The sequence below is a fragment of the Sphingopyxis sp. GW821-FHT10B01 genome (assembly GCF_059415685.1).
This window is the reverse complement of sequence record NZ_JBWKNS010000001.1, coordinates 763348-820613: the sequence shown is the minus strand read 5'-3', so window position 1 is coordinate 820613 and position 57266 is coordinate 763348. Positions and strand designations below refer to the sequence as shown.

At 65.0% G+C, this 57266-nt stretch carries 50 protein-coding genes (2 of these 50 only partly in view); 24 read left to right on the top strand and 26 right to left on the bottom strand.

The window, feature by feature from the left end:
* A protein-coding gene (locus AC07NV_RS03665; protein WP_495164981.1) for an amidohydrolase family protein crosses the window boundary here: on the top strand, positions 1-66 show its 3' portion. It extends 2007 nt beyond the left edge of the window; the window shows 66 of its 2073 coding nt (coding positions 2008-2073); its start codon lies beyond the left edge, outside the window; the stop codon is at positions 64-66.
* 163 nt (positions 67-229) lie between these two features.
* Here the strand turns inward: AC07NV_RS03665 and AC07NV_RS03660 are convergent, their stop codons facing one another.
* Positions 230-1132 carry a LysR family transcriptional regulator gene (locus AC07NV_RS03660; RefSeq protein ID WP_495164980.1) on the bottom strand — a complete coding sequence of 301 codons (903 nt, stop codon included), beginning with the start codon at positions 1130-1132 and terminating at the stop codon, positions 230-232.
* Between the two features lie 133 nt (positions 1133-1265).
* Here AC07NV_RS03660 and AC07NV_RS03655 point away from each other — a divergent pair, with 133 nt between their 5' ends.
* The 3 genes from AC07NV_RS03655 to AC07NV_RS03645 all read left to right on the top strand — a co-directional run bounded on the left by AC07NV_RS03655 (position 1266) and on the right by AC07NV_RS03645 (position 5875).
* A complete protein-coding gene (locus AC07NV_RS03655) occupies positions 1266-2465 on the top strand; it encodes an MFS transporter (RefSeq protein ID WP_495164979.1) in 1200 nt (399 codons plus the stop codon).
* A gap of 184 nt (positions 2466-2649) precedes the next feature.
* Positions 2650-4779 carry a TonB-dependent receptor gene (locus AC07NV_RS03650; RefSeq protein WP_495164978.1) on the top strand — a complete coding sequence of 710 codons (2130 nt, stop codon included), beginning with the start codon at positions 2650-2652 and terminating at the stop codon, positions 4777-4779.
* A gap of 16 nt (positions 4780-4795) precedes the next feature.
* The gene (locus AC07NV_RS03645) at positions 4796-5875 is read left to right on the top strand and encodes an S-methyl thiohydantoin desulfurase domain-containing protein (RefSeq protein WP_495164977.1); all 1080 of its coding nucleotides are present in this window, start codon (positions 4796-4798) and stop codon (positions 5873-5875) included.
* An 18-nt stretch (positions 5876-5893) separates the two neighbouring features.
* Here the strand turns inward: AC07NV_RS03645 and AC07NV_RS03640 are convergent, their stop codons facing one another.
* Together AC07NV_RS03640 and AC07NV_RS03635 are read right to left on the bottom strand one after the other, a co-directional pair.
* Positions 5894-6661 carry an aspartate/glutamate racemase family protein gene (locus AC07NV_RS03640; protein ID WP_495164976.1) on the bottom strand — a complete coding sequence of 256 codons (768 nt, stop codon included), beginning with the start codon at positions 6659-6661 and terminating at the stop codon, positions 5894-5896.
* Complete coding sequence (locus AC07NV_RS03635; protein ID WP_495164975.1) at positions 6658-7374, bottom strand: SDR family oxidoreductase; 717 nt, start codon at positions 7372-7374, stop codon at positions 6658-6660. Before AC07NV_RS03635 ends, AC07NV_RS03640 begins: the two co-directional genes overlap by 4 nt.
* Positions 7375-7496: 122 nt before the next feature.
* Between AC07NV_RS03635 and AC07NV_RS03630 the strand changes: the two genes are divergently transcribed.
* From AC07NV_RS03630 to AC07NV_RS03620, 3 genes are all read left to right on the top strand, one after another.
* Entirely contained in the window at positions 7497-8447 is a 951-nt protein-coding gene (locus AC07NV_RS03630; protein WP_495164974.1) for a LysR family transcriptional regulator, read from the top strand.
* A 418-nt stretch (positions 8448-8865) separates the two neighbouring features.
* Positions 8866-10461, top strand: coding sequence for an acyl-CoA dehydrogenase family protein (locus tag AC07NV_RS03625; protein WP_495164973.1), 1596 nt, complete (start codon positions 8866-8868; stop codon positions 10459-10461).
* Positions 10462-10563: 102 nt separating this feature from the next.
* Entirely contained in the window at positions 10564-12027 is a 1464-nt protein-coding gene (locus tag AC07NV_RS03620) for an amidohydrolase family protein (protein WP_495164972.1), read from the top strand.
* Here AC07NV_RS03620 and AC07NV_RS03615 read toward each other — a convergent pair.
* From AC07NV_RS03615 to acnA, 3 genes are read right to left on the bottom strand one after another with little or no spacing between them, the layout of a single operon-like run.
* A complete protein-coding gene (locus AC07NV_RS03615; RefSeq protein WP_495164971.1) occupies positions 12024-12299 on the bottom strand; it encodes a CBU_0592 family membrane protein in 276 nt (91 codons plus the stop codon). The two genes, AC07NV_RS03620 and AC07NV_RS03615, sit on opposite strands and share 4 nt — an antisense overlap.
* A gap of 36 nt (positions 12300-12335) precedes the next feature.
* The gene (locus AC07NV_RS03610; protein ID WP_495164970.1) at positions 12336-12662 is read right to left on the bottom strand and encodes a ribosomal protein L7/L12; all 327 of its coding nucleotides are present in this window, start codon (positions 12660-12662) and stop codon (positions 12336-12338) included.
* A gap of 14 nt (positions 12663-12676) precedes the next feature.
* Positions 12677-15349, bottom strand: coding sequence for an aconitate hydratase AcnA (gene acnA / locus AC07NV_RS03605; RefSeq protein WP_495164969.1), 2673 nt, complete (start codon positions 15347-15349; stop codon positions 12677-12679).
* Between the two features lie 348 nt (positions 15350-15697).
* On the opposite strand from acnA, the gene AC07NV_RS03600 reads away from it, so the two are divergent.
* The 5 genes from AC07NV_RS03600 (at position 15698) to AC07NV_RS03580 (ending at position 18988) form a co-directional block, all read left to right on the top strand.
* Positions 15698-15946 carry a type II toxin-antitoxin system RelE family toxin gene (locus AC07NV_RS03600; protein WP_495164968.1) on the top strand — a complete coding sequence of 83 codons (249 nt, stop codon included), beginning with the start codon at positions 15698-15700 and terminating at the stop codon, positions 15944-15946.
* 12 nt (positions 15947-15958) lie between these two features.
* On the top strand, positions 15959-16300 hold the full coding sequence (locus AC07NV_RS03595) for a helix-turn-helix transcriptional regulator (protein WP_495164967.1): 342 nt from the start codon (positions 15959-15961) through the stop codon (positions 16298-16300).
* A 102-nt stretch (positions 16301-16402) separates the two neighbouring features.
* A complete protein-coding gene (locus AC07NV_RS03590; protein ID WP_495164966.1) occupies positions 16403-16666 on the top strand; it encodes an AlbA family DNA-binding domain-containing protein in 264 nt (87 codons plus the stop codon).
* Positions 16667-16845: 179 nt separating this feature from the next.
* Positions 16846-17853, top strand: a complete 1008-nt coding sequence (locus AC07NV_RS03585; protein WP_495164965.1) for an ATP-binding protein — start codon at positions 16846-16848, stop codon at positions 17851-17853.
* A 436-nt stretch (positions 17854-18289) separates the two neighbouring features.
* The gene (locus tag AC07NV_RS03580) at positions 18290-18988 is read left to right on the top strand and encodes a hypothetical protein (protein ID WP_495164964.1); all 699 of its coding nucleotides are present in this window, start codon (positions 18290-18292) and stop codon (positions 18986-18988) included.
* 82 nt (positions 18989-19070) lie between these two features.
* Here the strand turns inward: AC07NV_RS03580 and AC07NV_RS03575 are convergent, their stop codons facing one another.
* The gene (locus AC07NV_RS03575; RefSeq protein ID WP_495164963.1) at positions 19071-21494 is read right to left on the bottom strand and encodes a TonB-dependent receptor plug domain-containing protein; all 2424 of its coding nucleotides are present in this window, start codon (positions 21492-21494) and stop codon (positions 19071-19073) included.
* 171 nt (positions 21495-21665) lie between these two features.
* On the opposite strand from AC07NV_RS03575, the gene AC07NV_RS03570 reads away from it, so the two are divergent.
* A complete protein-coding gene (locus tag AC07NV_RS03570; protein ID WP_495164962.1) occupies positions 21666-22136 on the top strand; it encodes a RidA family protein in 471 nt (156 codons plus the stop codon).
* A gap of 12 nt (positions 22137-22148) precedes the next feature.
* On the opposite strand, the gene AC07NV_RS03565 is transcribed toward AC07NV_RS03570, so the two are convergent.
* From AC07NV_RS03565 to AC07NV_RS03525, 9 genes are all read right to left on the bottom strand, one after another.
* Positions 22149-22640, bottom strand: a complete 492-nt coding sequence (locus tag AC07NV_RS03565; RefSeq protein WP_495164961.1) for a hypothetical protein — start codon at positions 22638-22640, stop codon at positions 22149-22151.
* Between the two features lie 133 nt (positions 22641-22773).
* Positions 22774-23523: a hypothetical protein gene (locus tag AC07NV_RS03560; protein ID WP_495164960.1), complete on the bottom strand. Its 750-nt coding sequence runs from the start codon at positions 23521-23523 to the stop codon at positions 22774-22776.
* Between the two features lie 79 nt (positions 23524-23602).
* Positions 23603-24781 (bottom strand): GGDEF domain-containing protein, encoded by a 1179-nt coding sequence (locus AC07NV_RS03555; protein ID WP_495164959.1) that lies wholly within the window; start codon positions 24779-24781, stop codon positions 23603-23605.
* A gap of 104 nt (positions 24782-24885) precedes the next feature.
* Positions 24886-25890 (bottom strand): LacI family DNA-binding transcriptional regulator, encoded by a 1005-nt coding sequence (locus AC07NV_RS03550; RefSeq protein WP_495164958.1) that lies wholly within the window; start codon positions 25888-25890, stop codon positions 24886-24888.
* Between the two features lie 166 nt (positions 25891-26056).
* On the bottom strand, positions 26057-27049 hold the full coding sequence (locus tag AC07NV_RS03545) for a DUF2891 domain-containing protein (protein ID WP_495164957.1): 993 nt from the start codon (positions 27047-27049) through the stop codon (positions 26057-26059).
* Between the two features lie 2 nt (positions 27050-27051).
* Positions 27052-27990 carry a DUF979 domain-containing protein gene (locus AC07NV_RS03540; protein ID WP_495164956.1) on the bottom strand — a complete coding sequence of 313 codons (939 nt, stop codon included), beginning with the start codon at positions 27988-27990 and terminating at the stop codon, positions 27052-27054.
* A complete protein-coding gene (locus AC07NV_RS03535; protein WP_495164955.1) occupies positions 27987-28658 on the bottom strand; it encodes a DUF969 domain-containing protein in 672 nt (223 codons plus the stop codon). Before AC07NV_RS03535 ends, AC07NV_RS03540 begins: the two co-directional genes overlap by 4 nt.
* 57 nt (positions 28659-28715) lie before the next feature.
* Positions 28716-32429 (bottom strand): hydantoinase B/oxoprolinase family protein, encoded by a 3714-nt coding sequence (locus AC07NV_RS03530; protein WP_495164954.1) that lies wholly within the window; start codon positions 32427-32429, stop codon positions 28716-28718.
* Positions 32413-34026 carry a CHASE domain-containing protein gene (locus tag AC07NV_RS03525; protein WP_495164953.1) on the bottom strand — a complete coding sequence of 538 codons (1614 nt, stop codon included), beginning with the start codon at positions 34024-34026 and terminating at the stop codon, positions 32413-32415. The genes AC07NV_RS03530 and AC07NV_RS03525 overlap by 17 nt, the downstream gene beginning before the upstream one ends.
* 170 nt (positions 34027-34196) lie before the next feature.
* On the opposite strand from AC07NV_RS03525, the gene AC07NV_RS03520 reads away from it, so the two are divergent.
* Positions 34197-34847, top strand: a complete 651-nt coding sequence (locus tag AC07NV_RS03520; protein WP_495164952.1) for a glutathione S-transferase family protein — start codon at positions 34197-34199, stop codon at positions 34845-34847.
* A gap of 415 nt (positions 34848-35262) precedes the next feature.
* On the opposite strand, the gene AC07NV_RS03515 is transcribed toward AC07NV_RS03520, so the two are convergent.
* The gene (locus AC07NV_RS03515; protein WP_495164951.1) at positions 35263-36846 is read right to left on the bottom strand and encodes an ABC-F family ATP-binding cassette domain-containing protein; all 1584 of its coding nucleotides are present in this window, start codon (positions 36844-36846) and stop codon (positions 35263-35265) included.
* Between the two features lie 490 nt (positions 36847-37336).
* Here AC07NV_RS03515 and AC07NV_RS03510 point away from each other — a divergent pair, with 490 nt between their 5' ends.
* The 7 genes from AC07NV_RS03510 (at position 37337) to AC07NV_RS03480 (ending at position 44594) form a co-directional block, all read left to right on the top strand.
* Positions 37337-37711, top strand: coding sequence for a BlaI/MecI/CopY family transcriptional regulator (locus tag AC07NV_RS03510; RefSeq protein ID WP_495164950.1), 375 nt, complete (start codon positions 37337-37339; stop codon positions 37709-37711).
* The gene (locus tag AC07NV_RS03505) at positions 37711-39477 is read left to right on the top strand and encodes a M56 family metallopeptidase (RefSeq protein WP_495164949.1); all 1767 of its coding nucleotides are present in this window, start codon (positions 37711-37713) and stop codon (positions 39475-39477) included. The genes AC07NV_RS03510 and AC07NV_RS03505 overlap by 1 nt, the downstream gene beginning before the upstream one ends.
* Positions 39478-39589: 112 nt before the next feature.
* Positions 39590-40336, top strand: coding sequence for a hypothetical protein (locus AC07NV_RS03500; RefSeq protein ID WP_495164948.1), 747 nt, complete (start codon positions 39590-39592; stop codon positions 40334-40336).
* On the top strand, positions 40336-42432 hold the full coding sequence (locus AC07NV_RS03495; RefSeq protein ID WP_495164947.1) for a TonB-dependent receptor plug domain-containing protein: 2097 nt from the start codon (positions 40336-40338) through the stop codon (positions 42430-42432). The genes AC07NV_RS03500 and AC07NV_RS03495 overlap by 1 nt, the downstream gene beginning before the upstream one ends.
* Before the next feature lie 17 nt (positions 42433-42449).
* The gene (locus tag AC07NV_RS03490; RefSeq protein WP_495164946.1) at positions 42450-42827 is read left to right on the top strand and encodes a reverse transcriptase-like protein; all 378 of its coding nucleotides are present in this window, start codon (positions 42450-42452) and stop codon (positions 42825-42827) included.
* An 83-nt stretch (positions 42828-42910) separates the two neighbouring features.
* Positions 42911-43384, top strand: coding sequence for a hypothetical protein (locus AC07NV_RS03485; RefSeq protein ID WP_495164945.1), 474 nt, complete (start codon positions 42911-42913; stop codon positions 43382-43384).
* Positions 43385-43553: 169 nt separating this feature from the next.
* Positions 43554-44594, top strand: a complete 1041-nt coding sequence (locus AC07NV_RS03480; RefSeq protein ID WP_495164944.1) for a rod shape-determining protein — start codon at positions 43554-43556, stop codon at positions 44592-44594.
* A gap of 6 nt (positions 44595-44600) precedes the next feature.
* On the opposite strand, the gene AC07NV_RS03475 is transcribed toward AC07NV_RS03480, so the two are convergent.
* The 3 genes from AC07NV_RS03475 to AC07NV_RS03465 all read right to left on the bottom strand — a co-directional run bounded on the left by AC07NV_RS03475 (position 44601) and on the right by AC07NV_RS03465 (position 48273).
* Positions 44601-45626: an adenosine deaminase gene (locus AC07NV_RS03475; protein WP_495164943.1), complete on the bottom strand. Its 1026-nt coding sequence runs from the start codon at positions 45624-45626 to the stop codon at positions 44601-44603.
* Positions 45619-46194: a phosphoribosyltransferase gene (locus AC07NV_RS03470; RefSeq protein WP_495164942.1), complete on the bottom strand. Its 576-nt coding sequence runs from the start codon at positions 46192-46194 to the stop codon at positions 45619-45621. The genes AC07NV_RS03475 and AC07NV_RS03470 overlap by 8 nt, the downstream gene beginning before the upstream one ends.
* A 399-nt stretch (positions 46195-46593) precedes the next feature.
* Positions 46594-48273, bottom strand: coding sequence for a M20/M25/M40 family metallo-hydrolase (locus tag AC07NV_RS03465; RefSeq protein ID WP_495164941.1), 1680 nt, complete (start codon positions 48271-48273; stop codon positions 46594-46596).
* Positions 48274-48393: 120 nt separating this feature from the next.
* On the opposite strand from AC07NV_RS03465, the gene AC07NV_RS03460 reads away from it, so the two are divergent.
* Together AC07NV_RS03460 and AC07NV_RS03455 are read left to right on the top strand one after the other, a co-directional pair.
* Positions 48394-49476: an endonuclease/exonuclease/phosphatase family protein gene (locus AC07NV_RS03460; RefSeq protein ID WP_495164940.1), complete on the top strand. Its 1083-nt coding sequence runs from the start codon at positions 48394-48396 to the stop codon at positions 49474-49476.
* Positions 49477-49529: 53 nt separating this feature from the next.
* Entirely contained in the window at positions 49530-50255 is a 726-nt protein-coding gene (locus tag AC07NV_RS03455; protein WP_495164939.1) for a 2OG-Fe(II) oxygenase, read from the top strand.
* 9 nt (positions 50256-50264) lie between these two features.
* Here the strand turns inward: AC07NV_RS03455 and AC07NV_RS03450 are convergent, their stop codons facing one another.
* From AC07NV_RS03450 to AC07NV_RS03425, 6 genes are all read right to left on the bottom strand, one after another.
* Positions 50265-50711 (bottom strand): MarR family winged helix-turn-helix transcriptional regulator, encoded by a 447-nt coding sequence (locus AC07NV_RS03450; protein ID WP_495164938.1) that lies wholly within the window; start codon positions 50709-50711, stop codon positions 50265-50267.
* Between the two features lie 115 nt (positions 50712-50826).
* Positions 50827-51222: an Ohr family peroxiredoxin gene (locus tag AC07NV_RS03445; RefSeq protein ID WP_495164937.1), complete on the bottom strand. Its 396-nt coding sequence runs from the start codon at positions 51220-51222 to the stop codon at positions 50827-50829.
* A gap of 566 nt (positions 51223-51788) precedes the next feature.
* The gene (locus AC07NV_RS03440; protein WP_495164936.1) at positions 51789-53945 is read right to left on the bottom strand and encodes a S9 family peptidase; all 2157 of its coding nucleotides are present in this window, start codon (positions 53943-53945) and stop codon (positions 51789-51791) included.
* 118 nt (positions 53946-54063) lie between these two features.
* Positions 54064-54882 (bottom strand): S1 family peptidase, encoded by an 819-nt coding sequence (locus AC07NV_RS03435; protein ID WP_495164935.1) that lies wholly within the window; start codon positions 54880-54882, stop codon positions 54064-54066.
* Positions 54883-55027: 145 nt separating this feature from the next.
* Positions 55028-56344, bottom strand: coding sequence for a L,D-transpeptidase scaffold domain-containing protein (locus tag AC07NV_RS03430; protein ID WP_495164934.1), 1317 nt, complete (start codon positions 56342-56344; stop codon positions 55028-55030).
* A complete protein-coding gene (locus tag AC07NV_RS03425) occupies positions 56344-56589 on the bottom strand; it encodes a hypothetical protein (protein ID WP_495164933.1) in 246 nt (81 codons plus the stop codon). The genes AC07NV_RS03430 and AC07NV_RS03425 overlap by 1 nt, the downstream gene beginning before the upstream one ends.
* Before the next feature lie 240 nt (positions 56590-56829).
* On the opposite strand from AC07NV_RS03425, the gene pip reads away from it, so the two are divergent.
* Positions 56830-57266 carry the 5' end (the start) of a prolyl aminopeptidase gene (pip, locus tag AC07NV_RS03420; RefSeq protein ID WP_495164932.1) on the top strand. Its footprint extends 658 nt past the window's final position, so 437 of the gene's 1095 nt are visible here — the first part of the coding sequence; it begins with the start codon at positions 56830-56832; the stop codon falls past the right edge of the window.

Here is a 57266-nt window from a genome sequence, read left to right as displayed (position 1 = left end):
GATGGCTATGTCATGGATGCCGCAGAACTGCGCAAAGCCGCCGGTTACAGCGGTGCTCCCAAATAGCGACGCGACTGCTGCTGGGCGTAGACGGCAAGGATGGCAACCGGCGGCATTCCGGCGGCGCCGAGGGTAGGAAGGTGCCTATGCGGGCCGTCCCGGCATCAGTGTGCCGGCCCCGACGTTTCCAAAGCGCAAAATCCATGCTGGCGGCTTCCTTTCTCCCACCTCAACGGGGAAAAAGAATCTCGGCCGCGAAGTTGACGAAGGCGCGCAGCTTGGGCGAAGCATGCCGGCTCGTGGGCCACATCACGCTGAGCTTGGTTTGCGTTTCCAGATAGCTGTCGAGGACACGGACGAGTGAACCCTGTTCCAATTGTCCGGTGACGGACAAGTCGGGGACGCAGGCGATGCCGAGGCTGTTTTCGGCCAAGCCGATTTGCGCTTCGAGCGCGTTTGTCACCACGCTGATCGGCATGTCGATCTGGACGGGCTGGCCCATTCTGGTCAACGGCCATTGATCGAGCTTGCCCGTGGAGGCGTAGCGGTAGACGAGGCAGGCATGGCCGGTCAGCTCTTCCGGCGTTTGCGGAATACCCACCTGGCGGAAATAGTCCGGCGATCCGACAATCACCCGGCGAAAATGGCCGAGGGTGCGGGTCATGAGCCGCGAATCGCCATGTTCGCCGGTGCGGATCACCGCATCGAAGCCCTCACCGATTACGTCTACCACCCGGTCGGTGGCATCCAGTTCCAACTCGACCCGCGGATAAAGCTGCTTGAAGGCGCCGAGCTTCGGGATCGACACCATACTCATCGACGGCAAGCTGATACGCAGCCTCCCCTGTGGTACCGCGTGGGTTCGCGACAGCTCCAGTTCGGCGGCTTCATATTCGCAGAGAATGCGCCGACAGCGTTCGAGGAACATCGAACCCTCCGGCGTTAGCGTGATGCTGCGGGTCGAGCGATGGAATAGTCGGGCGCCAAGCCGGTCCTCAAGGCGCGCCACCGCCTTGCTGATAGCGGACGCCGACAAGCCAAGCTTTCGGCCGGCCTCGGTGAAGCCGCCGGCGTCGACGGCCTGCACAAATGCGTGGAGTGCGCCCAAACTGTCCATGGCGATGTCTAGCATTGCCCGACAAAAAGTCCAAAGTGTTGTGCACTAAATCCCATTTTTCGCTCATTCGGCGCCCCCTATGTCCGAAGTCGAAGCGGTGGCGGCGATGCCACCGCTTATCCGGCACATTTCTGGAGGCGTTCAGCCCATGACATCCACAACGATCACGCAGGCCGGCAGCTCGACCGAGGACAGACTGCCGCTCGGGGGGCTGCTGGCAATCGCCATGGCGGCCTTCATCACGCTTCTGACCGAAATCCTGCCTTCGGGGCTCCTTCCGCAGATGGCGAAGAGCCTTGGAAAATCCGAAGCGCTCATCGGCCAACTTGTCACCGTCTATGCCATCGGCTCGCTCGTCGCGGCGATTCCCCTGACGATCGCGACGCAGACCTGGCGGCGGCGCACATTGCTGCTGATCGCTATCGGCGGTTTCGCGGTGGTCAATATCGTGACGTCTGTCTCCGACAGCTATGCCGTCACGCTGGTCGCGCGTTTCTTCGCCGGCGTCAGCGCGGGGCTGCTCTGGGCGCTGGCGGCGGGCTATGCTGCGCGGATGGTGCCCGAACATCTGCAGGGCCGCGCAATCGCGGTCGCCATGGTGGGGGCGCCGCTCGCCCTTTCGCTCGGCATTCCGGCGGGAACACTCCTTGGAACGATGGTGGGCTGGCGCTGGACTTTCGGGCTGATGAGCGGCCTCACTCTCATCCTGGTTTTCTGGGTCCTGAAGAAAGTGCCCGATTTTCCGGGGCAGAGGCAGGGGCAGGAATTTTCGCTGAAAGCGGTGTTCACCCTGCCGGGCATTCGGCCGGTGTTGTTTGTGATCTTCGCCTATGTGTTCGCGCACAATATTCTCTACACCTATATCGCGCCCTTTCTGGCGCGGGCCGGCATCACGGAGAGGGTGGATGTCGTCCTGCTGGTTTTCGGTATGGCGTCGCTGCTCAGCATCTGGATCGTCGGCGCCCTGATCGATCGCTGGCTGCGTGAACTGGTGCTTGTCAGTATCATGCTGTTCGGTCTTGCCGCGCTGGCGCTCGGTATCGCGGGGACAGTGCCGGCGGTAATCTACACGGCGGTGGCCGTCTGGGGCCTGGCCTTTGGCGGGGTGGCGACACTGTTCCAGACAGCCTCTGCCAAGACCGCCGGCGAGGCGGCCGATGTTGCACAGTCGATGCTCGTCACGACCTGGAATCTTGCCATCGCAGGCGGCGGCGTCGTCGGCGGATTATTGCTGGAAAGCGTCGGGGCCGGTGCGTTCCCGTTTACGCTGCTCGCCCTGCTGGCGGCGACGCTCCTGGTTGCCTGGTCCGCGCGCGCGCATGGCTTTCCGGTTGCGGAGCGTCGCTAGACACAACCCACCCGGACAAGGTGCCGCAAATCTTTGGCGTAGATTGCGTCGGGTTTGGACTCTCCACAGCTCCAGGTGGAGGCGCATTCATGATCATTTGTATCGATAGATGCGAATTTTTGCCGAATCCCCGAATAGAATTCCGGTGTTACGCTGCCCCATATAAATATCAGGGGAGGGTTGAATGCGGAAAGCTATCGGACTGTTGCTGGGATCTGCGATGGGGATTTCGGTCCCGGTTGCCGCGACAGCGCAATCGACGGACGGTGGAACGGCCGAGGTGGACGCTGCCGGGACCGGGCAGGGCGAGATCGTCGTCACGGCGCGGATGCGCGGCGAACGGCTGAAGGACGTCCCCGACACGATCACCGCTTTTTCTGCCGACATGATCGACCGCGCAGCGATCACCAGCGTCAAGGATTTCGTCAATCTGACGCCGAACATCACCCTGCTGCCCTCCTTCCGGCAAGGGGTCTTCAATCTCACGTCGCGCGGCGATTCGACGCCGCAGGGCGGCGACTCTCCGATCGTGGTGAATTTCGACGGGGTTCAGGCCCCCGCGCTTGACCTGATCAACCAGGACCTGTTCGACATCGAACGCATCGAGGTGCTCAAGGGACCGCAAAGCGCGCTTTATGGTCAGGGCGCGACCGCCGGTGCGATCAATATCTTCACCAAGGCGCCCGGGAACGAATTTACCGGTTTCGCAAAAGGCGCTTACGGCAACGGCAACACCTATCGTTTGGCCGCGGGGGTCGGGGGTCCGATCGTCGAGGATCATCTCTTCTTCCGTCTCGCCGGCTTTCACAAACACAGCGACGGTCTGATCCCGAACATCACCCTCGGCACGAAGGCCGATTTCTATTCCGCCTCGGGAATCCGGGGGCGCGTTACCGGCGAGTTCGGCGATTTCAAGGCGGATGCGCGGATCGGCTATACCGATTCATCGGGCGGGTTCGCCTATGAGACGATCATTCCCTATCTGCCCGGCATCCGCGTCGATACCGACGTCAGCGACCTCAAGATCCGCAGCAACCTGCCGTCGCGCGAAGAGACGAAGATGTTCAACGCGTCGCTCAAGCTCGATTACCGCTTCAGCGCGGGGACGCTGACGTCGGTGACGGGCTATAGCCGCAGCGTTCAGGAGGGCTGGGGCGATCTGGACTTTGGTCCCGAGCAGATCCTGACGCAGCATGTCGGCTTCAAGGTTCGCGCCTTCAACACCGAATTACGCTACGCGTCGGACACGGACTCGCCGCTGCAATATGTGGTCGGGGCGTTCTTCCAGCGGCGCAACCTGTTCAACATTGCCCATATCCCCTCCTACCTCGACGACGGCGGGCCGGCACCCACGCGTCTGGACGATCCTCGCTTGTTGGGACCCGCGCTTCTCGACGGACGGGACGAGACGAAGAGCACATCATGGGCGCTGTTCGGCAACGCCATCTACAAGCTCACCGACAGGCTCGAACTGACCCTTGCGGCGCGATATGATTCCGATCGCCGCTCGGCGCAAAGCCTCACCGCGGGTCCGGTTTCGGCGGCATCGGGAACCTTCGCCCAGTTGCAACCCAAGGCGAGCCTCGCCTTTCACGCCTCCGATGAGGCGATGTTCTATGTCACCGTTGGACGCGGGTTCCGCAGCGGCAGCTTCAACCCCTATCTCTCTGCGGCCGAACGGTTGATCAAGGCGGAGACGACCGACAATTACGAGGCGGGGACGAAGCTCGATCTTCTCGACGGCGCAGTTTCGCTCAACGCGGCAGTCTATCATATCGATTTCAGCAACCGCCCCTATTATTTCTTCCTCGCCGACGGCGGCAACAGCTCGCAAAATATCGTGACGATCAAATCGGCCTCGTCGGAAGGCGTCGAAATCGATGTGACCGCGCGGCCAACCGACGCGCTGACGCTGCAGGCAAGCTATGGCACCGTGCTGGGGCGGGTGAAGCGTTTCGATGCGACCCCGGCCTATATCGGCAACGACCTGCCCGACACACCCGACTATACCGCCAATGTCAGCATCGACTATCGCCAACCCGTCGCGGCCGGCGCCGATCTCCTCTTCCATGCCGGTGCCCGGCGGCAGGGGCGCATCTTCTATGACCTTGCCAATCTGGTAGAGGCCAAGCCCAAGACGTTCGTCGACGCGCGCGTCGGGCTGGAGCGTGACGGCTGGAGCGTTACCGCCTTCGTCCAGAATCTGACGAACGCGCGTTTCCTGTCGAATTTTACGCCGACGGTCATGGGGATCGCCTTCGTCCAGCCCAATCAGCCGCGCAGCTATGGCGCGGAACTCTCGTTCAAATTCTGACGCGGGGACGAAGAGCGTGAAGCGACTGCTCGCCGCCGACGATATCGAAGCTGCGGTCATCGGCGGCCTGATCCTTGGCGGCGGCGGCGGCGGGATGGTCGATCCGGGCCTTGCCCGCGCGCGCGCCGCCGCCGCTGCAGGTCCGGCCCGGCTCTGGACCATCGACGAATTTCCGGACAGCGCACTGACCGCGACCACGGCGCTGGTTGGCGCGCCTTCAGCCCCCAATCCGCTCGTCAATGCCGACCATCTCGAACGATCGCTGGCACTCCTGTCGGACCGTCTCGGCGACCCGCTCGCGGCGATCAACACGAACGAAAATGGCGCGGAGACGACGCTCAACGGCTGGGCGCAATCGCTGTCCTCGGGGCTGCCGTTACTGGATTTCGCGTGCAACGGGCGCGCGCATCCCACCGGCTTGATGGGAGCGCTCGGCCTGCATCGCCAGCCGGGCTATCGCTCGCGCCAGGCCTTTGCCGGCGGCGCACCCGATCACTTTATCGAAGGGACGGTCGAAGGGTCGCTGCGCGGTGCGGCACTGGTCGTCAATCGCGCGGCGTCGGAGGCGGGGGGCATCGTTGCCGTTGCCCGCAACCCGGTGCCCATCGGCCTCGCGGCAAAGGAAGGCGCACCGGGGGCCATCTCGCACGCCATCGCGACCGGGCGCGCCTATCTGAACCGCGGTTTGACGGGGCTGACAGAGGAACTGGGGCTGGCCATCGAAGGGGCGGGGCATATCGTCGATTTGCGGTGCGAGCGGGTCGACGGACTCGATGTGGGTCATGCGACGATCGACGATGATGTCGGTACGCGGGTCGATTTCGTCAACGAATATCTGGTGCTGCGCGGGCGCGGCAATCCCGTCCATTTCCCCAATCTGATCATGCTTTTCGACGCGCATGGCGTGCCGTTGCCATCGGCCGCCTTGACCGGAGGACTGGCCGTGCAAATCTGCGTCATTCCCGCGCGGTATCTGTTGTTGGCGCGGACCATGCGGATGACCGAGCTGTACGACCCGCTGCGCGCCTTCCTGCAGCGGTCGCCGCGGCGTGACGCGCGCTGGCGCGACGATGACGACCCGCTGGCGGTTACGTAAGCCGGACTTCCCGATCGATCACCGATCGGCGAAGGGTGGCAAATCGAATGCATGTACGGGTTTGGAGCGGAGCGGAACATAGGTCCGCGGGCTGTGTACGAAACCCATCCGGATTGCGGAAACGGCCGCGAGTGCGGCGGCGCGGAGCGGGCTGATCACCGAAACCCGGATGTCGCGGGCGTGCAATGCCGCCGTCACGGCAGCATCGACGCCAAGAAAGCCGGTGCAGCCAAGGATGATCTGATCGGCCCGGTCGTGCAGCACCGCCAGTTCACTCGCTTCGATCAACCGCGACAGAAGCGTTTCGCCATCGCCATCCAGATCGCGCACCGGCATGTCGACCACGCGGACGCAGGCCAGCCGGTCGGCAAGTCCGGCGAGCCGCGCCTGATCCTCGATCATCGCCCGCACGCTTTCCATGATTGTCACGATGCCGATGCGATGGGCGAACAGCGCGGCGAGGTGCAGGCTTGCGGTGCCGGGGCCGATCACCGGGATCGATACCGCCTCTCGCGCCGCGCGTACGGCTGGATCGGCGAAGCAATCGACGATGATCGCCGCCGCGCCCTGCTCCGCCGCCTCGATCGCGCGGGCCACGACCCCGGGCGCGCACAGCATTTCGTCGAACGCGCTTTCGATCGACACCGGGCCGCCCGCGATATTGACCTGCGAAAAACAGACCTGCGATTTTTCCGCTATGTCGGCAATTTCTTCCAGCTTGCGGGGCACCGGTGCGACGTGCGGTGTGATGATGCGGATATTCTCCATCGCGTTGGGCCGCCTCAACGCAGCACAAAGCCGCCGTCGGGGTAAAGCGTCGATCCCGTGACGAATCCGTTCTTCATGAAAAACAGCACACAATCGGCGACTTCGTCTTCGGTCCCCGGTCTGCCGACCGTGGAGATCTCGCGAAAACCGGCGAAGGCGGCTTCGCGGATTTCATCGGGACGCTGGCGCCACAAATTGCCGTCGATCGTCCCCGGCGAGACGACATTGACCCGGATCGGGGACAGGTCGACCGCCAGCGCGCGCCCCAACCCTTCGATCGCACTGTTGCAGGCGATGTAGGCGGGAATGCCCTTTACCGGTCGCGCGCCTGCCGCGCCGGCCATTAGCGTGACCGATCCGTCCGGGGTCAGATGCGGCAGCGCGTCGCGCACCGCCCAATATTGACCCCAGAATTTGGACCGGAACGGGCTTTCCGCATCCTCGTCGCCGATCCGGTCGATCGGCCCCAGCGTATAACTCGCCGCAGAGATGAAAAGATGATCGATGCTGCCCAGCCGGTCGAAGAATTGCCGGATCGATGCCTTGTCCGATGTATCGATCGAATGGGCGGTTGCCGTGTCGCCCAGCTGTTCGATCGCTGATGCCAGGCGCGTCTCGCTACGGCTGCCAATGATGACGCTGGCACCGTCGGCCGTCGCTTTCTGCGCAACCCGAAATCCGATACCCGAACTGCCGCCGACGACGACGATGCGCTTTCCTGCAAATGACATTGAATTCGCTCCCGAAAAATGAGGCCGACGGGCCGTTTGTCCACGAAATGATGTACCATGGAAATTCAGTCTCATTTGTGGTATGAAATCGTGTCAGATGAGACAAATTTTCGGGATTGACGATGATTTCAAGTGAACGGCTGAATGGCATCCGGGCTTTCGTTCAAGCCGAGCAATCGGGAAATTTCGCGCGGGCCGCGGACAGGTTAGGCTTGTCCCAGTCGGCGATCAGCAAAGCGGTCGCGCGGCTGGAGGATCGGCTCGGCGTGCAGCTTTTCTTCCGCACGACCCGCCATCTCAGCCTGACCGATGAGGGACGGTCCTATTATCAGAGCTGTGTTCGCGCACTGGCCGAGCTGGAGGCAGCCGAATCGGCTTTGGCGGATCGAAAAGCGTCGCCATCCGGCACGTTGCGTATCAACCTGCCCGATCTGTTCGGCCGTAAATGGGTGATACCGGCGCTATTCGATCTTGGGCGCGAATATCCATTGCTCAACCTCGAGGTTTCCTTCGAAAACCGCGTGATCGATCTCGCGGAGGAAGGCTTCGATCTTTCGGTCCGGATCGGAGAGCTCGCCGACAGCACCGGATTGATCGCGCGCAAGATCGGAATGCAGGATCTGGTGATCTGCGGGGCGCAATCCTATTTCGCGACGCGGCCAAAACCTGTCGTCCCGGACGATCTGGCGAGCCATCATTGCATTACGCATCTGCGACAGGGGCATGACGAGCCCTGGATCTTCCTGTCGGACAAACGGGGTGTGCAGCGTGTCAATGTCCGCGGGCAGCACCGCTTCGCCTCGTTCGACGTCATTGCCACCGCCGTAATCGCCGGCATGGGTATCGCGCAGCTTCCGGCGTGGCTGGTTGCAGACCAGCTTGCCGCGGGAGAACTCGTTCCGGTCTTTGGCGACCGTCGCCAGCCGCGTCTGCCGATTCATATTGTCTGGCTGGAAGCGAAAGGCATGGCGCCTCGTGTGCGAGTAACGGTCGATGCGCTGGTGCAGGCCTTGCGTCCGCTCGCGCTATTCTCGGCATCGGATGGCGCCGCAGATCGGCAAGTATCCGGGTAAACGGCCTTCGGGTGCCAAGTTGATATGGTGTATGTCGAGTAAAATTGCTGTCGCTCGCTCGACGATCTCGCGGAACATCCGGGCGATCCCGAACATGCCGAACTTCGCCCCAGCCATCGCACAATTTCGGACAGCGACGCTTATTCGGTTCATGCTTGGAGCGGCAGGGCCGCGAATGCTCGAAATAGGGATCGGAGAGATGCTGCCATCGAATAGGAGCAAATTTCAACATTATAAAAAATAATTCCTCATGTTGAAGAATGTTCGCGGGATCAGTATCGCCGCAGAGGATCGATTTGGCGAGGAAGTACGAGATGGGCAGGGCTTTGAAGGGCAAGGTCGTCGCGATTACTGGCGCAGGGCGCGGCATCGGTAGCGGCCGGGACATCGCCGTAATCTTCGAGCGCGCGGCCTGAGCATGGACCATTTGCGCCGCACCCTTGCCGCTGCCCAGACCTATCGCGGGGTAGCGCAGTCCGCGCTGGCGGAGCGGCTGGCCGCTGCACCGATCGATCGAGAGCAACGTGCGGCGCATGGTTTCGCGTGGGTCGCGACGACGGTTGCGGCGCTCGAAGCTGTGCTGGAGTGGGGCGAGGCCGGGCAGGGCTCCAACCCGCTCGACCTAAGGATTGCCGAGCTCGCTTTTGCCGAGGGCATCGGCCAGCTCGTCGGCGGCCTGCCGATGGGGCAGAATGAGATATTCCGTCCGGCGGACCTCGGCATCGGTGAAGCGGCGCGCGCGCTTGCAGACGCTTGCGTCGATCTGCTCGAGGCCGACCATGCAACGGCGCGTGCCGAACTCGTCACCACCTTCGCCGGGGGACATTGGCCGAGCGAGACGCTCCACGACGCCGACCTCGATACCATCCGCGACCAATATCGCCGCTTCACCGATGCCGAGATCATCCCGAACGCGCATCGCTGGCATCTCGCCAACGACCTGATCCCCGATGCGACCGTTGCCGCGATGGCCGGCCTTGGCACTTTCGGCATTTGCATCCCCGAGGAATATGGCGGGCTCGGCCTCGGCAAGCTGGTGATGTGCATCGTCACGGAGGAATTGTCGCGCGGTTGGATCGGCGCCGGTTCGCTCGGGACACGCTCCGAAATAGCAGGCGAACTCATCGCGCTCGGCGGCACTGCCGAGCAAAAGGCGCAGTGGCTGCCCCCGATTGCCAGCGGCGAAATCCTGCCGACCGCCGTGTTCACCGAACCCGACGTCGGATCGGATCTGGGGTCGCTGCAGACCCGCGCCCGCGCTGACGCAAATGGCGAATGGGTGATCGACGGCGCCAAGAACTGGATTACCCACGCCGCACGATCCGACCTGATGACCTTGCTTGCTCGCACCCTTCCGCAAGCGAAAGGCTATACCGGATTGTCGATGCTGCTCGTCCCCAAGCCGCGCGGGACCGAAACCGACCCGTTCCCCGGCGACGGGATGACTGGCAGCGAGATCGAGGTGCTCGGCTATCGCGGGATGCGCGAATATGCGCTGCAATTCGACGCGATGCGCGCGCCCGCCGATGCGTTGCTCGGCGGCGAAGAGGGCCAGGGATTCAAGCAGCTCATGCGGACTTTCGAAGGCGCGCGGATCCAGACCGCAGCGCGTGCCGTCGGTGTTGCGCGCCGGGCACTCGAACTCGGGCTCGACTATGCGCTGAACCGCAAACAGTTCGGCAAGGCGATCATCCATTTTCCGCGCGTTGCCGACAAGCTCGCGATGAGCCTCGTCGATTTTGTCGCGGCGCGCGAACTGAGCTACGCAGCGGCGCGCGCGAAGGACAGCGGCAAGCGCTGCGATATCGAGGCGGGTATGGCAAAGTTGTTCGCGGCGCGCGTGGCCTGGTCGAACGCGGACGCGAGTCTGCAGATCCATGGCGGGAATGGCTATGCGCTCGAATATGAGATCAGCCGCGTGCTCTGCGATGCGCGGATCCTCAATATCTTCGAAGGCGCGGCCGAAATCCAGGCGCAGGTGATCGCACGCGGGCTGGCCGAAGGACGGAATTGACCGTTCAACCGATGAACCTATGGCACAAGGACGAGGGCGTCTGGGTCGCTTGATCTCGTCCCCGATGGGGTTAAGGGACGGCTATTCGGAAAGGTTGTTCCCATGAAATTCTTGCTTGCCGCTCTGGCTCCCGCTCTGCTTGCTCTCGCATCGCCTGCGCTAGGCGCGCCGAAACAGGGCGATGTCATCATTCGCCATGTGACAGTGGTGGACGTCGAAGCGGCGAAGACCGTCCCCGGACAGGCCGTGGTGGTGAAGGGCGGCGATATCGTCGCGGTCGGCGCCGATAGCGCGATCGCGAGGGACTGGCGCGCCGGACGGACGGTCGAGGGCAAGAGCCGTTACCTGATCCCCGGCCTGTGGGACATGCATGTCCATTTCGGCGGCGGCCCCGACCTGATCGACGAAAACAAGGCGCTGCTACCGCTCTATGTTGCAAACGGCATCACGACGATCCGTGATGCGTCGGGTGACCTGCCCGATCAGGTGCTCGCGTGGCGTGGCGAGATTGCGGGCGGCAGCCTGTTCGGCCCGCGCCTGCTGACGTCGGGTGCCAAGATCGAGGGGATCGCACCGCTCTGGAAAGGCACGATCGAGGTCGGCAGCGAGGCTGACGTCGACGCCGCGCTCGCACGGCTCAAGACGCGCGACAAGGTTGATTTCGTCAAGATCACCGACAGCACGCTGAAGCCTGAACTCTTTCTCTATGCGCTTCGGCAGGCCAAGATCCTGGGTTTGCGCACCTCTGGTCATATCCCTATGGCGCTGACGACCGAACAGGCCGTCGATGCCGGGATCAGCTCGATCGAGCATCTCGACTACGCCTATAACGCGGGGGCGAAGGACGAGGCCGCGATCGCCGGCGATTTCGCCGCAAAGCGCATCGACCGCGCCGAGGCGAACCGCCGGCTGGACGCGGGATTCGATCGCGAGACCGCAATGGCTGCGTATCGCCGCTTTGCTGCGAAAGGCGTGTTCGTGACGCCGACGCTGAACGGCAGCCGCATCATTTCGTATCTCGACCGCGACGATCATTCGAAAGACGCCGGGCTCGCCTATATCGGACCAAAGCTGCGCAAGACCTATGACTGGCGCGTCGAGCGCGCCGCGAAGGCCGATGCCGCCGCCATTGCGGCGCGGCACAAGCAGATCGAGGACATCGGGACGATCCTGCCGATGCTTGCCGAGGCGGGGGTGCCGATTATCGCAGGGACCGACGCGGGTTTTCTCAACAGCTTCAACTATCCCGGCTTTGGGTTGCACGACGAGATCGGATTGTTCGTGGAGAAGGGGCTGACGCCGGCGCAGGCACTTGCTTCGGCGACGCGTGCGGGGCCGGCTTGGTTCGGCTGGCTCGATCGCTATGGGGCAATCAAGCCGGGTATGGCGGCCGACCTCGTGCTGTTGACGAAGAACCCGCTTGAAGACATCGCTGCGACGCGCGCCATCGATACAGTGATGATGCGGGGTCAGGTCCATGACCGCGCGGCGCTGGACAAGATGCTCGCCGAAACTCGTGCCAGGGTCGCGGCGTGGAATGACGCGGCGAAACCCCGGGAACCCTAATGGACGGTGGCGCGCCCCGTTTCCCGCGCGCGCCATACACTCCAAAGGGTGAAGAGCCCCATAGCGGCCCAAACGACGTTGAGAACCGCTGAGGGGATCGCGCCGTTGTAGCCCGAATTGACGATAAAGCCGCCAGCGCCGACGACGTTCATCCACTGATAGAGATAACCGCGCGCCTCGAGCTTGCCGAGCGACAGCAGGACATAGGCAGCGAGGATGATCGCGGCCGCCGCCCAGCCGATGATTTCGATCAGGATTTCGGACGCATCCATCGCTTTTCCTTTTTGGGTGGGAATGGAGGTTCGCGCCTAGCGTAGCGTCCGTTCGATGGCCTCGACGGCATCCTTGGCTTCGGCAAGCCGCATGCCGGTGAGGTCGCGCATCCGCTTGATCGCCTCGATCTTGCGGCCACGGCGGATCATGTCGAGAATCTGGTCGTCGCTGGAGATTTCGGTGCGCACATGCACCGTCACGGGCGTGCTGTCGATTTGCACGCCGGAGGGTGGGGGAACTGACGATGGCCGCGGCGGAACGCGCGGCGGGCTCATCAGGTCGCGCCGGTCATTGCGGCGCAAGGCGAGCACAAGAACCGCCCCGCAGAGGAAGCCGAGGGCGAAGAGAAGAAACCCGCTCATCGCCCTCGTTTACATCAGGCCGCGAGCTTGCGCAGCACGTAATGCAGGATGCCGCCGTTCATATAATATTCGACTTCGTTTGCCGTATCGATGCGGCAGAGCGTGTCGAAGCTGAAGGTCGAACCGTTGGCGCGGGTGACGTTCACGGTCACCGTCTGGCGCGGCTTGAGATCCGCGACGCCGGTGATCGTGAAGGTGTCGTCGCCGGTCAGGCCCAGCGTTTCGCGCGTGTCGCCGTCCTGGAACTGGAGCGGCAGCACGCCCATGCCGACGAGGTTCGAGCGGTGGATGCGCTCGAAGCTTTCGACGATGACGGTGCGGACGCCGAGCAGGTTGGTGCCCTTTGCCGCCCAGTCGCGCGACGAGCCGGTGCCATATTCCTTGCCGGCGATGACGACGAGCGGGGTGCCGTCGGCCTTGTGGCGCATCGCGGCGTCGTAGATCGGCATGACTTCGGCGCCATAGCGCGACATGCCGCCTTCGATGCCAGGGACCATTTCGTTTTTGATGCGGATGTTGGCGAAAGTGCCGCGCATCATCACGTCGTGGTGGCCGCGGCGGGCGCCGTAGCTGTTGAAGTCGGCCTTGCTAACCTGATGTTCCATAAGCCATTTTCCGGCCGGGCTGTCCGCCTTGATGCTGCCGGCGGGGCTGATGTGGTCGGTGGTTATGCTGTCGCCGAGGATCGCGAGCGGCTTGGCGTCGATGATGTCCTTCACCGGAGCGGGTGTCATCGTCATGCCCTCGAAATAGGGCGGGTTCGCGACATAGGTCGATCCGGCGCGCCACTGATAGGTGTCGCTGCCTTCGACCTCGATCTTCTGCCAATGCTCGTCGCCCTTGTAGACATGGGCATAGCGCGCGACGAACATGTCGCGGTCGACCGCGCCCGCAACCGCCTCGGCCACTTCGAGATTGGTCGGCCAGATGTCGGCGAGGAACACGTCCTTGCCCTGCTGGTCCTGCCCGATCGGGGTGGTGGTGAAATCCTCGATCACCGTGCCCTTCAGCGCATAGGCGACGACGAGCGGCGGCGAGGCGAGGAAGTTCGCGCGCACGTCGGGCGACACGCGGCCTTCGAAGTTGCGGTTGCCCGAGATCACCGCCGCGGCGACGAGGCCATTTTCGTTGATCGCCTTCGAAATCGGCTCGGCGAGCGGGCCCGAATTGCCGATGCAGGTGGTGCAGCCATAGCCGACGAGGTTGAAGCCGATGTTATCGAGATGCTTCTGCAAGCCCGCCTTGACCAGATAATCGGTCACAACCTGCGACCCCGGAGCGAGCGAGGTCTTGACCCACGGCTTGGGCTTCAACCCGAACGCGTCGGCTTTCTTCGCGACGAGCCCCGCGGCGACGAGCACGCCGGGGTTCGAGGTGTTGGTGCAGCTGGTGATCGCGGCGATGGTGACGTCGCCGTCACCGATGTCGAAATCCTCGCCCTCAACCGGCACGCGCGTCTGCGCCTTTTTATAGGTGTTGACCATGTCGGCGTTGAACACATCGTCGACGTCGGGGAGCGAGACGCGGTCCTGCGGACGCTTCGGCCCCGCGAGCGACGGCACGACGCTGCCGAGGTCGAGTTCGAGCGTGTCGGTGAAGATCGGGTCCGCGGCGCCCTCGACGATCCACAGCCCCTGCGCCTTGGCATAGGCTTCGACCAGCGCGATATTTTCGTCGCTGCGGCCGGTCAGGCGCATATAATCGAGCGTCTTGTCGTCGACGCCGAAGAAGCCGCAGGTCGCGCCATATTCGGGCGCCATATTGGCGAGCGTCGCACGGTCGGCGAGCGACAGCGAGGCGAGGCCGGGGCCGAAATATTCGACGAAGCGGCCGACGACGCCCTTGGCGCGCAGCATCTGCGTCGCGGTGAGCACGAGGTCGGTCGCGGTGACGCCTTCCTTCAGCTTGCCGGTGAATTTGAAGCCGACGACTTCGGGGATCAGCATCGACACCGGCTGGCCGAGCATGGCCGCTTCCGCTTCAATCCCGCCGACGCCCCAGCCGAGCACGCCGAGCCCGTTGATCATCGTCGTGTGGCTGTCGGTGCCGACGCAGGTGTCGGGATAGGCGACGGTTTCACCCGCGCTATCCTCGCTCGACCACACCGCCTGCGCGATATGCTCGAGGTTGACCTGGTGGCAGATGCCGGTGCCCGGGGGCACCGCCTTGAAATTCGACAGCGACTTCGACCCCCATTTCAGGAAGTCATAACGTTCGCCGTTGCGATAATATTCGATTTCGACATTCTGCTCGAACGCCTTCGGATGGCCGAATTCGTCGACCATCACACTGTGGTCGATGACGAGGTGGACGGGGACGAGCGGGTTGATCTTGGTCGTGTCGCCGCCAAGCTTGGCGATCGCATCGCGCATTGCGGCCAAGTCGACGACGCACGGAACGCCGGTGAAATCCTGCAGCAGTACGCGCGCGGGGCGATACTGGATTTCCTGGTTCGAATGCGGGTCCTTCTGCCAGTCGACGATCGCCTTTACGTCGTCGGTCGACACGGTGAAGCCGCCGTCCTCGAAGCGCAGCAGATTTTCGAGCAGCACCTTCATGCTGAACGGCAGGCGCGAGACGTCGCCAAGCTTGGCGGCGGCCTTGTCGAGCGAATAATAAGCGTAATTCTTGCCGCCGACGCTCAGCGTCGAGCGGGTTCCAAGCGTGTCGTTGCCCGTGGTCGTCATAGGATTGCAGTCCCCATGTTGGCGCGGCGGGGAATGACTGTCCGAAAGCCCGAGCAGGAGAGCGGGGCAGAAGGGAGTCGCACGCGCGGGTTTATGTTGGCGCCGCCTTACGCCCAGGCCAAGGAAATGCAAGGGGGTGGGGGGAAGATTTGGCTCACGCGAAGGCGCGAAGACGCAAAGGAAATCCGCCGTGTCCCTACGCTTCTTCACCCCGCACCTCCCTCGTCACCCCGGACTTGATCCGGGGTCCATAGGGCGCCGGTGGAATGGATCCCGGATCAAGTCCGGGATGACGAGAAAGGGATGTAGTCCTTGACTACAGTGTAGTTACAGACTACATTTCCGCCAATGAAGCCGATCAGCTACACGCGATCCGCAATCAAGGCGCTGCAACGCATGCCCGCCAACATATCGGCGCGGATCGTCGGCAAGATCGAGGCCTATGCCGCCGACCCCGCGTCGCAGGCGAATAATGTGAAGGCGCTGAAAGGCCGCGACGGCATCCGGCTGCGCGTCGGCGACTGGCGCGTGATCATGGAGGATGGCGTCGTGCTGGCGGTGCTGGAAATCGGCCCGCGCGGCAGCGTTTATGAATGAAGGAATGATGCCATGAGCAAGATGGTGACGATCCCCCGCGAAGAATATGACCGCCTCCGCGAAGCGGCGGAGGACCTCGCCGACCTTCGCGCCTATGATGGCGCCAAGGCGGCGCTGGCGGCGGGCGAGGATGAGTTGGTGCCCGCCGACTATGCCAAGCGGCTGATCGCCGGCGAAAGCCCGCTGCGCGTCTGGCGCGAACTGCGCGGACTGTCGCAGGTCAAGCTGGGGGCGGTGTCGGGGGTTAACCGGGTGCAGATTGCCGATATCGAGGCCGGGCGCGGCAAGGGGTCGGTGGAGACGGTGCGGAAGCTGGCGGAGGCGCTGGGGGTTAGGGTGGATGATTTGGTTTGAGGGTATGTGAGGGCAAATCTCGCAGTGCTTGTGAACAATCCTGACGCAACGTAATGTAGCTAAAGGCCTAGCTGTGAGGCCCCTAAATACCGGGAGCTTGTGTTGCTAATCCATGATCCGCGCGCGTTGTTGGAATCACTATGCGCTCTGCCGCGCGAGACCGAATGGGTCGAGTTCAAGGAGAACAACTTCAACAAAGACTCTGTAGGCCAGTATGTATCATCGCTGGCTAATTCGGCGATGCTTCATGAGAAGGACGCTGCATACCTCGTTTTTGGTGTTCGTGACGAGACCCATGAGATTGTTGGTACTGCCGTCGACTTGCTAGGAGAAGCGTTGGGTCGGAATCATTTATTCTCTGGCTGAACAAATATTTGGACCCGCACATTACGGTTAAGGTTGAGACAATAGAATATGACGGGCGACGCGTTGAAATACTATGTATAGATCCAGGCTATCGTCAGCCAGTAAAGTTTAAAGGAATTGCCAACGTTCGTATAGGTTCGTCTCAGCAACCTCTCTCTAACTATCCCGAGCGGGAGCGTATGCTGTGGCAAATTACTTCACGCTATTCTTTCGAAACCAGCCCGCTAAGCAAGCACTTTTCATCGGAAGAGTTGCATGAGCAGTTCGGAATCACGGTTTTGCTGACGCGGCTTGGTTCCAAGCCTAAAGGCGCCTCCGAAGCTATCGACGACCTTGTGGTCAGGGGGCTCATCAGGGACGATATGCAGGGGAAATTTGAGGCATCAACTCTACTCGCGCTTACGTGCGGCCGCGACAACGACCAGTTTTCTCATCTTAACGGTAAAGGGCCCCGGGCCGTAACATACAAGGGAAAAGACAAACTTGACGCTATTGACGATCAAGAAGGAAGGCGAGGTTATCTCAACACTTTTCAGGGTTTATTAGAACATATAATGAGCAAAATCCCTAGCTCGGAGGAAATGCGCCACGGCATTCGGACTAAGGTTTATGCAATTCCTGAAATATCGATCCGTGAGTTTCTTGCGAATGCTATTGTGCATCAGGATTTTACGCAGCCTGGCAGGACGCTAATCGAGATTTTTAAGGACAAGGTTCGCATCACGAATCCGGGGCTGCCGCTCGTCGCCGTCGATCGTTTCATAGACTCTCCATCAAAAACGCGGAACCAGCGGTTCGCGAAGATGATGCGCGATGCAGGATTTTGCGAAGAACGCGGTAGCGGAGTTGATCGAGCAATTAGCGAAATTGAGCGCACGGCGCTTCCGCCGCCGCTTATTGAGGCAGTGGAGGGCTCTACGGTCGTCACTGTCTTTATGGCAAGAAAGTTTGCCGATATGACGTCGGAGGAGCGAGAGCGTGCATGTTTTCAGCACGCTTGCTTAACCTACGAACAGGGCGAGCCGATGAGCAACGCTTCCCTGCGCTCGCGGTTTGGTTTGTCACAGAAGCAATACCCGCAAGTATCCAACGTCATACGAGATGCCGTTGAGGCCGGGCGTATCAAGCCGCTAAGTGAGGATCAGGCCAATCGAAACGCGCGCTACGTTCCATTTTATGCCCCCTAGTTATGTAACTCGTTGGCGGTCGCATTGGTCAGCCTTGTAAGAAAATATAGGAAAATCAATAATCTAATTCCTATTTTTTATGTAATCCGGCGCAGGTTTTTGGCGATGCAATTTCGCCAACAGCCTCACCTCAAATTCACGATCTCACAGGTTTGCCATGGACCCCGGATCAAGTCCGGGGTGACGAATCATATCGTCTCCACTTCATTTTTCGCTTTCCTACATTATCCAAATAGGTTCAAAATCATTCCGATTCATTCCAGGTGATTCGGGAGATCGAGCTATGGGGCGTAAGGTGGAGCGGGGTTCGCGGGGGAAATCGGGCAGCGACGGCGGCAGTGATCATGCCCTCCCCGCTGCGACTAGCCAGCAAGCTGGCAAGTCTCGCTGCCCCTCCCGCAAGCGGGAGGGGCGTTTGACGGCGGCCAATCCCTTGATGCCCGGGCTGCGCATTCGCGAGGATGGGTGGACGGTGGCGCGGACGCGGACGTTTCTGGCTTTGCTGGCGCAGACGGGGTGCGTTGCCGATGCGGCGCGGGTGGCGGGGGTCAGTACGACGTCGGTCAATCGCTCGCGCAAATTGTTCGCAGCCTTCGACCGGGCGTGCGCCGAGGCGCTCGCCAACGCGCTGCGCGGGCTGGAGGCGGTCGCGTATCAGCGCGCGGTCGAGGGGCGCGAGACGGTGGTGATTCGCGATGGCCGCGAGGTCGAGCGGCGGATCGTGCCGTCGGATGCGCTGCTCGCGCTGCTGCTGAAACGCGGCGACCTGTCGGGGGCGCTGGGGCGCGCGCTGACGGCGGAGGAGGCCGAGGCGTTCGTGCTGCCCGAGGCGGTGCGGCACCGCTTTATCGACCGCAGCGAGTTCGAAAGCGGGGTCGCCTTCGAGGACGGGGTGAAGGTGCAGCACCATATCGCGACGCAGGAGGAAACCGACGCGGTGCTGCTGAAGCGCATCGCGATGGTCGAGCTGTACCGCCGGAACCAGCGCCACTTTCACCCGCCGTGCGTGACATGCGGGCAGAAGCGGCCGCTGACCCGCGACGAGGTGGCTGCGCTGGACGGGGCGGCGATGGCGGCGATGGAGGCCCGGATGGCGGCGCCGACGTCGAAACGCCTGCCGCCGCTTGCGGGGTGATGCGCCGCCCCGCCGCTACCGGTTCAGCCGGTTCAGCGCGGCGACCGTCTCCTGACGGTCCCTGCGCTGTTCGCGCCTCCCTTTAAAAGCGCTTGGTGAGGATCAGCCCCACCGTGCGTGGGTTGGGCGGATTGTTATACGGGTCGTACCCCAGCACCCCGTCGACGACGCGCGGCGGTTGCCGGTCGAACAGGTTGGCGACAACCAGCTGGACTTCGCTGTCCGCCAGCCACGCCGCCGACGACAGGCGGCCGAGGTCGAAACCGAGGAAGAAGGAGGCGGTCGTGAACGATCCGATCCGGCGGACCGGCTGGCCGGGGCGGTCGTCGGTGAAGCCGTCGACATAATTCACCACCGAGCCGACCGAGACGCCGCCGCGGCCCCACGCGATCGTGCCACCCAGCCGGAGGTCGGCGGGCTTGGCATAGCCGTCGACCCGCGAAATCGCCGTGTCGCCCCCGGCCTTGAGGTCGAGGTTCAATATATATTGGCCGGTGAGCTTGAGCATCGCGGTGCCGCCGAAAAGCTGCGGGCGCCACGACAGGTCGAGATCGAGGCCGTCGGTCGATTCGACCGCGAAATTCTGGGCGCGGATGTCGGCGATCAGCTGGACCTGCGACAAGAGGCCGGCGGGGACGTCGGCGGCCGAATCGAAAAAGGTGAGGTCGCCGTTGTTGATCGCGGGGACTTCGGCGAAGCGGCGGAACACCGCGGGGTTGTCCACGACCTGCCGGATCTGTGCGAGGCCGGGGTTCGCGATGTTGAAGACTTGCAGATCGCGGACCGACAGGCTGTCGTCGGGCTTGGGCGTGCCGACGCGGCCCGAAATCTTGATCCGGTAATAGCCCGCCTTGATCGTCAGATCGGGAATGAAGGTCGGGGTCAGGTCGACCCCGAACGTCCATGTGTCGGCATCCTGCGTCCGCAGATCGGGGTTCGCGCCGGCGCGGAACATGACCAGCGCCTGTCCGGCGGGGAGCGCGGGATTCTGGTCCTTGGGGTCGAGGAATTTATAGTCGTAGAGGCCGAACGACACCTGTTCGGCGATCCCGATCGTGCTGCGGAAGCGCGGCGCGAGGAAGGAGCGCGCCCAGGTGCCGCGTAGCGCGACCGAGCGGTTGAGCTGCCAGCGCAACCCGACCTTGGGCGACAGCGCGGTGTCGAAGCCGAGATCCTCGTAGCGCGCGGCGGCGGACAGGGTGAGCGACCGGATCATCGGCACCGACTGCTCGGGGCCGATGACGGGGATATTCACTTCGCCGAAGACCGACTTGACCTTGCGCGTCGCGCCGTTGCGGTTGAAAAAGATCGTCGCGTCGGTGCGCAGCGTCTCGGCGCGATACTGGAAGCCCGCGGCGGCCATGACCGGGCCGGCGGGGAGCGAGGCGAGCGCGGTCTGGCCGCGCAGCTCGACGGCGAACAGCCGGTTGGTCGATTCGCGGCTGGCGGGTGGACGGCCCACTCTGGAGGAGGAGCTCTCGGTGCGGTTGCGGTGATAGTCGACCGTCAGGTCGAGCGCGGTCGCGCCTTCGCCCTGCCAGCGGACGCCGCTGTAGATCGACACGCCGCGCGTGCGGGTCTTGAAGCTGCGGTTGAACGCGGGTTCGTCGAGGAAGAGCTGGCGCGAACTGCGGTCGCGCTGGAAACGCGAGGCGTCGAGCGAGAAGGTGAAATCGCCGGCCTCCTGCTCCAGCCCGGCGTAGAGCCCGGTGAGCCGTTCGTCGGGGAGCTGGGTGATCTGGAGCGCTTCGCCCGACGCCTCGACCGGATCGCCGACGAAGGGCGAGCGATCCTGGATCATCGCCATGCCGTAGACGCGGCCGCTGCCCCAGCTGTGCCCCGCGAGCGCGCTCGCCTGCCAGTCCTTCTTGCCCGTCCGCGTCGCGGTGGCGCCGCGCGCCTGCAGCTCGAGCCCGTCTTTTGGCTTGCGGGTGACGATGTTGACGACCCCCGCGACCGCATCGGCGCCATAGGTGGCCGAGGCGCCGTCGGGGATGATGTCGATCCGCTCGATCAGCATCGAGGGGATGACCGAGACCGTCGGCGCCTCGTTCATCCCGACCGACGGCATGCGGCGGCCGTTGAGCAGGGTCAGCGTCGCGTCCGACGCCAGCCCGCGGAGCGCGAAGCCCGCGAAGCCGTCGAACTGGTTATAGGTCGTCGCGTCGCCGAGCGGGCTGCCGATCCCGGCGCCGCTTGTGGCAAATTCGCTGAGATCGCCGGTGAAATTCTGCGGAATCGTGAGCATATATTCGGCGACCGACCCCGATCCCGATTGCACGATATCGGCCTGACCATGGGTGAAGACCGGGCTCGCCACATATTCTTTCGGCAAGCCGCGGATGAGCGAGCCGGTGACGACGATATCGTCGGCCTTGCGCTTTTCGCTGTCGTTGGTGCTGCCCGCCGCATCCTGTCCGGCGGGGTAATCCTGTGCAACCGCAGGCGCCGCACAGGCGCCGGCAAATGAGAGGGCCAGCAGGCCCTTGATAACCGGATTTTGCAATTTACCCCCTATATGAAATGATATATCGTCCCATATGTAGCGAATGGCATATCGTCAATCGTCTTGCGGCGACGGTGCGCCGGGGAACAAGAAACGCCTTTGCCCGCGCATGCTTGCGTACCGCTCCGCCAGCTGTCAGGCTGGTGACACATGGTTTGGCGAGGGGGCTTTATGCGGATCGTTCGGACGGCCGGGATTGCGGCAACGCTGGCAGCGGGCCTTGTCGCTTCGCCCTCAATCGCGCGCGAACCCGCAAACGTCCTGATGTCCGAGAACCCCGGGGGACGCAGCTTTCAGGAGGCGGTCGGCTATGCCGATGCGGTGATCGCGGGCGACACCATCTACCTGTCGGGCGTGGTTGCGGGGCCGGGGACGGGCGAGACCGACCTTGCGGCGGGATATGAGCGCGCCTTTGCGCATATCGCCGCGACGCTGGCGCGGGCGGGGGCGAGCTGGGACGATGTCGTCGACATCACGACCTTTCACACCGACATCGGCGCGCACATCGACGGCTTTGTCGCGGTGAAGAACAAATATGTGAAGGCGCCCTTCCCGGCATGGACCGCAATCGGCGTCTCGCGCCTCTATGAACCCACGGCGGTGGTCGAGATCAAGGTGGTGGCGCGCAAGCCGAAGACATGATCGCGGGCCGATTTAGCGGGCGTCGGGCACGTTCACGTGCACCGGCCCCGTCCTCGACCGGCATTGTCCCTCCACGTCGATCGCACCGGACCCGTCGGCGGGGCGGTACATCCCGCGAAGCCGGGCGCGCCCGGGGGCTTCGGCATCGCGCAGCGTAAAGGCGAACACGGCGCCTGTCCGCGTGCGCAGCGCAAAACCGAAGGACGGCCCGAGGGCGGGATCGGGTTGTTCGATCGTGGCACGATCGAAGAAGGTGCGGCCGTCGTCGAGCGTGTAGAGATAGGGAATCGCCTTGCCCGTGATCAACCCGACATCGGCGGGAAACAGAAAGACATAATCGCCGGCGGGATAGGCGGCGAGGCCGCCCTTGCCGGCCCCCTTCGTGCGCGCGGCCGAACCGACTTTACAGTCATAGCGCATGTCGATCAGAACATCTTCGGGAAAGGCCGTCGACGGCAGCGGCGACTGGGCGGCGGCGGCCAGCGCCATCATCGTCAGATACATGGATGGTCTCCGTTTCGTTTCAGGGTCCGCGCGGCGCTGGCCGGCATGGCGGCGCCCGCAAAAGCGGCAATCTTCATGGAGTATCCCTTTAAAATTAGCTGGTTCGGATGATCGGGGATTTGCGCCGCCATGGTCAATAGCGGATCTGTTCGGGCCACAGGACGCGTTCGCAGCGCGCCTTGGGCGCGGCGGTCTTGACCGCGAGCGCCTTGCGCAAGGCGGGAAGCGCGGCGACCGCTTCGCGCAGTACCGCGATATCGATCGTGCCGTGTGCGATCTCCTTGTCGCCGCCCAGCCGGTCGGACGGGCGGATCAGCGTCCAGTCGAGCGCATCATAGCCCTCGGCATAGGCCAGCAGGTCGCCGAGCGGCAGCTCGCCATGGCCGTCCTTCATATTGTGGGCGCCATAGGGAAAGACCTGGGTCGAGAGCGCGGTGCTGCCGACGATGCCATAGGGTTCGACCGGAAAGGGGCGCTGCATCCGGATCAGCGCGACCTCGGGCAGGTCGGCGTCGAGCCCGACGCGAAGCTGGACCTCGATCTTGCGCGGTTCGATCGCGGGCTGGCGCGCTTCGTCCCAGATATAGGAAAGGTCGAGTTCGAGCGGCTGCCGCGGGCTCGAGGGATCATAGCCCTTGAGGTTCCAGTGCATGAAGTCGCCGGCGTCGCGCTTGCCTTCGTCGGTGTAGAGGCGGGTCAGCGAGATGGTGCCCCCTTTCAGTTCCTTCGTGACGTCGCAGCGATAGCGATAGGTCTCGCGTACCGGTTGCGCGGCGGCAGGCTGCGGCGCGGACCCCGGCAGCGGAGGGAGGCGCGCGTCGCCGGCCGCGGGAGCGAGGAGCAGGGTTGCGGCGGCGGCCGCGAGCAGGTGTCGCACGGTCATTTTCCCTTTAAGATCAAGCCTCGGCCTTATCGCGCAGATTGGACACGCTCGCGGTGACCATCGTCACACAAGCCGCCTCTCAGGCGCCGGCGGCGAGGCGAACGGGTTTGGGGGTGAACGCGCGGACGCGGTTGCGGCCGGTGCGCTTGGCCTGATAGAGCGCCTGATCGGCATCGGCCATCAGCGCCGAAAGGCCGGTGCCCGGCGCGCCGATCGCAATGCCGATGCTGGTCGTCGGACAGAGCTTTGCCGGGATATGGTCAGTGCAAGCGGCCTGCAGTCCGGTGCGGACCGCCTCGGCGAGCTTGCGCGCCGCTTCGATCCCCGCGCCGGGGACGAGCAGCGCGAACTCCTCGCCGCCGATGCGCCCGGCGATCATCTCGGCCGGGGCGATCCGCCGGACATGCGCGCCGAACGCCGCGATGATCGCGTCGCCGACCGCGTGGCCGTGATTGTCGTTGATCAGCTTGAAATGGTCGAGGTCGGCGATCATCAGCGCGACGGGGCGATCCTCGTCGATACAGCGGCGCAACGCCGCGCCGGCCTGTGCCTCGAACCCGCGGCGGTTGAGCAGGCCCGACAGATTGTCGTCGTCGACCTGACGACGCAATTCGTTGATCTGGTCGATCGCAACCGCGACCATCAGGCTGATCGCGGCGACGATCGACACCATCGCCTGACTGAATTGGACGGTGGTCCAATATACCGACTGCTGGAAACCGACATAATTGTCGAAGCCGCCGCCGAGCGAAAGCAGCACGACCGGACGGATGATCAGGTTGAGCGCCGATAGCGCGGCGACCCAGAAGAGGACCCGGTCGATCAGATAGTGTTTTTCGATGGGCCAGAGTGCGCGGACAACCATCGCGGCGATGATGCCGGCGCCGGTGCTGATCGCCAGGATGCGCGCCGCGATGCTGGGCTGGCCGAGCAGGAACCACAGGAAAACGGTGATCGAGACCGCGACCGTGACCGCCATTGCGCGCCATGGTATCGGCAGGTCGTAGCGTTTGATGATCGCCGCAGCGAACAGGACTCCGGTGGCGAGAAAGCCGAGATTCGCGGGCAGCCGCTGCAATTCCATCGGCAACACCGGTCCCAGATCCTGAATCAGGAACGCAATGGCAGAAGCCGTGTACGCGCCGGCGGCATAGGCGACATAGCGCTCGTGCCGATTCAGCCACAGCAGAAAAAAGGCAGTGGCGAACAGCAGGCCGATGCCCGGATTGAGCAGCGAAATGAAAAATTGTCCGTTCACACTACCGCTTTCTGTCCTCGCCCCTGAGGGTAGCAGCGCCATCGATAACGAGTTGTTACTTTCCGGGGAGTTAAGTCACGGTAACGCGGCAAAGCGCCGAACGTTCAGGCGGTCCCGCGCACAACCAGATGGACCGGGACGCGGGTGCCGCTGCGCGTGCGCTCGTCATCCTCGAGCGCCATCGCGACGAGGGCTTCGCCCGCGGCGTCGAGGTCGGGTTCGAGCGTGGTGAGCGCGGGGTCGGCCAGCGTGCCGGCGCGGATGCCGTCGAAGCCGATCAACGCGACGTCGCCCGGCACGCTACGCCCGGCATCCTTGAGCCCTTGCAGCACGCCGAGTGCGAGCATGTCGCTGGCCGCAAAGATCGCATCGATGTCGGGATGCGCGTCGAGCAGCGCGTGGACCGCGGCGACGCCCTGCGCGTGGCGGTCGGCGGCGGCGGGCGGCTCGGCGACGAAGGGGGTGATGCCGTGCGCGGCGAGCGCGGCGGTAAAACCGTCGCGGCGTTCGTCGAACTGGCGCTGCGGCGACTGCTGTGGCCCGATGAAGGCGATGCGGCGGCGGCCGTCACGCAAGAAATGCTCGGCGGCGAGCTGGCCGCCGAGGTCATTTTCGCTGCGCATCCAGTGGAACGGGCTGCCGGGGCTGCCCCAGCAGACGAAGTCGAGCCCCGACGCCTGCGCGGCGGCAAAATAGTCCCATGCCGGACGGTTGCTGGTCGTGCCGATGACGATCATCGCGTCGGCGAGGCCCGAGGCGACGAAATCGGCGCGGAAATTGTCGGGATTTTCCTGAAACGAGACGAGCAGGTTGAACCCGCGCGCCGAGGTCGCGGCGGCGATGCTGCCGAGCAAGGCGAAGTAGAAGGGATTGATCGCGCTGCGATCCTCGCCGGGGCGGCAGATGGTGACGAGCGCGATCGTCTCGCTGCTTTTGAGGCGCAGCGACGAGGCGTGGCGGTCGACGACATAGCCGAGTTCGCGCGCGGCGGCCGAAACGCGTGCGCGCGTTTCGGCGTTGACCCCGGGGCTGTTGCGGAGCGCGCGCGAGACGGTCGATTGCGACACGCCGGCACGCTCGGCGACGTCGAACGATGTCGGACGCAGCATCTTTCCGTTCACCTCTGGCTTCTCCCCTCTGCCGCCGTCTCTCGCCGCGAGGGGGTGGCTTGTCAATCGCGGTAACGCCCCTCAACTCTCGTCATGCCGGACTTGATCCGGCATCCATCGCCCGCTTGCGTCGCATGGACCCGGGATCAAGTCCGGGGTGACGAAATCAGAGCCCATCCAGGGCCAGCAGGGCAAAGCTCGCGAGCCAGTGTTCGCCCATATAGTCGCCGGTAACGTGCGCGAGCGCGGCGTCGAGATGGCGCTGTGCGGCAGCCCCGGCAACCGACGCTACCGGGTGGGCGGGACCGAGCGCAGCGGCGATGGCGCGCCAACTCCACGCGCGGCTGAGATTGAGGCCGTCGAGATGCGCGATCTTGCCGTCGCTGCGGTCGGAGACGGTCGCGGGGGTGAACAGCGTTGCGGGCTGTTCATGCGCGGCGCGGGGCAGGAAGGCGTCGAACCATGGGGTGAAATCCTCCCCGAGGACGACCGCCATCAGATGCGCTTCGGTCAGCGCCGATGACAGAAATTCGTCGCCGCCGGGTTCCCATGCCTGACAATCGCGGTCGCCGGCGAACCAGTCGCGGGTGCGGGCGTCGATGAGGGTGACGAGCTTCGGATCGCGGCTTTCTGCCCAGTCGCGCGCAAGCAGGAGGGCGAAGCTGATGTTGAAATGGGTGCCGACGCGCAGCGGATAGGTGAGCTTGGGCAGGAAGGCATGGAAGCGCGCGGCGAAGGCGGCGGCGAGCGGTTCGAGCGCGGCCGCCCATGGGGCATCGTGGCGCGCCGCCTCGGCATGGAGCGCGAGCAGCCACGCCCAGCCATAGGGGCGTTCGAAGCCCGCGGCATAGGGTCGGTCAAGGAAGGCGAGCTCGCCCGCGACCTTTTCGGGCACGAGCATTTCGTCGGCGCGGGCGCGTATCCCGGCGGCGACGGGCAGGTCGGGGAAGCGGCGCGCGAGGCGGAGCACCTGCCACCAGCCATGGACGCAGCTGTGCCAGTCGAAGCTGCCGTGGAAGATCGGGTGATGCTCGCGCGGCGGCTTGGCATCCGCGGGGCCGTTCAGGACAAGGTCCATCTTGTACGGATATTCCCGGCCGAGGTGCGACAGGGTGGCGGTCGCGAAGCGGGCGGCATGGTCGGGGGTGAGGGTGGTCATGGTCAGAATGCAAAGAGCCAGATGAAGAGGATGTTCACCGCCAATAGCGGCACGGCGGTCCCGACCTGCGCCTTGATCACGCCATAGGGATTTTTGAGTTCGAGCAGCGCGGCGGGGACGAGGTTGAAGTTCGCCGCCATCGGGGTCAGCAGCGTGCCGCAGAAGCCCGCGAGCATGCCGATCGCCGCGACGACGGCGGGGTCGCCGCCATATTGCTTGATGAGCAAAGGCATGCCGACCGCGGCGAGCATCACCGGGAAGGCGGCGAAAGCGTTGCCCATCACCATGGTGAAGAGCGCCATGCCGAGCCCGAAGGCGAGGGTGGCACCAAACAGGCTGCCCTCGGGGATCGCGGTGCCGATGAGGTCGCCGACGACTTCACCGACCCCGGCGAGGGCAAAAACCGCGCCGAGGCTGGCGAGCATCTGCGGCAGGATCGCGGCCCAGCCGACCGCATCGAGCAGGCGGCGCCCCTGCTGGGCGGGAAGCAGAAGTGGGGGTTTGAGCCGCACCATGCCGACCGTGAGCGCGATGAGGACGCCGAAGGCGAGCGAGATCAACGTCGCCTGCTTGGGGTCGGCGAGGCCGGGAACCCATTTGAACAGGAAGGTGCCCGCGAGCGCGACTGCGGGGATGATCAGCGCGACGAGGAGCAGGAAGGGGCCGTGGCGCGCGGCGCGCTCTGCCTGAACATCGGCGGGGACGTCGCCGCCGGGCGCGCGTCCGATCTGGCCGGTGCCGGCAATCGCGACGAGGGCGAGGACGAGCAGGCCATTGCCGAAATCGCCGAGGCGATCGCCCGCGAGCATCGACAGCGCGAGCAGCCCCCAGAAGGCGGCGTTGCCGAAGCGTTTCGGGTTGCTGCGATCGCGGAGGCCGAGCATGGCGAAAAGTGCGAAGGTCAGGCCCGTAAGGACATAGACGAAGCCGAGCGTGATCATGCGCCGGCCTCCTGCTTCATCATGCGCTTTTCGAGGCGGCGGAGGCGGAAGCCGTGGATCAGCAAGGCGGCGATTGCGGTCGGGATCGCCCAGAGCGAGAAGTGCAGGGGCTCGATGATATAGCCATAGCCTTCGAGCACGCCCTTCATCAGCAGGATCGAACCGATCGCGAGGAAGATATCCTCGCCGAAGAAGAGGCCGATATTGTCGGTGGCGGCGGAGAAGGCCTTCACCTCCTCGCGCTGGTCGTCGGTGAGCGCGTCATTCTTCGCCTCGGCGGCGGCTTCGGCCATCGGCGCGACGAGCGGGCGGACGGTTTGCGGGTGGCCGGCGACCGAAGTCAGGCCGACGGCCGCCATCGCCTGGCGGAGGAGCAGGTAGGAGGTGAGCAGGCGGCCGAGCGTCGCGCCCTTCATGCGCCCGATGAGGCTGCGGGCATGTTGCTGGAGGCCATAGGCCTCGAGCAGGCCGATGACGGGCAGGACGATCCAGACGATCGAGACATAGCGGGTGTCGTTGAACGCCTTGCCGAAGGCGGCGATAATCGCGGCGACGTCGAGCCCCGCGGCGAGGCCGGTCGCGAGCGCCGAGGCCATGATGACGAGCAGCGGATTGAAGCGCAGCACGAAGCCCGCGATGATGATGAGGATGCCGATCAGGACGAGCATGATCGATATCCTTTCGTCCCGTCATCCCCGCGTGGGGTAGACCCTGTTCTTGCCAAGCTATCGCTCTCCTGCTTTTCCGTAACCGCCGCCGCCCGGGGTTTCGATCACGAAGACATCGCCGGCGAGCAGATCGGCGCTGCCGGTTGCGCCGAGCATTTCTGTGCTGCCATCGGCGCGTTCGACATGGTTGCGGCCCGGCGCGGCATCGCTGCCCCCGGCAAGGCCGCGCGGGGCGATCTTGCGCCGGTTCGCGAGGATGTTCGCGCTCATCGGTGCGCGGAAGCGGATGCGGCGGGTGGCGCCGTCGCCGCCGTGCCACTGGCCCGCGCCGCCCGAGCCGGGACGGATCGCGAATTGCTCGACGATGACGGGGAAACGCATCTCCATCACTTCGGGGTCGGTCATGCGGCTGTTGGTCATATGCGTCTGGATGACGCTGGTGCCGTTAAAGCCCGGACCGGCGCCCGAACCGCCGGCGATCGTCTCATAATATTGGTAGGCGTCGTTGCCGAAGGTGAAATTGTTCATCGTCCCCTGCGCGGGGGCCATCGCGCCGAAGGCGGCGAAGAGCGCATCGGTGATGACCTGGCTCGTCTCGACATTGCCGGCGACGACCGCGGCGGGATAGCCCGGGGACAGCATCGAATTTTGGGGGACGATCAGCGTGACGGGGGCGAGGCAGCCCTCGTTCATCGGGATCGGATCGTCGAGCATCGTGCGCAGGACATAGAGGACCGCGGCGCGCACGACGGGGGTTGGCGCGTTGAAATTGTCGGGAAGCGTCGCCGACGAGCCGGTGAAGTCGATGGTGACGTGGCGCGCTTCGCGGTCGATCGACACCGCGACTACGACCTCGGCGCCATTGTCCATCGCATAGCGGAAAGCGCCGTCGTCGAGGCGTGCGATGAGTTGGCGGACGGCGGCTTCGGCCTGTCGCTGGCCGTGCGCCATATAGGCGGCGACGGTCGCGGTGCCGTGCGCGGCGGAGAGGTCGGCGAGCGCGCTGGCACCGCGCTGGCAGGCGGCGACCTGCGCTTTCAGATCGGCGATATTGAGTGCGGGGTTGCGCGCGGGCCAGACGCTGTCGACGAGATGCGACGCAACCGCGGCGTCGAGGAAGTCGCCATCGTCGACAATCAGCATATTGTCGAAGAGGATGCCCTCGTCGTCGATGCTGCGGCTGTCGGGCGGCATCGATCCCGGCGCGATGCCGCCGAGGTCGGCGTGATGGCCGCGCGCGGCGACGAAGAAGGCCGGGGCGTCGGTGTCCTCGACAAACACCGGCATGATGACGGTGATATCGGGGAGGTGGGTGCCGCCGTCGTAGGGGGCATTGAGGGCGTAAGCGTCGCCGCGGCGCAGGCCGCGGCCGTCGCGCGGGCGGCCATCGGGGCCGGGGCCGCGCTGGCGCAGGATCGTGCGCACGCTTTCGCCCATCGAGCCGAGGTGGACCGGCATATGCGGCGCATTGGCGACGAGGCTGCCGGCGCCGTCGAAGAGTGCGCAGGAGAAGTCGAGCCGCTCGCGGATGTTGATCGACGAGGCGCTGTGCTGGAGCGCGCCGCCCATCTCCTCGGCGATCGCCATGAAGAGGCTGTTGAAGATTTCGAGGCGGATCGGGTCGGGCGCATCCTCTTCGCCCCTCCTCTTCAGAGGAGGGGTAGCGAGACTTGGTTCGGCGGAGCCGAGCCTAGTCGCAGCGGGGTGGTATGAGCCGTCTTGCGCGCTGTCGCGCGCCACCACCCCCAACCCCTCCTCTGAAGAGGAGGGGCTTTTGAACAGGCGCAACGTCCCTTCCCGCTCGACCGTCGCGTTCCAGCCCGGCTCGATCACCGTTGTCGAAAGCGCGTCGATGACGATCGCCGGTCCCGCGATGGTGCGGCCGGGGGCGAGGGCGCTGCGCTGGTGGAGTGGGGCGCCGTGCGAAGCGCCTGCGAGCCATGCGCCGACGATTTCGGGTTCGGTCCCGGCCGACGGGGCGGGCGGGGGCAGGGTGGCCGAGACATCGCCGGCCTCGGTCAATTCGACCCGGATGCGGTCGACGACGAGGTTGGCGTGCGGGGCATAGCCGAAGCGCTGGCGGAAGGCGGCGGCGAAGGCCGCCGCGACCTCGGCAGGCGGCGCGAGCGGGAGTTCGATCGCATTGTCGCTGTCGGCGAGGCGGACGAAGAGCAGCGTCTCGCGGCCAATTTCAGCGTCGGGCGCAAGGTCGGCGCGCGCCTGCTGCGACAGTTCGGTTTCGACGGCGGCGAGTGCCGCGGCGCAATCTTCGTCCAGTCGGAGGCTCAGCGTGCGTTCGCGGATCGCCGACGGGCGCGCGAGGCCCATGCCATAGGCGGAGAGAACACCCGCGAGCGGATGGAGCAATATCTCGTCGACGCCGAGTGCGTCGGCGACAAGACAGACATGCTGTCCCGCCGCGCCGCCGAAGCCGACGAGACTGTAACCCTGTGTCACGTCGTGGCCGCGCGCGATGGTGATGCGCTTGATCGCGTTCGCCATCTGCTGGACCGCGATCGACAGCAGGCCTTCGGCAAGCGCTTCGGGGGTGATGTTGCCGACCGCCGCCGCCAGCGCCGCAAACTTCTGTTCGACGACATCGCGGTCGAGCGGCTGGTCGCCGTTCGGACCGAAGAGTTTCGGGAAATGACCGGGCTGGATCTTGCCAAGCAGGACGTTGCAATCGGTGACGGTAAGCGGACCGCCGCGGCCATAGGCGGCGGGGCCAGGGTTGGCGCCCGCGCTTTCGGGGCCGACGAGCAGGCGCGCGCCGTCCCAGCGGCAGATCGAGCCGCCGCCTGCCGCCACGGTGTGGATGCGCAGCATCGGGGCGCGGATGCGCGTGCCCGCGACGATGGTTTCATTGTCGCGCTCGAGGCGTCCGGCATAATGGCTGACGTCGGTCGAGGTGCCGCCCATGTCGAAGCCGATGAGCCGGTCCTTGCCGAGCGGTGCAGCGCTGCCGACCATGCCGACGATCCCGCCCGCGGGGCCCGAAAGGATCGCGTCGCGGCCGTGGAAGGCGGATGCCGACGCAAGGCCGCCCGAGCTTTTCATGAACTGCGGGTCGATGCCTTCGCCCAGCTGGGCGACGAACTGGCGGACATAATGGTGGAGGACGGGCGAGAGATAGGCGTCGGCGAGCGTCGTGTCGCCGCGGCCGATCAGCTTGACGAGGGCGCTGACGTCGTGGCTGGTCGATATCTGGGTGAAGCCGGTTTCGCGCGCGATGGCGGCGAGGCGTTCTTCGTGCGCGGGGTAGCGATAGCCGTGCATCAGCACGATCGCGATGCTGGTGAGACCGCGGTCATGTGCGGCCCGAAGCGACGCGCGGGCCGCGTCTTCGTCGAGCGGGGTCAGAACATCGCCGCCTGGACCGACACGCTCGACGATCTCGGCGACGTCGGCGTGCGGTGGCGGAATGCGGTCGAGACGGCGCGCGAAGAGGTCGGGGCGATCCTGATAGCCGATCGTGAGCGCGTCGCCGAAGCCTCGGGTGATCGCGAGCAAGGTCGGCTCGCCCTTGCGTTCGAGAAGTGCGTTGGTCGCGACCGTGCTGCCCATGCGGATCGCGAGCGGGGGAAGTGCGCCCGCGCCCGCGCCGGTCAGGTCGCGGATCGCATTGACCGCGGCATCGCCGGGGCGAGCGGGATCCTCGCTGAGATATTTGGTCGTGACGACGGTGCCATCGGGCGAACGCGCGACGACATCGGTGAAGGTGCCGCCGCGGTCGATCCAGATTTGCCAGCGGTCGTTAGTCGGAGGTGCCATTGTCCGGCCAGCGAATGACGATGCTAAGGCAGTTGTCAACCGCGCCGCGCTGCCAGCTGCCCTTCAGCTGTCGTTCGATCAGGGTGCGGATGAACTGGGTGCCGAAGCTTTCGGTGTCGATATGCGGGGTTTCGGGGAGGTCGCTTTCGGTCCAGCTCAGCTCGATCTCGCCATCGACGCGGCGCCAGCTGACCGCGAGCTCGCCGGTGCCCGAGAGCGCGCCATATTTGATGCTGTTGGTGACAAACTCGTGGACTGCAAGCGAGAGCGCCTGCGCGCCCTCGTCGTCGAGGCGGACGTCGGGGCCGGTGACCGCGGCAAGCTGTGCCGGCGACCGGCCCGCGAGTTCGAGTTCGCGGTGGACGATCTTGCCGAGCTCGACCGTGTCGACGGCGCCGGTGACGAGCATTTGCTTGGCGTCCGACAGCGCGCGCATGCGGCCGTCGAACTTGGTCTCGAATTCCTCAAGGCTTTCCGACTCGCGCAGCGTGATGCGTGCGAGCGCACCGATGCGGGCGAACGCATTCTTCATCCGGTGCGCCATCTCGCCGATCATCAGTTCGCGGTCCTCGGCATGGCGCGCCCTTTGGGCCGCCAGCGCCTGAAATGCGGTGAGGCGCCGTCGTTGAACGCGGTGGAGCTGCGTCGCGAGCAGTGCCAGCGCGATACCGAACAGCAGAATCGCGAAAGGCCGTCCGAGCCGTTCGAAGAAGCGGCCATAGGATATACGCATCGTCCAGATCCGGTCGGCAACGCGCAATTTCTCTTCATGTGCGTCCCATCCGATCCTGCCCTTGCGGAAGACGAGCGGCGCCGCCGGGCCTTCGCCAGCATAGACTTCGATGCCGTCGATCCCTTCGAGTTGCGACCCGAGCACGGCCTTCATCATGTCGTTGGTGCGGAACGGCGCATAGACGAAGGCCTCGACCGGGCGCACGCCATCGGCGGTCACGACGGTGCCGGATCCCGCCGGCCCGCGGGCATAGACAGGAAGATAGATCAGAAAGCCCGGTTGTTTGACCTTGGCCGCTCTTTCCTGTGCGAGATGGACGATGCCGCTCGCCGCCGGGCGGCCGGTTTGCCAGGCGCGGCGCATCGCCGCGCGCCGCACCGGCTCGCTGTACATGTCGAACCCCAGTGCGGCGTGGCGGCGGGGTGTATAGGGTTCGACAAGGACGACACTGAAGCCGATCGGCTGATCGGTGGCGGGCCAGATCTTGATGTCTTCGCCGTAATTTTCGCGCAGCCTGGCCTCGAGCGCGGCGGGCGTCGCGGCGCGCATCGCGGCGGCGATGCCGACGCCTTCCATTCCCGGCGCGCGGACTTGCGGCTGGAGTGCGTTCAAATAGGCCCGGATACCGGGTCCGCTTGCCGCGCTGTCGGACTGATACAGCGCGCGCACGCCTTCGAGCACTGCGACATGGTCGCGCAGCCGCATGTTGATCTGATTTGCAACCTGTGCGGCCTGATCTTCCTCCCCGGACTGGTTGTAGAAGAAGCTGGCGGCGGCGGCGGCGATCGTCGCGAGCAGGATGACCAGCCCGACGAACCGGACGAGCAGCGCCAACAGCCGATCTGCCCACGACGAAGGGCGCATTGTGATTATCCCGCCTGATGGCTGCCGTGGCAGCGCCGCCCCTCTGTCGCCGGATGTTCCATGGCGGACCGTCGTTGGCAAGTTTATTTCGCGCTGGCCCGGCGGCGTCGGGCGGGTTGCGATACGCAACCTTTCGCTTATGCTGGACCGCATAAAAGGGAGAATGCAGGATGATTATCTATGGTTCGCTGGTGTCGCCGTTCGTTCGGAAATTATTGGGTTTCCTGGGCGAGAAAGGGATTGATTTCGAGCTGAAGGGCGTCGGAATCGGCGACCCCGACCCGGGATTTCGCGCGGCGTCGCCGCTGGGCAAGATGCCGGCGATGGACGACGACGGCTTCCTGCTCGCCGATTCGAGTGCGATCATCCATTATCTGGAAGCAAAATATCCCGAACCCGCGCTGATCCCGGCCGATCCGCAGGCGCGCGGCCGCGTCATCTGGTGGGACGAATTCGGCGATACGGTGTTCGCGGCGTGCAGCGGCAAGATGTTTTTCAACCGCATCGTCGCGCCGAAATTTCTGGGCCGCGAAGGCGATCTTGCCGCGGCGGCGCAGGCCGAAGGCGAGGAGTTGCCCAAGCTGCTCGCCTATCTGGAAAGCGCGATCCCGGCGTCGGGCTTTCTCGTCGGCGACCGGCTGACGCTTGCCGACCTTGCGGTCGCGTCGCCGTTGATGAACCTGCGTCACTGCGGCGCGTGCATCGATGCGGCGGTCCATCCGAAGATCGCGGCATGGAGCGATGCGATCCTGTCGCGCCCGAGCATGGCGCCGTGGATCGCCAAGGAAGAGCGGCTGATGGCGAAGGTGTTAGCCGCCTGAGGTAGCGGGCTGGAGGGGCGGGTTTCGACCGAAAGGCGACCTCTTTGCCCGTTCGCATCGAGCGAAGTCGAGATGCCCATCGGCACGGCACAAGGACGAAGGGTGTCTCGACTTCGCTCGACACGAACGGACGTGGGACGTTTCCGAAAGCGTCCAGCCGCTACCTATCGACCATCGTCACCCCGGACTTGATCCGGGGTCCATGACGTCAGCGCAGCTATGGATCCCGGATCAAGCCCGGGATGACGATGGTCTGAATGGGACCAAGAGTTGCAGTTCCCCGGCGAAGGCCGGGGTCCAGGGCGCAACCAGCAGACGTCTGCTTTCTAACGCTCTGGGCCCAGGCCTTCGCCGGGGAACAGGAGTGGGAGCAAACGTCCGCTTTCCACCCCAAAGCAGACCCTCCCCGCCGGTGCTATTTCGGGCCCAGTTCGATCGCTCGCGTGATCCCGATCGCCTCCAGAAACGCGGTGTCGTGGCTGACCACGAGCAGCGCGCCGTCATAGGCGGCGAGACCGGTTTCGACGGCGGTCAGCGATTCGATGTCGAGGTGGTTGCCGGGTTCGTCGAGGATCAGAAGCCGGGGCGGTTCTGGCGCGCCGAGGACGCAGGCGAGGCCGGCGCGGAGCATCTGGCCGCCGCTCAAGCTGCCGGCAAGGCGGTCGGCGGCGTCGGCGCGGAAGCGGAAACGCGCGAGCGCGGCGCGGCACTGGTTGTTCGTCGTCCCCGGATTGAGGTGGACGAAATTGCCGGCGATCGAAAGCGCCGGGTCGAGCAGGCTGACGCGCTGGTCGAAAAGGGCGAAGGGGACGCTCACACGGACGGCGCCCGACCAGGGCGCGAGGGTGCCGGCGATAAGGGCGAGGAGCGTCGACTTGCCCGAGCCGTTGGGACCGGTGATGGCAACGCGTTCGGGGCCGGTGATGGTGAGTGACAGATTTTCGATGATCGGCCGGTCTTCGGCATAGCCCGCCGTTACGTCGTCGATGGCGAGTACGGTGCGCGAAGCGGGAAGGCCCGTCGACGGCAGCCCGGCCGATAGCGGATCGACGATTTCGATCTTCGCGCGCGCGGCGGATAACTGCTCTTCGGCCACACCGCGCTGGCGCTCGGCGAGACGGCTTCCGGCGGCGCGCGTTTCCTCGGCGCGGCGTTTGAGCCCACCGACGACGATCCGGGGCATGTCGCCGCGCGCCGCCTTTGCGCGTCCGCGCGAGTCGCGGCGATCCTGCTTTTCGGTCGCGGTCTGCGCCTGCCGCTTTGCCGCATCGATGCGCTTTTCGGCGCCTGCCAGCTCGGCTTCGACCGCCGCCTGTTCGATCTCCTTGCGCGCGCGATACGCGCTCCAGCCGCCGCCATAGCGTGCGGCACCGAGCGCGGTGAGCTCGACGATCGCGTCCATGTCTTCGAGCAATTCGCGGTCGTGGCTGACGACGATCGCGCCGCCGCGCCAGCTGCGCAGCAGTCTGTGCACCGCGTCGCGGCCTTCGCGGTCGAGATTGTTCGTGGGCTCGTCGAGCAACAGGAAGTCGGGCGCGGCGAACATCGCACCGGCGAGCGCGGCGCGGGTGCGCTGGCCGCCCGAGAGGGCCGTCAGCGGGGTTTCGGGCGGGAACGACAGGCCGACCGCGGCCAGCGCTTCATCGATCCGCGCTTCGAGCGTCCAGTCGGCGTCGGCAATCTCGTCGACTGTGGCGTCGCCCGCCTCGGCCTTGCGCAGTAGCGCGAGGCCCGCGCGCGCGTCGAGCAGGTCGGCGACCGTCTCGTCTGCTCCGACCTGCACCGTCTGGCGCAGCATCGCGATGCTGCCGTCGATCGCGATGCTGCCTGCGGCGGGCGAGAGCTCGCCGGTCAGCAGGCGCAGCAGCGTCGATTTGCCGACACCATTGCGTCCGACGATGCCGGTGCGTTCGGGCTGAAACTGGAGATCGAGATCCGAGAGGACGGCGCGGCCGTCAGGCGCGGACCAGCTGAGACGGGAGATCGTAATCGAAGGCATGGATATGAACTTTCCTGACGGCAAGGCGGGGCTGCGTTGCGGGCAGGTTGTTGTCCATGACGAGGGTCTCCGGTTGATTGAGACGTTAATGTAGGATGGTTGCCGGTTTGGTGCAAATCTGGTTTTTAGTGTCGGGTTTCGACCGATAGTTGCCCTTCCTTTCCTCGTCACCCCGGATTTGATCCCGGGTCCATGACGTCAGCGCTGCCGTGGATCCCGGATCAAGTCCGGGACGACGAAGGTCTGAATTTGGACCAAGGGTTGCAGTTCCCCGGCGAAGGCCGGGGTCCAGGGCGCAACCAGCGGACATCTGCTTTCTAACGCTCTGGGCCCCGGCCTTCGCCGGGGAACATGAGTGGGTGAGGTAACGCCTGCTTTCCACCCCAAAGTCGCCGCTGTCCGGCCCCCGTGTGTTAGCCGGATAAAACCCCTTGCCAAGCATGCGCTACAAATGTAGCACGCTACAAATGTAGCGCATGAGGTGAGTCGCATGTTGTCCAGTTTGCCCCCGCGGGAACGCGAAATCGTCGATGTCCTTTACGAGCGCGGTGCGTCCACCGTGACCGAGATCGGCGAGGCGCTGTCCGACGAATTGTCGGGATCGGCGATCCGCGCGATGCTCAAGCGGCTCGAGGCCAAGGGCTTCGTCGTGCGCGAACAATCCGACCATGGCTTTGTCTATGCGCCGAGCGTGTCGGACAAGACCGCGCGCAAGTCGGCGCTGAGCCAAGTCGTGCGCGTGTTCTTCAACGGATCGGCGACGAGCGCCGCCGCGGCGCTGCTCGGCATGCAGGACGAGATGAGCAATTCCGAACTCGACGAACTCGAACAGATGATCGCCAAAGCGCGCGAAGGGAGAGGGTGATGTTGACGACCGCCATGTTGCTGGGCCTCGCCTGGAAATCCGTCGTCGTCGCGGCGCTGACGCTGGGGCTGCTTCGCCTTGCGCGCTCGCGCTCGTCCGGCGAGCGGTCGATGATCGCGCACGCCGGGCTGATGGCGCTTCTCGCGCTGCCGGCCGCGATGCTGCTGCTGCCGCAATGGGCCCCGCTTCCGGCGGCATGGTCCGTCGCCGCGCCCGCGCCCGCGGTTCAGATCGCGAAAACAGGCGGGGCGGCGATCGATCCCGCTTCGGCCACGGCTTCGGTCCCGGTCGCGGCGGAGAGTGCCGGATCGGCGCCGGTCATCCTGTCGTCGTGGAGCGACCTTGCCCCCTTTCTCTATCTTGTCCCGCTCGCATTGCTGTGTGGAGTGATGGCGGTTGCGGTCGTGCGGCTGTTTGCGATGCGCGGGCGCGCCGAAATACTGGTCGAGCGGTCGTGGCTGTCGGCGCTCGCCGAAGCGCAGCGGCGGATGGGCTTCAAACATGGTACCGCGCTGCTGGTCAGCAACGAGCTGCGCTCGCCGATCAGCTGGGGCGTGCTGCGTCCGACGATCGTGCTGAGCCCGAAGGCGGTTGCGGCGGCGGGCGAGGCCGAGGCAATTATCGCGCACGAACTGGCGCATGTCGCGCGGCTCGACTGGGCAAAGCTGCTGGGTGCCCGCGTCGCCTGCGCGGTCTTCTGGTTCAATCCGCTGGTTTGGATGCTGGCGCGCGAAAGCCACCAGCTGCGTGAGGAAGCCGCCGACGATGCGGTGCTGATGGCCGATATCGACGGACCCGATTATGCGACCCTGCTGGTCGGTGCGGCGCGGCACGACAATCAGGGCGCGCTGCTTGCCGCGCATGGCGTTGCGCCGGGCAAGGACAGTCTGAAGCGCCGCATTACCCGCGTCCTCGACGGCAGCCTGCGCCGCGGCCCCGCGAGCGCCAGCTGGATTTTGATGAGCCTTGTGGTGCTTGCCGGCATCACCGCGCCGCTCGCCGCCTTCTCGGCGACGGCCAGGCCGTTGGCGGCGACGGATGTCCACACCGTCGCCGCCTCCGCTGCCCCGACTGTCACCCGGAAATCCACGGCCGTCACGTCGCAGTCGGCAGTGGCCGCGCAGAGCGCCGCCGTCGAGGACGCGGCGGCCACCGCCACCGCGACCGCCACCGCGACGTCGAAGACATTGAGCGCCGAGCAACTGGTGGGCATGCGCGCCGTCGGGGTGACTCCCGAATATGTCGAAAAAATGCGCGAGCATGGCGGCGCCGCGATGGACGCCGACGATATCATCGCCGCGAAGGCGAGCGGGATCGATCCGGCCTATATCGGCGCGATGCGGCGTATCATCCCGAACGCCGACCTCGATGAACTGGTCGGAGCCAAGCAGGTCGGCGTCAACGCGACCTTTGCCCGCGACATGAAATCGCATTTCCCCGATGTCGGCCTCGACGATCTGATCGCGCTGAAGGCGATGGGGATCGACTGCGATTTTGTCACCGATATGCAGAAGGCGGGGGTCAAGATGCGCGACGCCGACGATGCGATCGAGCTGCGGGCGACGCGCGGGTTCCGGTCTCCGGCAAGGCCTCGGCCCGCGGCGACGCCGCGCCCGGCCGCGAGGGCCGTGAGCCGCGGCGACGTTGCCGTCGTCGACATGGAGCGCGGCGTGATCGAGACGCGCCGTGCCGACGGCCGGACCGCACGGATCGAAATCCCCGCGACGCCGGAACCGCCCGCACCGCCGGCGCGACCGAAAGGCTGACGTCCGGACGCTCGTCCGGGCCCACCGACGCTTAACCGAATCCCTGTTTTGAAACGCCGCTGCGGCGGCGAGCGATGACGCTCGCCCGCCGCACGGAGGAGGAGTGCCTCAAATGAATGCCGTGTTATTTGCCGGCGGCGCCGCGCTGCTGTCGATCCTCGCCTGTTCTATGCCGTCCGCCGCCGCCGACCCGTTCGTCCTGAGCGATATACGCTGGGTTGCCGAGCCGGCAGGCGGAAAGAAGGGCGCGCCGCGCGTGCGCATCCAGCACAAACAGTCGAACAGCGATCAGACGCTCGACGGGTCGCGCGCCTATTTTGCCGAAGCGCAGGCGGCGCTGGGCCGGGGCGCGGCAGGGCCGGTCAGCTTCACCGTGACGCACGAGGCGGGGACGCTGTCGTGCACGGGCAATTTGACGCGGGCGTTCGAGGGCAAGGGCGAGTGCCGTTTCACCTCCGACCCCGGTTTCGAGCGCGCGCTTGGCGAACGCGGGCTATCGCCCGACCGGCGTTCCACGCTGCTCGCCATGTTGATGGTCGATGCAACGATCGACCTTGCCGACGGCCTGACGCGCGAAGGCGTGCGGCCTAAAGATGGCGAGGATCTGATCGCGGCCGCCGCGCTGGAGGTGCGACCCGACTATATCCGCGACCTCAAGTCCGAGGCACTGGTGCTGACCGATATCGAGGACGCGATCGCGTGCAAGGCGCTGGGCGTCGACGGCGCTTATGTTCGGGCGCTCGCCGCGGCCGGTTACCGGAAGCTGAGCGCCGAGGATGTCGTGGGTATGAAAGCGACGGGCGTGACGGGCGACTATGCGCGGGCGATGAACCGCGCTGCCGGGGGCAATGCGAAGTGATGCGTCTTGTCAGTCTGGTGGCGGTTGCCGCCGCGCTCTCGGCCGTGCCGATCGCGGCGCAAGTCGCTCCACCAGCAGACGATACGCCACCGCCGGCGCCGGTCGAAGCGCCCGCGGGCGCGATCAGCAGCGCGGCACGACAGGTTTATGCTCCCGCCGATTTCACCCGCTACGCGCCCAACAATGCCTATGACATGCTCAACCAAGTTCCCAGTTTCCAGATCCGCGACAATGAAAATCTGCGCGGGCTGGGGCAGGCGACGGGCAATGTGCTGTTCAACGGCGAGCGGCCGTCGAACAAGGGTGACGACATGTACACCCAGCTGTCGCGTATTCCGGCGGGCAACGTCGAGCGGATCGAGATCATCGACGGTGCGACGCTCGATATCCCCGGCCTGTCGGGACAGGTCGCCAATATCATTTACCGCGCCGATGCGTTTTCGGGGCAGTTTTCGTGGAAGCCCGAATTTCGTGCGCATTACACCGATCCGCTGTTCACGCGCGGCGACGTGTCGGTGCGGGGGCGATCGGGGAGCCTCGAATATGAAGCGGCGCTGAGCAACGATGATGCGCGGCGTAGCGGCGCGGGCGGGCCGACGCTCATATCCGACGGCGCGGGCCATATCGTCGAGCGCCGCCGCGATGTCTGGAACACCCATTATGATACGCCGAAGCTGTCGGGGCGGGTCACCTGGGACCCTGCTGGCGACATGGTTGCCAATTTCGGCGGCCATTATCAGCGCAAATATGACCGTTATTACGAGGATGGTGCGCGCACCGGGCCCGGACTGCCCGATCGCATCCGCACCGTGTATGAAAATGAGGATAGCTGGAATTACGAAGTCAGCGGCGATTTCCAGTTCGGCGTCGGTCCCGGGAAGCTGAAGTTGATCGGGCTTCGACGGTTCAGCCACGAACCTTACGCCCAGGAAATCATCACGACCCCCGAAGGCGGCATCGCGACCGGCGACCGCTTTGCGCAGACGGGCGATCTGGGGGAAACGATCGGGCGCGGCGAATATCAGTGGAAGATGTTCGGCGGTGACTGGCAATTGTCGGGCGAGGCGGCGTTCAACACGCTCGACAATGTTGCGTCGATCGCGGTGCTCGATCCGTCGGGGGTCTTCGTCGATCAGCCATTTGCAGGCGGAACGGGCGGGGTGAGCGAGGATCGCTACGAAGGCTTGCTGAGTTTCGGACGCAAGCTGACCGACAAGCTGAATTTCCAGATCGTCGCGGGGGCCGAGCATTCGACGATCACCCAGACTGGCGTGAATGGCCTGACGCGCAGTTTCTTCCGGCCCAAGGGATCGTTCTCGCTCGCGTGGACGCCGTCGGCCGATTTCGACGTATCGGTGAAGATACGGCGGCGCGTGTTGCAATTGTCCTTCTATGACTTTCTGGCGCGGGCATTCCTGAACGACGGCAACCAGAATGAGAGCAACAACGACCTGCGTCCGCAGCAGGACTGGAGCTATGAGCTGGAGGCGAACCGGAAGTTCGGCGCATGGGGTTCGACCAAGCTGATGCTGATCCATCGCGAGGTGGAAGACCGGGTCGATGTGATCCCGATCGGCGAGAGCGGCGAAGCGGTGGGCAATATCGCGAAAGCCAAAGTCAACGCGATCGACTGGACCTCGACGATCAACTTCGATCCAGCCGGGTTGAAAGGCGTCAGGGTCGACACACGGGTGCTGTTCCAGAAGACATCGCTGCGCGATCCCTTCACCGGCGAAAAGCGGGAATATAGCGGCCTCAACGACACTTATGTCAGCCTTGGCCTGCGTCACGATGTCGCGGGCACCGACTGGGCGTGGGGCGGCGATGTCGAATATTCGCACTATCAGCCCAATTATCGCCGCAACCAGACCGACAAGGTCTGGGAGGGCCCGGTGTGGGCGTCGGTTTTTGTCGAGCACAAGAATGTGATGGGGCTGACTGTCCGGGCGCAGGTCCGCAATATCGCCAATGCCCGATCGAAGCGCGATCGCACCGTTTATACGGGGGTGCGCGGCGAAAGCCCGGTCGCCTTTGTCGAAGAGCGCGACCGGCTGATCGGCCCGATCTTTTCCTTTTCGGTGCGCGGCACCTTCTGACCGGCTAGGAGGGCGGGATGATGGCGCGCCGCATCAAAATCTATTTCGACGGCGGGTGCCGGCCGAACCCGGGGAAGATGGAAACCGCCGTCGTGACCGGGGGCGCCGCGATGGTCGTGCACGACGCAGGGGTGGGCAACAGCATGGACGCCGAGTGGCTGGCGCTGATCGCGGCGTTGCGGCTGGCGCAGGATCTGGGGCTGACGAATTTTGTCCTGCTCGGCGATGCGGCTGCGGTGGTGGCGCAGGCGAACGGCGACGTGCCCGCGCGCGGTGGGGCCGCGGACCATCTTTCCACTTTTCGCGGGCTCGTCGGCGATGGCCCGATGCCGAGTGTGCGTCATATCAAGCGGACGCAGAATCTGGCGGGGATCGCGTTGGCGCGGGACCGGTAGCGCGCCAGGGGCTGTCCATCGGGATCAGTTGTTGTTAAGCGCCGCGCGCCTATCCTTGGTCGACTCGATGGAAGACCCGCACGTTGAAGCAGACCTATCCCTTGCCCGTTCACCACAGCTGGCCGCTCTATGAGCGCAACCGCTTTTTCGAACTGGGGCAGATCCATGGGTTCGATACGCTCGATCCGGTACCGGACATGGTCGACATCGTGGCGCCGGCCCGCGGCTCGCGGCTGGGCAAATGGGACTGCGATCTTGCCGACAACAACCGGTTGAGCTGGTCGGACGAGGTCTATGATATTTTCGGCATTCCGCGCGGTGCGACCGTCAGGCGCGAAGAGGCGGTCGCGCTCTATTGCGAAGGGTCGCGGGCGGCGATGGAGAAATTACGCGCCTATGCGATCAAGCACCGTCGCGGTTTCACCCTCGATGTCGAAATCAAGCCCGCGCAAGCCCCGCGGCGGTGGATGCGCCTGATCGCGGCGCCGGTTTGCACGGACGACCGGGTCGTCAAATTGCAAGGTCTGAAGTTCCTTGTCCCGGACGGGTGCGATTGATGGAACGGATCGGCCGGACCTGAGAAACCACCGTTCTGACAGCAAGAGCGGTGGCGGCGGTTGACCTGCTGCCGCCTTCGACGCAGCGATATATGACAGACGTCGGGGGCCCCGAAGGGCCCGCCACGGCTGATTCTTCCACCCATTCCCGAAGGCATTTGCCCCGAATATGAAGTTTTTGAATCGCTTTGCGTCGACCGCGCACGACATGGCTATCGACCTGGGTACCGTTAACACGGTCGTTTATTTGCGGGACAAGGGCATCGTCCTCAACGAACCGTCGGTCGTTGCGCTGGAAACGCGCGATGGTATCCGCCGCGTCAAGGTCGTCGGCAACGAAGCCAAGCCGATGATGGGCAAGACCCCCGACAATATCCAGGCGATCCGCCCCCTACGCGATGGTGTGATTGCCGACATCGATGTCGCCGAGCAGATGCTGAAGCATTTCATGGACAAGGCGCAGGGCGGGGCGAGCCGCTTTGCCCGCCGCAGCAATGTCGTGATCTGCGTCCCGTCGGGTTCGACGATGGTCGAACGCCGCGCGATCCGCGATGCTGCCACCAATGCCGGCGCGGTATCGGTTCAGCTGATCGAGGAATCGCTGGCGGCGGCGATCGGTGCCGGATTGCATGTGACCGAACCGCGCGGTGCGATGGTCGTCGACATCGGCGGCGGCACCACCGAAGTCGCCGTTCTGTCGCTAAGCGGGATCGCGTACAGCAATTCGGTGCGCGTCGGCGGCGACAAGATGGACGAGATGATTTCCTCCTATATCCGCCGCAAACATAATCTGATGATCGGCGAAATGACCGCCGAGCGCGTCAAGCTGGCCATCGGATGCGCGACCCCGCCCGACGGCGAGGGGATCATCATGGGCGTCAAGGGCCGCGATCTGGTGAACGGCCGTCCGGCCGAGGTGCGCGTGACCGAGGCGGAAATCGCCGAAGCGCTGGTCGAGCCCGTCGGGCAGATCGTCAGCGCGGTTCGCGCCGCGCTCGAACAGACGCCGCCCGAACTGTCCGCCGACATCATCGACGAAGGCATTACGCTGACCGGCGGCGGGGCGCTGCTGCGCCGTATGGACGATGCGATCGCGCACGCGACGGGCTTGCCGGTTGCCGTCGCCGAAGATGCGCTGACCTGTGTCGCGATGGGAGCCGGGCGCGCGTTCGAGGACCCGGCCTATCATGGCGTGCTGATCGCGTCCTGATCTGAATCAGGCGTAAGCGTCGATCGCCGCGATATGGCGCGCCTTGTCGGCGTCGCTCAGGAAGGATCCGGTGAAGCTGTTGCGCGCGAGCGTGAGCAGTTCGGCCTTTGACAGATCGAGCGCGTCGGCGACCGCGAGATAGTTGGCGTTCACATAGCCGCCGAAATAGCTGGGATCATCGGAGTTCACCGTCGCGACGAGCCCGGCGTCGAGCATCGTGCGCAGCGGATGGCCGGCGATGTCGTCGACGACACACAGTTTCAGGTTCGAGAGCGGGCAGACGGTGAGGCACATCGCTTCGTCCGCGAGCCGTGCGACGAGGGCGGGGTCTTCGAGGCTGCGGTTGCCATGGTCGATGCGGTCGACTTTCAAGAGATCGAGCGCCTCGTGAACATAGGCGGGCGGGCCCTCCTCGCCGGCATGCGCGACGATTTTCAGACCGAGGCTGCGGGCACGCGCGAAGACGCGCTCGAACTTGGCGGGAGGGTGCCCGACCTCGGAGGAATCGAGGCCGACGCCATCGATGCGATCGAGGTAAGGCAAGGCTTCGTCGAGCGTCTTTTCGGCCTCGGCTTCGCTGAGGTGGCGGAGGAAGCAGAGGATGAGTTTCGAGCTGATGCCGTAGCTGGTCTGCGCGTCGCCCAGCGCGCGGGTGATGCCGGTGATGACGGTCCTGAACGCGACGCCGCGTTCGGTGTGCCCCTGCGGATCGAAGAAGATTTCGACATGGCGGACCGCGTCGGCGTGGGCGCGCGCCAGATAGGCGGCGGTCAGGTCATAGAAGTCCCGCTCGCTGTGGAGGACGCCCATGCCCTGATAATAAATGTCGAGAAAATCCTGGAGGTTCGAGAAGGCGTAGGCGGCGCGAACCTCGTCGACGCTCGCGAAGGGGATGGCGACATGGTTGCGCTGCGCCAGTTCGAACATGAGTTCGGGTTCGAGCGAACCTTCGATATGGAGGTGGAGTTCGGCCTTCGGCAACGCGGCGATAAAGGCGGCGCGGTCTTCGGACGATGCAAAGCCATCAGCCATCGGCTTGCCCCTCTTCGCGCAGGATGATCGCGGCCTCGGGTTTGTAGCGGCGGATTTCCTCGACCGTCAGCCCGTCGACCTCGTGCGGGAAGATCAGCCATTGTTCGGTTTCGTGAACGAAGAAATCGGGTTTGAGATCGGTGACGTTGCGGCCGGGTTTGTACCAGACGGTCGCGATGCGGATGTCGCGCGGCATATTGTGGCGGCAGCGCGCCTTCAGTTCGGCGAGGAAGGCGCGGATGCTGCGGCCGCTGTCGAAGACATCGTCGATGATCAGCAGCCGGTCTTCGGGATCGAGCGTGTCGATGAGATAGCCCAGGGCGAAGACTTTGACGTGCGGGTCCTGCCGGTCGATGCCTTCGTAGGAGGAGGTGCGGATCGCGATATGGTCGCAATGCTGGCCGTGATAGTCGAGCAGCTCCTGCACCGCGATACCGACGGGCGCGCCGCCGCGCCAGATGCCGACGAGATGGGTGGGCTTGAAACCGCTGTCGAGGATCTGGATGCCGAGGCGCATCGAGTCGGCAAGCAGTTCGTTCGCGCTGATGAAGAGTTTCGCGTCGGTCATGGACGGGGATTAATCGCGCGAGGCCGCGCCCGCAAGGCAGAGTGACGGGGGGCGGGGAATGCCGGCTTCGGGACAGGGTCGTTGCCTGTCGCAAAACAGCCGATGGGCGACCCATGCTAGAAGGGCCCCGCAGTTCAGCGAGGCCCTTCCATCCTCTTGCATGGGTTGACAAGAGGAATCCCCCTCAACCGGCTCGGGTCGCTTAGCTGGCTTTGGAGAGGCGAGGATATGAATTGCCGAAGTCGAGTCAACGGGCCCGAAAAACCGTGCCATTGCGGGGCTTCGGGGGATGGAGATGTGAGGATCGGCTACTCAGGGAAAATACCCAGTCGGCGAACCCGGTCATGCCGGTTCCCGCCGTGACCGAAGGCTAGTGGCCGTTGGAGTTTGCCCGATCGCTCATTTCCGTGTCGCCGCGCTTGCATCGCGGATCGCCTTGAATTCGCTGCCGGGCTTCCAGTCAGGCCAGCGCGCGGAGCGCGCGAGTTCATCGCCGATCCGGTAAAAAACCTGAATGTCCTGAACCGCACCATCGAGGTTCCAGTCGGTCCCCCATGCGTCGCAGGCCTGATGATAGCATTTGCCGGTATAGGCATCGACCCACGCCTGTCCGGCCGGCTTGCCGCCCTCGACGAGATCGGATGCGCCTGCGATTCCCATCATCAACAGGACGGGGACGCCGCGCTTGGCGAGGCTGAAATGGTCGGCGCGGTAGAAGAGGCCGCGTTCGGGGAGGCTCTCCACCGAGACGGTGCGGCCCTGCGCCGCGGCGACGCGCGCGAGATCGTCTTCGAGCGTACCCTGTCCCTTGCCGACGAGGATGACGTCTTTGGCTTTGCCGGCGGTCTGCAGGATGTCGAGACCGAGGTTTGCCACCGTTTTTTCCACGGGGAAGACCGGGTTCGCGGCATAGGCTTCGGACCCGAGCAGCCCGCGTTCCTCGGCAGTCCAGAAGGCGAAGGCGATCGTGCGGTCGGGCGCGGGTGCGGCTTTGAAATTGCGTGCAATTTCGAACAGTCCCGCGACGCCGAGCGCATCGTCATTGGCGCCGGCGCGATAGATCCGGCCCTTCTCGTCAGGGGCGCCCTCGCCATAGGCGTCCCAATGGGCGCCATACATGATCACCTCGTCCGGGCGTTTCGCCCCGGGGATTTTGGCGAGGACATTCTGGCTCTGCACGACCGCCTGCGTCACCGGGATCGCGGCGTTAAAGCCGGTGCCGAGGTCGACGGGCTTGAAATCCTTGCGGCGCGCGGCGACGCGGAGCTTGGCGAGATCCTGTCCGGCGTTGGCGAAAAGCGTCGTCGCGGTCTCGCCCGAGATCCAGCCCTGCAATGCCAGGCTCGTTACCTTTTCGGGCGGCACGACGAGGCCGTAATTTTCGCCGCCGCCGCTTTTGACGACGTTCCAGCCATAGCCGACGCCGTCGGTGTCGTGGACGATTAGCGCGGCGATGGCGCCGCGGCGCGAGGCTTCTTCGAACTTGTAGGTCCAGCGGCCATAATAGGTCATCGTCCGGCCGCCGAATTTGCCGAAGCTGTCCTCGCCCTTGGCTGCGGCGAAATCGGGGTCGTTGATCAGGAAGACCGCGACCTTGCCCTTCAGATCCTGCCCCTTGAAATCGTCCCAGCCGCGTTCGGGAGCGGTGACGCCGTAACCAACGAAGACGAGCGGGGCGTTCCGGACGACCGCCTGATCCCTGGGCTGGAGCGTCGAGACATAGATGTCGGTGCCGGAGGTCAGCGGGGTTGCGGTGCCTTTGCGGTCGAAGCCAAGCGTCGTCGGGCTGCCGAGGCGCGTGTGGAGCAGCGGCACGGGCTGGGTCCAGCCGCCGTCGGTGCCCGCGGGCTCGAGGCCGAGCGCCTGCAGCCGGCCGATCAGATAACCGACCGTGCGTTCCTCGCCGATCGTGCCCGGTGCGCGGCCCTGAAACTGATCGGAGGCGAGCGTGCGGACGGTCTGGGTCAGCTTCGCGGCGTCGATGCCCGAGGAGGGGGCGGGCGCAGGCGCCGGAGAAGATTGGGCCGCGGCGGGGGTGGCAAGAATGGCAAAAAGGGCTGCGGCGTGGCGTAGTGACATGAGGAATCGGTTCCCGCTTCTGACAAGGAACCAAGCCCTAACAGGATCGCCGGTTTTGTGAACCGGTTCGCCGGCATCGGTGATCGTGACGACGGCGGCATAGTGCGATAAGGGCGGGCCGTGACTGGTATTCCCCCCGCCTCGACGTCCCGCTGGCTAGCGGGCTTTTGTGCGCTCGCGCTGGCTGCGTGCGGGCCGAAACCGCCGCTGCGCGTGATGGCGTGCGCCGCCGCGCCCGCGGCGCCGGTGGTGCTGGCCGAAGACGGCCGGTCGGCGACCACGACCTTGTCGGTGCTGACCTATAATCTCGAAGGACTCGCCTGGCCGGCGCGGAAAGGGCGCGCAACCGAGCTCAAGGCGATTGGCGAGCGGTTGGCGGCGATGCGCGAAGCGGGCACCGGGCCCGATGTCATCCTGTTCCAGGAAATGTTCAGCACCGCCGCGAAACGCGCGGTCGCGGCGAGCGAGTACCCGGCCATCGTGCCGGGGCCGCAGCGCACGACGAAGCCCTATGCCGCCGATCACGAGAAAATGGCCGGCAAGGCCAAGCCGTTGAAGGGCGAGCTGGGGATCAAGCTGGTCGGCGGCGGGTTGGCGATCGCGTCGCGTTATCCGATCGTCGACACCGCGCTCGACGCTTATGGCCGGCGCGCGTGTGCGGGGCTCGATTGCCTGTCGAACAAGGGCGTCATGCTGGCGCGGATCGCGATGCCCGGCGTGCCGGCCCCCGTCGATATCTATAACACCCATATGAATTCGCGCGGCGCGTCGGGGGTGTCGGCGGCTCGCGATGGTGAAGCGCATGCGCGGCAAGCGATCGCCGCGTCGGAGTTTATCGCGCGGACGCAGGATCTGACGGCGCCGCTGATCTTTGGCGGCGATTTCAACATGCGGCATTCGGAGGATCGCTGGGCCGAATTTTCCGAATATCATCCGCTGACATTGGTGCACGAGGTGTGCATCGACCCCGATGCGGGGTGCGAGGTCAGGATGTCGTGGGACGGCGATGCTCCGTGGATGGATACGCAGGACCTGCAATTCTTTGCCGATGGCGAACAGCTGACCGTGCGGCCGGTTCGCGTCGAATCGCTGTTCGACGGCGGCGCGAACGGCCCGCGCCTGTCGGACCATGACGGGTTTCTTGTGACCTATGAATTGCGCTGGCCGACCGCGATGGCGGCGAAACCGGGCTGCTCCGGGTGATTTGATCGCAAGAAACGGGGCGCGGCCGCGGCCGCTGGCTGCAATGACGCGGCATGACCGAGATTAACGAAGACGCCATCGAGATTCGCCTCGCCGCGCTGGACCGGGAGGCGATCTCCGCGTCGCTCGACCGGGAAGGATGGGCGGTGCTGCCGGGGCTGATAGCCGATGCCGAATGTGATCGGGTCGCAGCGTTATATCCGCAGGACGAGTTGTTTCGCAGTCACGTCCATATGGCGCGGCACGGCTTTGGACGCGGGGAATATCGCTATTTCGCCTATCCGTTGCCGCCGCTGGTCGCGGCGCTGCGCGGCGAATTGTATCCGCATCTCGCGCCGATCGCGAACCGCTGGCACGAGCGGATGGCGATGGTGGCACGTTTCCCCGCCGAGCATGCGGAATTTCTGGCGCGGTGCCATGAAGCGGGCCAGCGGCGGCCGACGCCGTTGCTGCTGCAATATGGCGCGGGCGATTATAATTGCCTGCATCAGGACCTGTATGGCGCGCATGTCTTTCCGTTGCAGGCAGCGGTGCTGCTGTCGGCGCCGGGGGACGATTTCGCTGGGGGCGAATTCGTGCTGACCGAGCAGCGGCCGCGGATGCAGTCGCGCGTTGCGGTCGTACCGCTGGCAAAGGGCGACGCGGTTGTTTTTGCGGTGAATGTGCGGCCGGTGCGCGGATCGCGGGGCGATTACCGGGTGGCGATGCGCCATGGGGTGAGCGAAATCCGGTCGGGGCGGCGGCACACGCTGGGGGTGATTTTTCACGACGCGGCATAAGCGCCGCGATCAGTCGTCCAGCGAGGCCATCAGATTGTCGCGCAGCCTGGCGACCGATTTCTGGACGTCGAAGAAGCTGTCGCCGAGGCCGGTGGCGTCGAACAATTCATTGCCGATCTCGTGGCTGCGCAGCTCGCTGCCCTTCGGGGTCAGGCGGATCCGCACCTGCCGCTCGTCGGCGGGGTCGCGGCGGCGCTCGATGAAGCCGGTCTGTTCGAGCTTTTTGAGGATCGGGGTCAGCGTGTTCGATTCGAGGAACATCTTTTCGCCCAGCTCGCCGACGGTCTGGTCGTCCTTTTCCCACAGAGCGACGAGCGCGACATATTGGGTGTAGGTGAGGCCGAGCTTTTCGAGGATCGGCCGATAGGCGCGGCCGAAGGCGAGGTTCGCCGAATAGACCGCGAAGCAGAGGAATTCGCCGAGTTTGGGCCGTTCGGGGGCGGGCGATTTCGTCATGGAGGGGTCCTTGGTGAATGTCCGGTAATTCAAGCGCGTACGATGAAATCGGAATCCGTAGGTGTCAACCGGGCGGTGCCCCGAGGGGGAGGGGCGGCACCGCCCGGTCGAGACGTCAGACGAGGTTGAGTTCGATGTCGATATTGCCTGCGACCGCTTTCGAATAGGGGCAGATTTTGTGCGCGGTGTCGACGAGTTCGCGCGCAATGTCGCGGTCGATGCCGGGAACCTGAATGTCGAGGCGGGCGCGGAGGATGAAGCCATCGGCGCGGTTCAGAACCTCGATTGTCGTGTCGGCTTCGGGCGAGGCGGGGAGCTTGATCTTGCGCTGACCGGCGGCGAGTTCGAGCGCGCCGATGAAGCAGGCCGACCAGGCGGCGGCGAAGAGATTCTCGGCGGCGGGGTGCGGCTGCGGCAGCGCGAGGTCGAGGACGCCGTTGGTGCTGCGGGCGTAACCGTCGGCGCCGCCTTTGACGTGGGTGGTACCGGTGAAGATGATTTTGTCGGTCATGTCAGGTTCCTTTTGGGCGGGATTACATCGTATCCGTTTAGATCGGATACAATGTAATTAAGCGAGTCGCGAAACAGAGTCAAGCGTTACCGATTATATCGTACACGATATAATAATAAGATATTGGAATCGGGTTTATATATTTGGCGGCCATCGGTGTTTTGGGGTCAGTTGTGTTTGCCGGACGACCGGAATCGACCGAAAGAAGCCGTTCCCCGGCGCCCAGAGCGCCATCGCGCAACGCCGGCTCTCCAACGCTCTGGACCGCAGCCTGCGCCGGGGAACAATATGGCGGCTCACGACCGATTGCTGCCGATAGAGATGTGTGCCCCGGCGAAAGCCGGGGTCCAGAAGCCTGACGCGGACCTCGCGTGTTTCCGCATGGGCCCCGGCTTTCGCCGGGGTGCACCAGTGGCAGTTCATCACCCCATAGCCGACATAAGCTCGTCATGCCGGACTCGATCCGGCATCCATGCTGACGTTGGTCGCCTGGCCCCGAATCAGGTCCGGGGTGACGAAAAGTGGACGTCAGCTTGCCGTTGCAAAGCCGCAAAGGGACGAGCGGGCTATTTTCCCGCCGCGTCGCCCGCCGGCCGTGTCCAGCCCTTCTTATACTTCTCGAACCAGGCGAGGATCGCCGAGGCCTTGGCGGCCGATTGCGACGGGCGTGCGGCAATGCTGCCGTGGCTGGCGCCGGGGACCTTGATCAGCGCAGTCGGCACACCGCGGAGGCGGAGCGCGGTGTAATATTGTTCGGATTCGCTGACCGGGGTGCGGTAATCCTCGGCGCCGACGATGACGAGCGTCGGGGTTTCGACATTGCCGACGAGCGACAGAGGTGAGCGCGCCCAGAAGAGTTCGGGCTTTTCCCACGGCTCGGCGCCGAGCCAATAGGGGCCGAAGAAACCGGGGCCATCGGCGGTGAGCGCCTGCGTCGTCCAGTTGATCACCGGCTTTTGCGCGACCGCCGCCTTGAAGCGGTTCGTCTTGCCGACGATCCAGCTGGTGAGGACGCCGCCGCCCGAGCCGCCTGTGACGAACAGCGCGTCGGGATCGGCGACCCCGAGTTCGATCGCGCGATCGACGATGCTGATCAGGTCGAAATAGTCGTTGCCCGGATAGGCCTTGTCGATCTCGTTCGCGAAGGCTTCGCCATAGCTGGTCGACCCGCGCGGGTTCGCCGAGAGGACGGCATAGCCGCCCGCCGCATAAAGCTGGTTGTCGGTCGAGAAATGCGGGCCGTAAGCGGTGAAGGGGCCGCCGTGGATCTCGAGGATCAGCGGCACGCGCTGGCCGTCGCGGTAGCCGGGCGGGAGCGTGAGCCAACCCTCGATCGTCTTGCCGTCGTGGCTGGAGGCGACGGTGATCTTGCGGACTTCGCCGAGCGATTTCACTTCGCGAAGCGAACGGTTGAGGTCGGTGAGGATGCGCGCGGTGCCGCCGCGATTGAGCTGTACCTCGGCGGGGCGGGTCGCGGTGCCGCCGGTGAAGGCGATCGCGCCGCCATCGGAGACGGTGAAGCTGCCGCCGCTATAAGGCCGGTCGAGCCCGCCGCCGGACAGGCCCTTGGCGACGTCGCGGACCGATCCGTCGAGGCCGATGCGCGCGACTTTCGTTTCGCCATGATCGTCATATTGCGCATAGACCGACTTGCCGTCGGCCGCCCATTGGATCGCATCGACGCCATAATCCCAGTTGGCGGTCAGGCTGCGCTTGCCCGATCCGTCGCGGTTCATGACATAGAGCTGCGTGTTTTCGTAAGCGCGCAATTTGTCGTCAAAGCCGACCCAGGCGATCTTGCCGCCATCGGGGGAAACGAGCGGGTTGGCGTCGGGGCCGTTGCGGTCGGTGAGCGCAGTGACGCTGCCGCCCGTCACGTCGAGCGCGTAGATTTCGCTTTCGACGGGATCCTTCTCCCAGTCGGGCTTGCGGTTCGCAGAGAAATAGAGCGTGCGGCCGTCGCGCGACCAGCTGAGCGGACCGCCGTCATGATAGGGACCGAAGGTCAGCTGGCGCGGCGAACCGCCGGTCGCGGGGACGAGGAAGATCTTTTCGAAGCCCGGTTCGACATAGCCCTCGCCATCGGCGCGGTAGGTGAGGAGGTCGCGGACTTCGAGCGGATCGGCCCATTTGGCGCCCTCGGGCTTGTTCTTCGGAGCCGAGCCGAAGCTCGGGCCGTCGTCCTTGACGAGCATCGTATAGGCGATCGAGCGCCCGTCGGGCGACCAGGCGAGGCTGGACGGGCTGGTCGGGAGGCTGGTGAGGCGGACGGCTTCGCCGCCGTTCATCCAGCGCACCCAGAGCTGCGCGCTGCCGCCCTCGGTCGAGGCGAAGGCGAGGCGTTTGCCGTCGGGCGACCAGCGCGGCGAGAAGGCGCCGCCGCTGCGACCTGCGACCGGGGTTTCCTCGCCCGTCGTCGTGTCGATCAGCCAGATCGAGCTGATCGCGCGGTCGGTCATGATGTCGTTCGTGCGGCGGACATAGGCGATATAGCGGCCGTCGGGGCTGATCTGCGGGTCGGCGGCGATCGAAAGGTCGAACAGGTCGGCGCCGGTGAGACGATGGTCGGGGCCTTTGCGCGCGCTGCCGACGGCGGCGGCGGACATGGGGGCAGGGGCGGCGGTTTCTGCAGCGGGCGCAGCGGGCGCTTGATCTTCCTGAGCGAGACCGAGTTGCGAGGTGAGGGCGAGAAGGCTCGCCCCGAACAGTGCCAGTTTGCGCATGAAAAGCTTCCCCATTTTTATCGATGGGGCCGGTCTGGACCTTTCGCGCAGGGCGGTCAACTATCCGTAGTCAGCGGGGAGCATCGGCGTTGCGGACCCGCCCCGTTCCTCCCGTTCCTCACCCGCCCGCCGCCTGTCCGGAGATCGTCCTGTCGATCCAGCCGGCATAGTGGGCGATGCGGACCTGATAGCTGATCCGGTCATAGGTGCCGCCGCGAAAGTCGGCGAGATCGCCGTCCCACCATTGCCATGATGCGAGACCGGCCAATTGCCATTCGCGCCCCTGGCGGATCAGCATCGGCCCGCCGCTGTCGCCGTTGCCAAGCATTCCCTCGAGCGTCAGGGCGCTCGCCCCGCGATCGAATTTGTAGCCCAGCCAGGGACCATCGGCGTGCGCGATGCGGTTCTCGGCGCGGCGCAGCGGCCCGCGATGCGGTGCGTCCGGATTCTGCCCGGCGAGGCCATCGCCGCTTGCTCCCCGGCCGATAATTTCCACGATGCGGTTGTGTTCGCCTTGGCCGCGATAGAGCCGCGCGGGCGCAACGTCGCGCACCGGTTCCGCCAGATGGATCAGGGCGATATCGGACCTCGCCGCCTGGAACGCCAGCAGTGGCGCCGCATCGCCGTGCAACAGCGCGGCGGGCGGGTTGCGATAGCCGGGGTGGATGATCACCGACGCAACGGCGCGATCCTGGCCATTGATCCTTACGCTTGTGACGGGTTTGTCCTGCCACGTTATGGCATGAGCAACGGTGACCACCCACCGGTCGGCGATGAGAACGCCATGCCCTTCAACCGGCAAGTCTACGAGAGGTGGGTAATAGTTTTCGGCGACAAGGTAGCGGCTGTCCGCGACATCGTGGCGAATAACGATCGCCCCGACCGGCGTTGCCGCACCGGCCAGCGCAAGCGCAAGTCCGACCGCACGCAGGAACACGCCACCCCCGTCGACAATTCTTCCACCGCCCAACCAGTTTCTCCGGGACTAAAAAGGGCCTCATCAAATTGTGACCGGGACGTGTAGTGGACAGTTTCGCGTGTTGCCAGCGGCGATTCTTGACGGGGACCCGATTTGCGCCCGGCTATCCGTCGCGCCCGTAGACGTCATCGCGGAAGGCGATGCCGCGGTCGGTTGCGACGGCGGTGATGTAGGTGAGGTAGACGGGCACCTCGACCGGGAGCGCGACCGCCTGTTCGGGGGTTTTCGACCTGGTGTTGATCGAACGGTGGAGCAGCCACTGGCCCAACTGGCCGGCGTTTTCGAGGCGGATGCAGCCGTTGCTGAAATGACGGTCGGGTTTGCCGAGCAGCGCGCGCTCCGGTGTGTCGTGCAGGTAGATGCCCTCGTCGTTGGGGAAGAGGAATTTGACGCGGCCCATCGAGTTGGCGCCGCCGGGCAGTTCGCGGAGGCGCAGCACCTCGCTCCCCGCGGCGACCGCGGGCCAGTCGATCTCGGATGCTTCGAGCTTGCGCGGGTTGGGCCCCCAGTCGGACAGCGCTTCCATGCGCAGCGAGGCGAGGCTTCTACCAGCTAACACCTTGGGGGCGATGGATTTTTTGGCGAGATAGTCGGGGACGTTCCAATAGGGGTTGAGGATCGCCCATTGCAGCTTGCCCGCGAGCATCGGCGTTTGCGTTTCGGGGGCGCCGACGACGACCTTCATCGACCCCGCGCGCTTGCCTGCGCCATAATACCAGAGCTGGCCCGACGAGGCGTCGACGACGATGTGATGGGTATAGGGGCCGGGCAGGATGCGCGTGCGGTCGAGGTTGAGGCGAAGGCGCGCCATCGCGTCCTTCGAGGCGCCCTCTGCCTGTGCGCGGCCCATGAGGGTGCGGAGGCGGACATAATGTTCGCTCATCCAGCCCATGTTTTTCATGTAAGCGCCGAAATCCCTGGGGAAGGCGGCGGCGCGGAGTATCGTTTCGGCATCCGCCTTTCTCGGACGAAGCGACTTGTCGGCATAGTCCATCTTCGCCTTGCCGGGCCGGCGCATATCCTGGGCGTAGCGCGCGAAGGATGTCGAGAGCGCGATATCGGCGCGCGCCAGCGCCTGCGGGTCGCCGGCGCGCGCGCGGGCGATCAGTCCCTCGAGCTTTTCGAGATCATAGGCGGACGATTTGAGGTCGTCGCGCGACGCGGTCGACAAAAAGCCGAGCAGCGTCGCGGCCTCGGGCCCGACCTTCCCCGCGCGGATCCACAGCGGCTTGTAAGCGCGCGCGGCGTAGAAGCGTTTGACGTCGCCGCCGGCTTCTTCGCGGATCGTAGCTGCGAGCGGTCCGGCGGCGCCCGTGGCCGCGGGCGCCGCAAAGGCGGGCGGCGCGAGCGAGGTGCCGAGCGCCGATAATGCGAGGAAAAGGGGAGCGCAGCGATGCCGCGCTCCCCGAAACCCGATCATCAGCCGCGTTCTCCCAGTCGCGTGGGAGCGGGCGGCGGCGGCGGGGGCGGTGCATAGTTCGGATGATAGATGCCGTCCGCCGTATAATAGCCGTCAATGATGCCGTCGCCGTCGCGGTCGGCGGCGACGCTGCCCGGAACTGCGCCCGGCGGCGGCGGCGGGGCGGCGGCGACTTCTTGCTGCTGGCTGCAGGCGGAGAGCGCGAGTGCTGCGGCGGCGCCGAGCAAAATGGGTTGGAAACGCATAGACCACTCCTTTTTGATGCACAGGAAAAACACAGTCCCTGCGCGAGTGCCCAACCCCGGAATTTCAGCCATGCGCAGGTTTGAGGGTGCGTCATCCATCCCGCGATCAGGGGTGTCGTTTGAACGATGGCCTGCGCCATAAGTTCCCTGCATCCCCGCGCGGAGAGTGGACATGGCGGCGCAGCAGGTTAATCCGGGCGCGGCCGGTTGGCGGCGCAATCACAGGTAAAGGCATTGGATATGGATTTTTCTCGGTTGCAGGTGACGAGCAAGATCGGCGACAACTGGGTTTATCCGCAGCCGCCCTTGCTCAACTTCGGCTGGCTCGAGGTCGACCGCGACCCGGCGCACCGCATATATTGGGAAGAATATGGCAATCCCGCGGGCGAGCCGGTGATGTTCCTGCACGGCGGCCCCGGCGGCGCGTGCGCGCCGGCGATGGCGCGCTTCTTCGACCCGGCGCGGTACCGCGTCATCCTGTTCGACCAGCGCGGCTGCGGGAAAAGCGAGCCCAATGTCGCCTCGGCGGGACCCGCGGTGGCGCTGGCGAAGAACACCACCGAAGACCTGATCGGCGATATCGAGAAATTGCGCGCGAAGCTGGAAATCGCCGGGCCGATGCATGTGTTCGGGGGAAGCTGGGGCAGCACGCTCGCGATGGCCTATGCGATCGCGCA

Bases quoted from the DNA above. Each gene is read 5' to 3' on its own strand.
- AC07NV_RS03660 (WP_495164980.1), bottom strand. From the start codon at position 1,132: ATGCTAGACATCGCCATGGACAGTTTGGGCGCACTCCACGCATTTGTG.
- AC07NV_RS03655 (WP_495164979.1), top strand. From the start codon at position 1,266: ATGACATCCACAACGATCACGCAGGCCGGCAGCTCGACCGAGGACAGA.
- AC07NV_RS03650 (WP_495164978.1), top strand. From the start codon at position 2,650: ATGCGGAAAGCTATCGGACTGTTGCTGGGATCTGCGATGGGGATTTCG.
- AC07NV_RS03635 (WP_495164975.1), bottom strand. From the start codon at position 7,374: ATGTCATTTGCAGGAAAGCGCATCGTCGTCGTCGGCGGCAGTTCGGGT.
- AC07NV_RS03630 (WP_495164974.1), top strand. From the start codon at position 7,497: ATGATTTCAAGTGAACGGCTGAATGGCATCCGGGCTTTCGTTCAAGCC.
- AC07NV_RS03625 (WP_495164973.1), top strand. From the start codon at position 8,866: ATGGACCATTTGCGCCGCACCCTTGCCGCTGCCCAGACCTATCGCGGG.
- AC07NV_RS03620 (WP_495164972.1), top strand. From the start codon at position 10,564: ATGAAATTCTTGCTTGCCGCTCTGGCTCCCGCTCTGCTTGCTCTCGCA.
- AC07NV_RS03615 (WP_495164971.1), bottom strand. From the start codon at position 12,299: ATGGATGCGTCCGAAATCCTGATCGAAATCATCGGCTGGGCGGCGGCC.
- AC07NV_RS03610 (WP_495164970.1), bottom strand. From the start codon at position 12,662: ATGAGCGGGTTTCTTCTCTTCGCCCTCGGCTTCCTCTGCGGGGCGGTT.
- acnA (WP_495164969.1), bottom strand. From the start codon at position 15,349: ATGACGACCACGGGCAACGACACGCTTGGAACCCGCTCGACGCTGAGC.
- AC07NV_RS03600 (WP_495164968.1), top strand. From the start codon at position 15,698: ATGAAGCCGATCAGCTACACGCGATCCGCAATCAAGGCGCTGCAACGC.
- AC07NV_RS03595 (WP_495164967.1), top strand. From the start codon at position 15,959: ATGAGCAAGATGGTGACGATCCCCCGCGAAGAATATGACCGCCTCCGC.
- AC07NV_RS03585 (WP_495164965.1), top strand. From the start codon at position 16,846: ATGCTGTGGCAAATTACTTCACGCTATTCTTTCGAAACCAGCCCGCTA.
- AC07NV_RS03580 (WP_495164964.1), top strand. From the start codon at position 18,290: ATGCCCGGGCTGCGCATTCGCGAGGATGGGTGGACGGTGGCGCGGACG.
- AC07NV_RS03570 (WP_495164962.1), top strand. From the start codon at position 21,666: ATGCGGATCGTTCGGACGGCCGGGATTGCGGCAACGCTGGCAGCGGGC.
- AC07NV_RS03565 (WP_495164961.1), bottom strand. From the start codon at position 22,640: ATGTATCTGACGATGATGGCGCTGGCCGCCGCCGCCCAGTCGCCGCTG.
- AC07NV_RS03560 (WP_495164960.1), bottom strand. From the start codon at position 23,523: ATGACCGTGCGACACCTGCTCGCGGCCGCCGCCGCAACCCTGCTCCTC.
- AC07NV_RS03550 (WP_495164958.1), bottom strand. From the start codon at position 25,890: ATGCTGCGTCCGACATCGTTCGACGTCGCCGAGCGTGCCGGCGTGTCG.
- AC07NV_RS03545 (WP_495164957.1), bottom strand. From the start codon at position 27,049: ATGACCACCCTCACCCCCGACCATGCCGCCCGCTTCGCGACCGCCACC.
- AC07NV_RS03540 (WP_495164956.1), bottom strand. From the start codon at position 27,990: ATGATCACGCTCGGCTTCGTCTATGTCCTTACGGGCCTGACCTTCGCA.
- AC07NV_RS03535 (WP_495164955.1), bottom strand. From the start codon at position 28,658: ATGCTCGTCCTGATCGGCATCCTCATCATCATCGCGGGCTTCGTGCTG.
- AC07NV_RS03530 (WP_495164954.1), bottom strand. From the start codon at position 32,429: ATGGCACCTCCGACTAACGACCGCTGGCAAATCTGGATCGACCGCGGC.
- AC07NV_RS03525 (WP_495164953.1), bottom strand. From the start codon at position 34,026: ATGCGCCCTTCGTCGTGGGCAGATCGGCTGTTGGCGCTGCTCGTCCGG.
- AC07NV_RS03520 (WP_495164952.1), top strand. From the start codon at position 34,197: ATGATTATCTATGGTTCGCTGGTGTCGCCGTTCGTTCGGAAATTATTG.
- AC07NV_RS03515 (WP_495164951.1), bottom strand. From the start codon at position 36,846: ATGCCTTCGATTACGATCTCCCGTCTCAGCTGGTCCGCGCCTGACGGC.
- AC07NV_RS03510 (WP_495164950.1), top strand. From the start codon at position 37,337: ATGTTGTCCAGTTTGCCCCCGCGGGAACGCGAAATCGTCGATGTCCTT.
- AC07NV_RS03505 (WP_495164949.1), top strand. From the start codon at position 37,711: ATGTTGACGACCGCCATGTTGCTGGGCCTCGCCTGGAAATCCGTCGTC.
- AC07NV_RS03500 (WP_495164948.1), top strand. From the start codon at position 39,590: ATGAATGCCGTGTTATTTGCCGGCGGCGCCGCGCTGCTGTCGATCCTC.
- AC07NV_RS03495 (WP_495164947.1), top strand. From the start codon at position 40,336: ATGCGTCTTGTCAGTCTGGTGGCGGTTGCCGCCGCGCTCTCGGCCGTG.
- AC07NV_RS03490 (WP_495164946.1), top strand. From the start codon at position 42,450: ATGATGGCGCGCCGCATCAAAATCTATTTCGACGGCGGGTGCCGGCCG.
- AC07NV_RS03480 (WP_495164944.1), top strand. From the start codon at position 43,554: ATGAAGTTTTTGAATCGCTTTGCGTCGACCGCGCACGACATGGCTATC.
- AC07NV_RS03475 (WP_495164943.1), bottom strand. From the start codon at position 45,626: ATGGCTGATGGCTTTGCATCGTCCGAAGACCGCGCCGCCTTTATCGCC.
- AC07NV_RS03470 (WP_495164942.1), bottom strand. From the start codon at position 46,194: ATGACCGACGCGAAACTCTTCATCAGCGCGAACGAACTGCTTGCCGAC.
- AC07NV_RS03465 (WP_495164941.1), bottom strand. From the start codon at position 48,273: ATGTCACTACGCCACGCCGCAGCCCTTTTTGCCATTCTTGCCACCCCC.
- AC07NV_RS03455 (WP_495164939.1), top strand. From the start codon at position 49,530: ATGACCGAGATTAACGAAGACGCCATCGAGATTCGCCTCGCCGCGCTG.
- AC07NV_RS03450 (WP_495164938.1), bottom strand. From the start codon at position 50,711: ATGACGAAATCGCCCGCCCCCGAACGGCCCAAACTCGGCGAATTCCTC.
- AC07NV_RS03445 (WP_495164937.1), bottom strand. From the start codon at position 51,222: ATGACCGACAAAATCATCTTCACCGGTACCACCCACGTCAAAGGCGGC.
- AC07NV_RS03440 (WP_495164936.1), bottom strand. From the start codon at position 53,945: ATGCGCAAACTGGCACTGTTCGGGGCGAGCCTTCTCGCCCTCACCTCG.
- AC07NV_RS03430 (WP_495164934.1), bottom strand. From the start codon at position 56,344: ATGATCGGGTTTCGGGGAGCGCGGCATCGCTGCGCTCCCCTTTTCCTC.
- AC07NV_RS03425 (WP_495164933.1), bottom strand. From the start codon at position 56,589: ATGCGTTTCCAACCCATTTTGCTCGGCGCCGCCGCAGCACTCGCGCTC.